The organism is Streptomyces viridifaciens (assembly GCF_001888885.2).
In the GTDB taxonomy this organism is placed as follows: Bacteria; Actinomycetota; Actinomycetes; order Streptomycetales; family Streptomycetaceae; genus Kitasatospora; species Kitasatospora aureofaciens.
In genome coordinates, this window is sequence record NZ_CP090841.1 from 3,786,621 (window position 1) to 3,843,353 (window position 56,733).

The 56,733-nt window shown below is 74.1% G+C and carries 45 protein-coding genes, 5 tRNA genes and 2 pseudogenes (2 of these 52 running past the window's edge); 28 read left to right on the plus strand and 24 right to left on the minus strand.

The window, feature by feature from the left end; genetic code table 11:
* The 3 genes and pseudogenes from manB to BOQ63_RS23925 all read left to right on the plus strand — a co-directional run.
* Positions 1-100 (plus strand): annotated as a pseudogene (manB, locus tag BOQ63_RS23915) (mannose-1-phosphate guanylyltransferase); its annotated part reaches 965 nt to the left of the window's first position; the annotation flags it as partial.
* Positions 101-458: 358 nt separating this feature from the next.
* On the plus strand, positions 459-1,382 hold the full coding sequence (locus tag BOQ63_RS23920; protein WP_051746519.1) for a Yip1 family protein: 924 nt from the start codon (positions 459-461) through the stop codon (positions 1,380-1,382).
* 86 nt (positions 1,383-1,468) lie between these two features.
* Positions 1,469-2,359, plus strand: a complete 891-nt coding sequence (locus BOQ63_RS23925) for an alanyl-tRNA editing protein (RefSeq protein WP_030278385.1) — start codon at positions 1,469-1,471, stop codon at positions 2,357-2,359.
* 109 nt (positions 2,360-2,468) lie between these two features.
* On the opposite strand, the gene dcd is transcribed toward BOQ63_RS23925, so the two are convergent.
* Together dcd and BOQ63_RS23935 are read right to left on the minus strand one after the other, a co-directional pair.
* A complete protein-coding gene (gene dcd, locus BOQ63_RS23930) occupies positions 2,469-3,044 on the minus strand; it encodes a dCTP deaminase (RefSeq protein ID WP_030278387.1) in 576 nt (191 codons plus the stop codon).
* A gap of 72 nt (positions 3,045-3,116) precedes the next feature.
* Positions 3,117-3,353, minus strand: a complete 237-nt coding sequence (locus BOQ63_RS23935) for a hypothetical protein (RefSeq protein ID WP_033346883.1) — start codon at positions 3,351-3,353, stop codon at positions 3,117-3,119.
* A gap of 262 nt (positions 3,354-3,615) precedes the next feature.
* On the opposite strand from BOQ63_RS23935, the gene BOQ63_RS23940 reads away from it, so the two are divergent.
* A tRNA-Gly gene (locus tag BOQ63_RS23940) sits at positions 3,616-3,689 on the plus strand.
* An 85-nt stretch (positions 3,690-3,774) separates the two neighbouring features.
* Here the strand turns inward: BOQ63_RS23940 and BOQ63_RS23945 are convergent.
* A complete protein-coding gene (locus tag BOQ63_RS23945; RefSeq protein ID WP_072654935.1) occupies positions 3,775-4,557 on the minus strand; it encodes an alpha/beta fold hydrolase in 783 nt (260 codons plus the stop codon).
* Positions 4,558-4,779: 222 nt separating this feature from the next.
* On the opposite strand from BOQ63_RS23945, the gene BOQ63_RS23950 reads away from it, so the two are divergent.
* Complete coding sequence (locus tag BOQ63_RS23950; protein ID WP_030278407.1) at positions 4,780-5,361, plus strand: hypothetical protein; 582 nt, start codon at positions 4,780-4,782, stop codon at positions 5,359-5,361.
* Between the two features lie 466 nt (positions 5,362-5,827).
* On the opposite strand, the gene BOQ63_RS23955 is transcribed toward BOQ63_RS23950, so the two are convergent.
* Together BOQ63_RS23955 and BOQ63_RS23960 are read right to left on the minus strand one after the other, a co-directional pair.
* Positions 5,828-6,529, minus strand: coding sequence for a response regulator (locus BOQ63_RS23955; protein ID WP_078938770.1), 702 nt, complete (start codon positions 6,527-6,529; stop codon positions 5,828-5,830).
* Positions 6,526-7,758: a sensor histidine kinase gene (locus BOQ63_RS23960; protein WP_030278411.1), complete on the minus strand. Its 1,233-nt coding sequence runs from the start codon at positions 7,756-7,758 to the stop codon at positions 6,526-6,528. The genes BOQ63_RS23955 and BOQ63_RS23960 overlap by 4 nt, the downstream gene beginning before the upstream one ends.
* A gap of 409 nt (positions 7,759-8,167) precedes the next feature.
* Between BOQ63_RS23960 and BOQ63_RS23965 the strand changes: the two genes are divergently transcribed.
* The 7 genes from BOQ63_RS23965 to BOQ63_RS23995 all read left to right on the plus strand — a co-directional run bounded on the left by BOQ63_RS23965 (position 8,168) and on the right by BOQ63_RS23995 (position 14,955).
* Positions 8,168-8,728 (plus strand): GlcG/HbpS family heme-binding protein, encoded by a 561-nt coding sequence (locus tag BOQ63_RS23965; RefSeq protein WP_030278413.1) that lies wholly within the window; start codon positions 8,168-8,170, stop codon positions 8,726-8,728.
* A gap of 280 nt (positions 8,729-9,008) precedes the next feature.
* A complete protein-coding gene (locus BOQ63_RS23970) occupies positions 9,009-9,431 on the plus strand; it encodes a YunG family protein (RefSeq protein ID WP_050366688.1) in 423 nt (140 codons plus the stop codon).
* 121 nt (positions 9,432-9,552) lie between these two features.
* Positions 9,553-10,437 (plus strand): NAD(P)-dependent oxidoreductase, encoded by an 885-nt coding sequence (locus BOQ63_RS23975; protein WP_030278416.1) that lies wholly within the window; start codon positions 9,553-9,555, stop codon positions 10,435-10,437.
* A gap of 128 nt (positions 10,438-10,565) precedes the next feature.
* Positions 10,566-11,144: a flavodoxin family protein gene (locus BOQ63_RS23980; protein ID WP_030278419.1), complete on the plus strand. Its 579-nt coding sequence runs from the start codon at positions 10,566-10,568 to the stop codon at positions 11,142-11,144.
* A gap of 349 nt (positions 11,145-11,493) precedes the next feature.
* A complete protein-coding gene (locus BOQ63_RS23985; protein ID WP_191093586.1) occupies positions 11,494-12,675 on the plus strand; it encodes an LPXTG cell wall anchor domain-containing protein in 1,182 nt (393 codons plus the stop codon).
* Positions 12,676-12,857: 182 nt separating this feature from the next.
* Complete coding sequence (locus tag BOQ63_RS23990) at positions 12,858-14,084, plus strand: hypothetical protein (protein WP_435820355.1); 1,227 nt, start codon at positions 12,858-12,860, stop codon at positions 14,082-14,084.
* Positions 14,085-14,178: 94 nt separating this feature from the next.
* Entirely contained in the window at positions 14,179-14,955 is a 777-nt protein-coding gene (locus BOQ63_RS23995; RefSeq protein ID WP_030278425.1) for a MerR family transcriptional regulator, read from the plus strand.
* A 25-nt stretch (positions 14,956-14,980) separates the two neighbouring features.
* On the opposite strand, the gene BOQ63_RS24000 is transcribed toward BOQ63_RS23995, so the two are convergent.
* A complete protein-coding gene (locus tag BOQ63_RS24000; RefSeq protein WP_079183723.1) occupies positions 14,981-16,084 on the minus strand; it encodes a helix-turn-helix domain-containing protein in 1,104 nt (367 codons plus the stop codon).
* A gap of 235 nt (positions 16,085-16,319) precedes the next feature.
* Between BOQ63_RS24000 and BOQ63_RS24005 the strand changes: the two genes are divergently transcribed.
* Positions 16,320-17,024 (plus strand): RNA polymerase sigma factor, encoded by a 705-nt coding sequence (locus tag BOQ63_RS24005; protein WP_318299377.1) that lies wholly within the window; start codon positions 16,320-16,322, stop codon positions 17,022-17,024.
* Positions 17,021-18,436 carry a hypothetical protein gene (locus tag BOQ63_RS24010; RefSeq protein WP_050366689.1) on the plus strand — a complete coding sequence of 472 codons (1,416 nt, stop codon included), beginning with the start codon at positions 17,021-17,023 and terminating at the stop codon, positions 18,434-18,436. The genes BOQ63_RS24005 and BOQ63_RS24010 overlap by 4 nt, the downstream gene beginning before the upstream one ends.
* A 53-nt stretch (positions 18,437-18,489) precedes the next feature.
* Here BOQ63_RS24010 and BOQ63_RS24015 read toward each other — a convergent pair whose 3' ends face one another.
* A complete protein-coding gene (locus BOQ63_RS24015) occupies positions 18,490-19,989 on the minus strand; it encodes an aminopeptidase P family protein (RefSeq protein ID WP_030278434.1) in 1,500 nt (499 codons plus the stop codon).
* Positions 19,990-20,113: 124 nt separating this feature from the next.
* Positions 20,114-21,562: a PP2C family protein-serine/threonine phosphatase gene (locus BOQ63_RS24020; RefSeq protein WP_030552022.1), complete on the minus strand. Its 1,449-nt coding sequence runs from the start codon at positions 21,560-21,562 to the stop codon at positions 20,114-20,116.
* A 619-nt stretch (positions 21,563-22,181) separates the two neighbouring features.
* Here BOQ63_RS24020 and BOQ63_RS24025 point away from each other — a divergent pair.
* Complete coding sequence (locus BOQ63_RS24025; protein WP_037828007.1) at positions 22,182-22,853, plus strand: bifunctional DNA primase/polymerase; 672 nt, start codon at positions 22,182-22,184, stop codon at positions 22,851-22,853.
* Positions 22,854-23,071: 218 nt separating this feature from the next.
* Here the strand turns inward: BOQ63_RS24025 and BOQ63_RS24030 are convergent, their stop codons facing one another.
* From BOQ63_RS24030 to BOQ63_RS24045, 4 genes are all read right to left on the minus strand, one after another.
* Positions 23,072-24,055: a DUF5926 family protein gene (locus BOQ63_RS24030; protein ID WP_030278440.1), complete on the minus strand. Its 984-nt coding sequence runs from the start codon at positions 24,053-24,055 to the stop codon at positions 23,072-23,074.
* A gap of 135 nt (positions 24,056-24,190) precedes the next feature.
* Complete coding sequence (locus BOQ63_RS24035; protein WP_336470372.1) at positions 24,191-24,610, minus strand: ATP-binding protein; 420 nt, start codon at positions 24,608-24,610, stop codon at positions 24,191-24,193.
* 432 nt (positions 24,611-25,042) lie between these two features.
* Positions 25,043-25,867, minus strand: coding sequence for a glycerophosphodiester phosphodiesterase (locus BOQ63_RS24040; RefSeq protein WP_078866965.1), 825 nt, complete (start codon positions 25,865-25,867; stop codon positions 25,043-25,045).
* Between the two features lie 130 nt (positions 25,868-25,997).
* Positions 25,998-27,416, minus strand: a complete 1,419-nt coding sequence (locus BOQ63_RS24045; RefSeq protein WP_150476080.1) for a purine-cytosine permease family protein — start codon at positions 27,414-27,416, stop codon at positions 25,998-26,000.
* 348 nt (positions 27,417-27,764) lie between these two features.
* On the opposite strand from BOQ63_RS24045, the gene BOQ63_RS24050 reads away from it, so the two are divergent.
* From BOQ63_RS24050 to BOQ63_RS24080, 7 genes are all read left to right on the plus strand, one after another.
* Positions 27,765-29,789 carry a S1C family serine protease gene (locus BOQ63_RS24050; RefSeq protein ID WP_318299378.1) on the plus strand — a complete coding sequence of 675 codons (2,025 nt, stop codon included), beginning with the start codon at positions 27,765-27,767 and terminating at the stop codon, positions 29,787-29,789.
* A 61-nt stretch (positions 29,790-29,850) separates the two neighbouring features.
* A tRNA-Ser gene (locus tag BOQ63_RS24055) sits at positions 29,851-29,938 on the plus strand.
* Positions 29,939-30,067: 129 nt separating this feature from the next.
* A complete protein-coding gene (locus tag BOQ63_RS24060) occupies positions 30,068-30,895 on the plus strand; it encodes a MerR family transcriptional regulator (RefSeq protein ID WP_030278449.1) in 828 nt (275 codons plus the stop codon).
* A 175-nt stretch (positions 30,896-31,070) separates the two neighbouring features.
* Complete coding sequence (locus BOQ63_RS24065) at positions 31,071-32,309, plus strand: MFS transporter (protein ID WP_223886027.1); 1,239 nt, start codon at positions 31,071-31,073, stop codon at positions 32,307-32,309.
* Positions 32,302-33,666: an FAD-binding oxidoreductase gene (locus BOQ63_RS24070; RefSeq protein ID WP_030278451.1), complete on the plus strand. Its 1,365-nt coding sequence runs from the start codon at positions 32,302-32,304 to the stop codon at positions 33,664-33,666. The genes BOQ63_RS24065 and BOQ63_RS24070 overlap by 8 nt, the downstream gene beginning before the upstream one ends.
* A gap of 479 nt (positions 33,667-34,145) precedes the next feature.
* Positions 34,146-34,475 (plus strand): hypothetical protein, encoded by a 330-nt coding sequence (locus tag BOQ63_RS24075; protein WP_072656343.1) that lies wholly within the window; start codon positions 34,146-34,148, stop codon positions 34,473-34,475.
* A 336-nt stretch (positions 34,476-34,811) separates the two neighbouring features.
* The gene (locus BOQ63_RS24080) at positions 34,812-35,588 is read left to right on the plus strand and encodes a pyridoxine/pyridoxamine 5'-phosphate oxidase (protein ID WP_223886028.1); all 777 of its coding nucleotides are present in this window, start codon (positions 34,812-34,814) and stop codon (positions 35,586-35,588) included.
* A gap of 78 nt (positions 35,589-35,666) precedes the next feature.
* Here the strand turns inward: BOQ63_RS24080 and BOQ63_RS24085 are convergent, their stop codons facing one another.
* Positions 35,667-36,731, minus strand: coding sequence for an EamA family transporter (locus tag BOQ63_RS24085; RefSeq protein ID WP_197697981.1), 1,065 nt, complete (start codon positions 36,729-36,731; stop codon positions 35,667-35,669).
* Between the two features lie 322 nt (positions 36,732-37,053).
* Between BOQ63_RS24085 and BOQ63_RS24090 the strand changes: the two genes are divergently transcribed.
* Complete coding sequence (locus BOQ63_RS24090) at positions 37,054-38,715, plus strand: long-chain fatty acid--CoA ligase (protein WP_072654943.1); 1,662 nt, start codon at positions 37,054-37,056, stop codon at positions 38,713-38,715.
* A 59-nt stretch (positions 38,716-38,774) separates the two neighbouring features.
* Here BOQ63_RS24090 and BOQ63_RS24095 read toward each other — a convergent pair whose 3' ends face one another.
* Entirely contained in the window at positions 38,775-42,209 is a 3,435-nt protein-coding gene (locus tag BOQ63_RS24095; protein ID WP_223886029.1) for a PAS domain-containing protein, read from the minus strand.
* Positions 42,210-42,387: 178 nt separating this feature from the next.
* Here BOQ63_RS24095 and BOQ63_RS24100 point away from each other — a divergent pair.
* The 4 genes from BOQ63_RS24100 (at position 42,388) to BOQ63_RS24115 (ending at position 45,922) form a co-directional block, all read left to right on the plus strand.
* A tRNA-Ser gene (locus BOQ63_RS24100) sits at positions 42,388-42,478 on the plus strand.
* A gap of 162 nt (positions 42,479-42,640) precedes the next feature.
* Positions 42,641-42,716: transfer RNA gene (locus tag BOQ63_RS24105), tRNA-Arg, on the plus strand.
* Between the two features lie 31 nt (positions 42,717-42,747).
* Positions 42,748-42,823: transfer RNA gene (locus tag BOQ63_RS24110), tRNA-Arg, on the plus strand.
* A gap of 426 nt (positions 42,824-43,249) precedes the next feature.
* The gene (locus BOQ63_RS24115) at positions 43,250-45,922 is read left to right on the plus strand and encodes an Ig-like domain-containing protein (protein WP_072654945.1); all 2,673 of its coding nucleotides are present in this window, start codon (positions 43,250-43,252) and stop codon (positions 45,920-45,922) included.
* Positions 45,923-46,103: 181 nt separating this feature from the next.
* Here BOQ63_RS24115 and BOQ63_RS24120 read toward each other — a convergent pair whose 3' ends face one another.
* Complete coding sequence (locus BOQ63_RS24120; RefSeq protein ID WP_030278465.1) at positions 46,104-47,060, minus strand: aldo/keto reductase; 957 nt, start codon at positions 47,058-47,060, stop codon at positions 46,104-46,106.
* A gap of 154 nt (positions 47,061-47,214) precedes the next feature.
* Between BOQ63_RS24120 and BOQ63_RS24125 the strand changes: the two genes are divergently transcribed.
* Positions 47,215-47,418, plus strand: a complete 204-nt coding sequence (locus BOQ63_RS24125) for a hypothetical protein (RefSeq protein WP_030278467.1) — start codon at positions 47,215-47,217, stop codon at positions 47,416-47,418.
* Positions 47,419-47,472: 54 nt separating this feature from the next.
* Here BOQ63_RS24125 and BOQ63_RS24130 read toward each other — a convergent pair whose 3' ends face one another.
* The 9 genes and pseudogenes from BOQ63_RS24130 to BOQ63_RS24170 form a co-directional block, all read right to left on the minus strand.
* Entirely contained in the window at positions 47,473-48,477 is a 1,005-nt protein-coding gene (locus BOQ63_RS24130) for an endo alpha-1,4 polygalactosaminidase (protein ID WP_030278469.1), read from the minus strand.
* 22 nt (positions 48,478-48,499) lie between these two features.
* Positions 48,500-49,195 carry a spherulation-specific family 4 protein gene (locus tag BOQ63_RS24135; protein ID WP_030278471.1) on the minus strand — a complete coding sequence of 232 codons (696 nt, stop codon included), beginning with the start codon at positions 49,193-49,195 and terminating at the stop codon, positions 48,500-48,502.
* Positions 49,192-50,109, minus strand: a complete 918-nt coding sequence (locus BOQ63_RS24140; protein ID WP_046386938.1) for an NAD-dependent epimerase/dehydratase family protein — start codon at positions 50,107-50,109, stop codon at positions 49,192-49,194. Before BOQ63_RS24140 ends, BOQ63_RS24135 begins: the two co-directional genes overlap by 4 nt.
* 125 nt (positions 50,110-50,234) lie before the next feature.
* Positions 50,235-50,936: pseudogene (locus tag BOQ63_RS24145) on the minus strand (nucleotidyltransferase family protein); the annotation flags it as partial.
* Between the two features lie 73 nt (positions 50,937-51,009).
* Positions 51,010-52,002: an SDR family NAD(P)-dependent oxidoreductase gene (locus tag BOQ63_RS24150; protein ID WP_030278478.1), complete on the minus strand. Its 993-nt coding sequence runs from the start codon at positions 52,000-52,002 to the stop codon at positions 51,010-51,012.
* A 98-nt stretch (positions 52,003-52,100) separates the two neighbouring features.
* Positions 52,101-53,645 carry a hypothetical protein gene (locus BOQ63_RS24155; protein WP_030278480.1) on the minus strand — a complete coding sequence of 515 codons (1,545 nt, stop codon included), beginning with the start codon at positions 53,643-53,645 and terminating at the stop codon, positions 52,101-52,103.
* On the minus strand, positions 53,642-53,869 hold the full coding sequence (locus BOQ63_RS24160; RefSeq protein ID WP_150476084.1) for a hypothetical protein: 228 nt from the start codon (positions 53,867-53,869) through the stop codon (positions 53,642-53,644). Before BOQ63_RS24160 ends, BOQ63_RS24155 begins: the two co-directional genes overlap by 4 nt.
* Complete coding sequence (gene pelF, locus BOQ63_RS24165) at positions 53,866-55,380, minus strand: GT4 family glycosyltransferase PelF (RefSeq protein WP_046386937.1); 1,515 nt, start codon at positions 55,378-55,380, stop codon at positions 53,866-53,868. The genes BOQ63_RS24160 and pelF overlap by 4 nt, the downstream gene beginning before the upstream one ends.
* Positions 55,381-55,494: 114 nt before the next feature.
* A protein-coding gene (locus tag BOQ63_RS24170; RefSeq protein WP_063756480.1) for a hypothetical protein crosses the window boundary here: on the minus strand, positions 55,495-56,733 show its 3' portion. Its footprint extends 1,050 nt past the window's final position; 1,239 of the gene's 2,289 nt are visible here — the last part of the coding sequence; the start codon falls outside the window, past its right edge; its stop codon occupies positions 55,495-55,497.

A 56,733-nucleotide genomic window follows, 5' to 3' on the forward strand; every position in this document is an offset into this window, starting at 1 on the left:
CGCGGTGATCGGCGACGGCGCGATCGTGGAGTCCGACAACGAGCTGCCGAGCGGCATCCGGATCGCCTGCGGCACCCTGCTGCCGGTCGGTGCCGTACGCACCACGGCCGGCCCGGGCGGCTGCCCGGCGGGCACCACGGCGGCCGCGGCGGTGCACGGGCCGTCGGTCACCGCCCAGCGGTAGCGGGCTCCTCCGGCCCGGTTCCTCCGGTTCGGCCCCTCCGGTCCGGGTCCTCCGGCCGGGCCTCCTCCGTGGGGCTCCGGGGGCGGCTTTCGGACCCGTTCGTCTCAGGCTCGCTGCAAACCGGCCCCGGCTCCGTCCGGGGCCGACGCGCGTTGGGCCGGACGGGTACCTTCGGAGCGTGGCTGGTAATCGATACGACAGCGGTCAGGGTGCCGGCCGTCCGCACGGCGGACGGCCGGCCCCGCCCGGGGGGTACGGGCGGACGGACGGGCCCGTGGACGGGCCGGAGTACTTCACGTCCGCGCACCCGACGGTCGGCGGGCTCGGCGGCCCCGGCGGTCACGGCAGCGGTCCGGGCGCCACGGTCGGCGACGGGTACGACCCGTACGCGGCCGACCGGCCCGGCAACACCCGGGCCTTCCCGCTCGGCGACCCGTACGAGCCGCAGCGCGACCCGTACCACCGGCAGCAGCCGTACTACGCCCCGCCGCCGGCGCCGGGCCCCTACGACGACGACGGCGGCTACGGACAGCAGCCGCCGTACGGTCAGCAGCCCCCGCCGCCCTACGGCGGCCAGGACCAGCACCCCCCGTACGGTCAGGACAACGTCACCACCTACCGCGCCGGCGGCCAGTCCGCCCCGCACGTCAGCGGGCCCCGGCCGCAGTGGCGCGAGCTGTTCGTCGGCATCTTCCGCACCCCGACCGCGATCTTCGACCGCACCCGCGACCACCAGGTCTGGCTGCCCGCCCTCACCGTCTCGCTGCTGTACGGCGTGCTCGCGGTGCTCGGCATCGGCCTGACCCACGACGACATCGTCAACTCGACCTTCTCGGTCGCGCTGACCGGACTGTTCGCCGCGGCCGTCGGCTTCACCGTGGCCGGGGCGGTGTTCGGCGCGGTCACCTACGCGCTGGCCCGCCAGCTCGGCGGCGACGGCCCGTGGAAGTCGACGGTCGGCCTGGCCGCGCTGATCGGCTGGCTGACCGACGCCCCCCGGCTGCTGCTCGACCTGGTGCTGCCCTCCGGCAGCGCGGTGGTCCAGGCCGTCGGCTGGGCCACCTGGCTGCTCTGCGCGTACCTGCTGACCGGCATGGTCCGGCGGGTGCACGACCTGCCCTGGGGCAAGGCGGCGGGTGCCGCGGCGGTGCAGCTGGTCGCGCTGTTGGTGTTGATCAAGCTGCCGACCCTGGGCTGAGGGGCGAAGGGCACAATGGTGGGCGGGTCCGGCCGGTAGGCGCTGGGCCCGCCCACCCTCGTCCAGTCCCAGCCACGGAGTGCGCCATGACCCTCCCCACCACCCACGTCAGCTTCCCGGCCGGGGCGGTGACCGGCGAGTCCCAGGTGCTGGCTGTGCACCCGCTGGCCGACGGCCGGTACGCGGTGGTGACCGAGTCCACCCCGTTCCACCCGCTCGACCACACCTGGCCCGACCAGCCGGCCGACCACGGCACCCTCACCGTCGACGGCACCGAGCTGGCCGTGGTCGACTGCCTCACCGGCGCGGTCGGCCCGGACGGCGGCGCCCCGCTGGTCGGCGCCGAGATCCCGGTCAAGCGCGGCGACGAGGAGTGGTCCTGGCTGGTCCTGCACGTCCTGGCCGCCGACCCCGGCGACCTCACCGGCCGCACCGCCGTCCTCTCGGTCGACGCCGAGCGCCGGGCCGCCCTGAGCGCCTCGCACAGCGGCTGCCACCTGCTCGCCCTCGCCCTCAACGCCGCGCTCGCCCCACGCTGGCGCAAGGACCCGGGCCGCTCGGACGCCTTCGGCAACCCCGACTTCGACAGCCTCGCCATGGCCGCCTCGGTGATGGACACCCAGGCCAGCACGGACACCTACCGGCTCGGCAAGTCGCTCAAGAAGAAGGGCTTCACCGTCGACGCCACCGAGGACTTCCCGGCCCTCGCCGACGCCCTGCCCGCCCTCACCGAGGCCGTCAACGCGCGGCTCGCCGCCTGGGTCGCGGCCGACGCCCCGGTCCGGATCGACGTCCCGGGCCCCGAGCTGACCGCCCGCCGCCAGTGGCACTGCGAGCTGCCCGAGGGCGGCGCGCAGATCTTCTGCGGCGGCACCCACCTGCACCACCTGGGCGAGCTCGCCGAGCTGCGCACCGAGCTGCGGCTGTCCGAGGACGGCGCCGAGCTGGTCGCGGTCACCAGCCCGAAGCGGGCCTGAGAAACGCCGCGGGCGGCCGTCCCCCTCGTTCGTGGGGACGGCCGCCCGCCGTGCGTGCACTCCGTCGTGGTGCGGCCCGAGTCGCGGTGCGGGCCGAGTCGTGGTGCGGTCAGACCTGGCTGCGGTGGAAGTTCAGGTACGAGCGGGACGGCGTCGGGCCGCGCTGGCCCTGGTAGCGCGAGCCGTAGCGCTCGGAGCCGTACGGGTGCTCCGACGGCGAGGAGAGCCGGAACAGGCACAGCTGCCCGATCTTCATCCCCGGGTAGAGCTTGATCGGCAGGGTCGCGACGTTCGACAGCTCCAGCGTCACGTGGCCGCTGAAGCCGGGGTCGATGAAGCCCGCGGTGGAGTGGGTGAGCAGGCCCAGCCGGCCCAGGCTCGACTTGCCCTCCAGCCGGGAGGCCACGTCCTCGGGCAGCGTGATGACCTCGTACGTCGAGGCCAGCACGAACTCGCCGGGGTGCAGGATGAACGCCTCGTCGCCGTCCGGCTCGACCAGCCGGGTCAGGTCCGGCTGCTCCTCGGAGGGGTCGATGTGCGGGTACTTGTGGTTCTCGAACACGCGGAAGAAGCGGTCGAGGCGCACGTCGATGCTCGACGGCTGGATCATCGCCGGGTCGAACGGGTCGATGACGACCCGGCCCAGGTCGATTTCGGTCCGGATGTCCTTGTCAGAGAGCAGCACGTCTCGAGGTTACGTGCACGACGGGGCCCCGGACGAATCCGTCCGGGGCCCCGGGTGTCCTCCCGCCGGCCGTCAGGCCAGGAACTCGGCGGCCTCCAACCGCATCGCCTGCGCCAGTTGGGCCGTGGACAGCTCCCGCACGTCGGCCAGCACCGAGCTCCGGAGCCGTCCGCACTGCGGACAGCGGATCAACCGTCCGGGCCCGAGCCGGCCCGGACCGAGGTTCTGCATCGGAAACGTGGTGGTGCTGAACAGGTGCCCCTCGGCACAACGAACGACGGTGCGCTGCTCCATCGATCCCCTTCCCATCCCTAACCCAGTACTCACCCGTACTCATCGCGCCCCGGCGGCCGGGCCTCGGGACAGCGTCACATTAGGGGATGTTCCGGACATTCCACACCGTGGCTCGCCGCCCCGACCCCACACCCACCGGAGCACTCACACGCGGCCCAAACAGTACGCCCCCCGCTTTCCCCCGTCCGGCTCCGCCACGGCTCGGACCAGCCGTGCAACCACGGCGGCGGATGGGGTACAGTGACACTGGATCGAGCGGTCTCTGACGGCTCATCAGGCGGGCGTAGTTTAATGGTAGAACATGAGCTTCCCAAGCTTAGAGCGCGAGTTCGATTCTCGTCGCCCGCTCCACTACCGAAAGCCGCAGGTCATCTGACCTGCGGCTTTCTTGTTTTGTGCGGTCGGCGGTCGGCGGTCGGCGGTCGGCCGGGGCGGGTCAGGCGGCGGCGAGGAAGTCGCGGACGGTCTTGACGAAGGCGGCGGGCTCCTCGGCGGGGGCGATGTGGCCGGTGTCGAACTCGGCGTAGGTGCTGGTGGGGAGCGCGGCGTGGAGACGGCGGGTGTTCTCCACCGGGACGGTGGCGTCCTGGGTGCAGCCGATGACCAGGGTGGGGGCCTGGACGCGGGGGAGGAGCGGGGCGAGGTCCAGGGCGAGGTCGAGGGCGATGTGGCGCAGGGTGCCGGGGGTCGGCTGCATGTAGGAGGTGTTGGCCTCGACGGCCTCGCGGCCGATGCGGTTCAGGAAGCCGCGGCTGAAGGCGGTGAGGGTGGCGTAGCGGCCGAAGGCGGTGGGGTCGTCGGCGAGGGAGAGCCAGGTGGCCATGGAGAGCCGGAGGTACTCGTCCTGTTCGGCGCTGATCCAGCCGGCCGTGGCGATCAGGCGGCGGACCTGGTCGGGCCGTAGGGCGGCGGCCGCGGTGGCGACGACCGCGCCGAGTGAGAAGCCGAGGAGGTCGACGGGCCCGCGGCCCGCGTCGTCGATCACGGCGTTGACCTGCTCGGCGAGGGTTTCCAGGGTGAGCGGGGCGCCGTCGTCCTCGGCGGCCTCGCTGCCGGAGAGGTCGGGCAGCAGGACGGTGTAGCGGTCGGTGAAGGCGTCCAGCATGGCGTCCCACATGCCGGAGCCGGGGCCGGTGCCGTGGACCAGGAGGAGGGTGTCGGGGCCGTCGCCGACGATGCGGTAGGGGATGCGGGCGGTGCCGACGGTGATGGTGGGCATGGCGGGGTTCCTCCGGTTGGTTCTGGATCGGCTCTGGGCCGGGGCCTCGGGGGCTTTGGCGGCTCGGGAAGTAAACTACACGGTACAGATCAGTGGTTCAACTGCACCGTGCAGTGCAATTCAGGGAGTCGCGCCGGCGGAACTGTCCGTGCCCGACCGCCGTCCAAGGAGTGACGGAATGCCTGCCCGGGTTGAACGCCGGGAGGAGTACGGAGGGGCCCTGTGCAGTCAGGTGGTGCCGAGCTGAACCTCGGATGTCCGGGCGGCTTCCGCGGCGGCGCGTCGGCCGCGCCGGACTGGTGGCCGGTGCTGGCCCCGGATGTGACGGTCGATCAACTCGACGCGGCGGAGCACTGCGAGGCGCTGCTCCGGGACACGATGGGCGCCGTCAGGCCGGCTCCGGTATGGCGGGAGACGGTGCCGCGGGCGGGGGTGCGGCTGTCCGCGCCGGGGCGGCGGGAGCCGGAGGTGCTCTGGTACGTCACCCGGGGGCGGGATGTGCTCACCGTCGTATCGCCGGGCCGGCGGCGGGAGTTGGCGGCGATGGTGGAGCGTCAGTGGCGGCGGCGCGGGTGGACGATCACCTCGCTGAACGCGGGGCGGGACCGGCCGGGCGTCGCGGCCACCACTCGGTACGGCTCCCAACTGGTGCTGTGTTTCGGTGAGTTCGGCGAGATCCGGTTGACCGCGAGCTTGCTCGGCGTCGCCTGCTCGGAGCGGGTGCCCGCACTGCCGGGTGCCGGTGAGCCGGACCCCGCGGCGCTGCCCCATGTGCACTGCTCGTACTGGAGCGCGCTGGTGTGACCGGGGGAGGCGTGGAGCGAGTCCCCCCGGACCCGCTCCACGCCGCCTCGTCGCGCGGCTTCGGCGCTGCCGCTCCCCCCGACACCCCGGCCAACCCCGCCGTCCCCCCTGGCCTTACCCTCCGGCGAGAGCGTCCGCACAGACCCCGGCGAGCCCCCACCTCCGGGGGCGTCGTTGATCTCACGCTAACAAACCGCGTGGTTGGTTTGTCAATAGTGAGATCCACGAAAAATCCACAATCGTGGCGATCCGGTCGGGCCGGGGTGATGGGCGTCCCACCACGCATTTGGGGGTTCGTCAGGCCGTTCGCGGTAGTGCCGCACGCCTGGGGCACGGAAGATCGTGCGGCCTGGAATCCGACATTCCATGCATCATGTCACCACGGAGTGACACCGCGCGAGTGCCCAGCGCAGTGAGTGGCGGGGTGGACGACAGGTCGGACGGGCCCCGCCGGCGGCCCGCGCGCTCAGCGCAGCAGTCGGCGCTCCTTGGCCACCGCCACCGCTCCCGCCCGGGTGTCCACGCCCAACTTGTCGTAGATCCGCCCCAGATGGGTCTTCACCGTCGCCTCGCTGATGAACAGCGTCCGGGCGATCTCCCGGTTGCCCAGCCCCTGTGCCAGCTGTTCGAGGATGTCCTGCTCGCGCTCGGTGAGCTGCGGCGAGGGCGCCCGCATCTGCGCCATCACCCGGGAGGCGACCGGCGGCGAGAGCACCGTCCGGCCCTGCGCGGCCGCGTGGACGGCGGCGAACAGTTCCTCCGGCCGTTCGGCCTTCAGCAGGTAGCCGGTGGCGCCCGCGGCGATGGCCCGGGTGATGTCGGCGTCGGTGTCGTAGGTGGTGAGCACCAGGACGTGCGGTCCGCCGGGGGCGGCGGTGATCCGACGGGTGGCCTCCACGCCGTCGATGCCGTCGCCGAGTTGGAGGTCCATCAGCACGACCTGCGGCGCCAGTTCGGCGGCCAGCGCGACGGCCTCCTCGCCGGTGCTCGCCTCGCCGACCACCTCGATGTCGCCCGCGCTGGCGAGCAGCGCCAGCAGGCCCGCCCGCACCACCGCGTGGTCGTCGCAGACCAGCAGCCGGACGGCCGACGGGCCCGGCGCCGTACCGGAGGCACCGCTCGGCGCACCGCCCGGTGCGTCGTTCGGAGTGTTGCGCGCTGCGTTCATCGCTGCTCCAGGGGGATCGCGGCGGACACCACGGTGCCCTCGCCGGGGGTGCTCTCCACCGTCAGCGTGCCACCCAGCTGCCGCAGCCGGGCGCGCATGGCCGGCAGCCCGTACCCGCGGGCGCCGCCGGAGGCGCGCCGGTCCCCGGCCGAGGGGTCGAAGCCCTGTCCGTCGTCGGCGATGTCCAGCACGGCCTGGTCGCCGAGGAAGGAGAGCGTGATCGCGGCCGCCGAAGCCCCGGCGTGCTCGCGGACGTTGGCCAGCGCCCCCTGGGCGATCCGCAGCAGCGCGGACTGGACCGCCGTCGGCAGCGGGACGGGCGTGCCGTCCAGGTGGAACCGGACCGGCAGCCCGCTCTCGGCGGACTCCCGCCCGGCCAGCGCCCGCAGCGCCCCGTCGAGGGTGCCGCCGTCGGCGAGTTCGGCCGGGGCGAGGTCGCGGACGAAGCGGCGGGCCTCGGCCAGGTTGCGGGCGGCCACCTCGGCGGCGGTGCGGACGTGGGTACGGGCGGTCGCCGGGTCGGTGTCCCAGGTGCGGTCGGCGGCCTGCAGCAGCATCTGCTGGCTGGACAGGCCCTGCGCCAGGGTGTCGTGGATCTCCATCGCCAGCCGCTCGCGCTCGGCGAGCGTGCCCTCCCGCCGTTCGGTGGCGGCGAGTTCGCGCCGGGTGCGGACCAGGTCGGCGATCAGCGCGCGCTGCCGGGCGGCCTGCCGGGCCATGAACAGGAACACCCCGGTGGCCAGCGCGGCCACCGCGGGCGGCAGCAGGACGAGGGTGGCGTCCGCCGTGCCGGGCAGCCGGATCTCGGCGATCACCACCAGCAGCGTCAGGGCCGCCACCAGCGGGATCGCCGCCTTCGCGGGCAGCGCCCGCAGCCCGGTGTAGATCAGCGGGACGGCGCACCAGGCGAAGCTCGGCGCGAGCAGCACCAGCACCACCCAGAGCGCGACCACCAGCGCGACCGGCCACCGGCGCGGTCGGTCCGGCGCGGCCGGACGGCGGTGTTCCAGCCAGGAGGCGGTCGGCTGGGCGACGGCCAGGGCGGTGCTCAGCCCGATCACCCACGGGATCCAGGGGCTGTCGGCGTGGTGGGTGAGGTAGCGGCTGAGGGCGGCGGCGAGCAGCAGCAGGAAGGCGAAGTCCAGCAGCAGCGCCAGCCGGCCGGCGTCCGGGTTCCCGGCATCGCGACCGCCGAGGGGCGGGCCGCCGGACGGGCGGGTGTGCTGCACGGCTGGCTCCTGGCGCTACGGGCTCCGGACGGCGCTCGGTCGACCGTCGACTGTGGTGGCGGATCGGCGCGCACCGCGCGGCCTGCGCTTGCCGGCACCGGTCTGTGCTCGCCGGCACCGGCCTGTGCTCGCCGGTACGGACCTGCGCCGATCCCTCGATGGTGACCCGTCCGGCCCGGTCCCGCATCAGCCGATCGGTTGACGGAGCCGTCCCCCAACGTGCCCGGACGGTCGCGCCGGACCGTCGATGCCGCGCGCCCGGATCCGGCCGGAGGATCGAGGCAGAGCCGGGCGGTCCCCCGCCGCCCGGCCCCGAACCCCTGCGGCCGCCACGGATTCCCACGGACCCCCACGAATCCCGGTGGACCTCCGCAGGCCCGTAACCGTGATCCCGTTGAGGAGCTGGACCATGAAGAAGACCTCCGTGCGCGCCCGGGTGCTGACCGGCACCGCCGCCGTCGCCGCGCTCGCCGCCGCCGGCGTGGGCGCCGTCTCGGCCAGCGCCGAGACCACCGACACCCCGGCCGCGCCGGCCGCCGTCAAGGTCGACACCCAGAACAAGAACCTCGCCCAGAGCACCGGTCTGAACATCGACGCCGCCACTCGCGCCGCCCAGGCCGCCCTGGACGCGGCGAACAAGGCCGGTCAGCACGTCTCGGTCGCCGTGGTCGACCGGGACGGCGTCACCCGGGTGCTGCTCAAGGGAGACGGCGCTGGCCCGCAGGCGACCGAGTCGGCCGAGCGCAAGGCCTTCACCGCGGTCTCCTGGAACGCCCCGACCTCGGAGCTGGCCAAGCGACTGGCCCAGGCCCCGAACCTGAAGGACATCCCGGGCACGCTGTTCCTGGCCGGCGGTGCACCGGCGCAGTCCAAGGGTGCCCCGGTGGCGGGCATCGGCGTCGCGGGCGCGCCCAGCGGCGACCTGGACGAGCAGTTCGCGCAGGCGGGCGTCGCCGCGCTGGCGAAGTGACCGCGGACCGAGTGACCGCGGACCGAGTGACCGCGACCGAGTGATCCCGACGGACTGACCACGGACCGCGTGACCGTGGCGCGGTGACCCATTCGGCCGGTCGGCCGCCTCCCCGGGGCCGACCGGCCGGGCGCGTGACTCCCCGAACCGCCGCCGTGCTCCCGCCCGCAACCCCACCGTGTCCTCGTTCGGGTGAACGCGGGAGGGGTCGTCGCAGAACAGGCGATGACCCTTTGAAAAGCCGGTGTCGTTGTCAGTGCCGCGTGGCAGGCTTCCCGGTATGACGGCGTGGACCCTCAACGACATCGAACGTGCGATCCGCTCCTCCTGGGGTGTCGACACCTGTGCGCCCGAGGACCTGGCCCACTGGCGTCCCGACAATCCCGCCCGCGGCCAGTGCGGGGTGACGGCCATGGTGGTGCACGACCTGCTCGGCGGCGAGCTGATGATGGGCGAGGTGCACGTCGACGGGGTCCGGACGGACCTCCACTGGTGGAACCGTTTCGCCACCGGTGTCGAGATCGACCTCACCCGCGAGCAGTTCGGCCCGGACGAGCTGGTCGGCCCCGGTCGCCCGGTCGCCCGCCCGGCCCGCCCCGGCCGGCTCCAGGCCCAGTACGAACTGCTGCGCCACCGCGTGGTCACCGAGCTGGAGCGCGGGGCCGCCGCGAACCGGATCCGCCGCCCGGCCCGGGTCGCCTAGGGCCTGTTCTGGCGCCTGGCGCAGGCCGGGCACCAGCCACCCGGCCCCGGGGGCTGCCCTGACGTACAGTCGGCCTCGGACGGACCACCGTACGGGTGGCGGCGACGACGGGAGTGCGCGGATGAGCGGGGCGACGGTCGGTTTCGTGGGGCTGGGCGCGATGGGGCGGGGTATGGCAGGCAGCCTGCTGCGGGCCGGCCACGCCGTACGGGTCTGGAACCGTTCGCCCGAGCCGGTGGCCGCCCTGGTGTCCCAGGGGGCGGAGGCGGCCGGTTCGCTCGCCGAGGTGTTCGCCGCCGACACGGTGGTCTCCATGCTGGCCAACGACCAGGCGGTCGAAGGGTTGTTGCTGGACCCGGAGCTGCTGGCGGGCGCGAAGGCGACCCTGCACGTCAACATGGCCACGGTCTCGCTGGCGCTGGCCGAGCGCGCCGAGGCACTGCACGCCGAGCACGGCATCGGCTACGTCGCCGCGCCCGTCCTCGGCCGGCCCCCGGTCGCGGAGGCGGGGAAGCTCAACATCCTGGCCGCGGGCGCGCCCGAACTGCTGGACCGGGTCGAGCCGCTGTTCGCCGCGATGGGCGACCGTACCTGGCGGTTCGGTGACGCGCCCCGGCAGGCCAACACCGCCAAGATCAGCACCAACTTCCTGCTGGCCTGCGCGATCGAGTCGATGGCCGAGGCGTGCAGCCTGGCCGAGGCCCACGGCGTGCGGCCCACCGACCTGGTGGAGATGCTCACCGGCACGCTCTTCCCGGGGCCGATCTACTCCGGCTACGGCTCGATGGTGGCCGAACGCCGTTACGAGCCCGCCGGGTTCCGGCTGCCGCTGGGGCTCAAGGACGTCGGCCTGGCGCTGGAGGCGGGGGCCGCGCGCCACGTCCCGCTGCCGTTCGGCGGGATCCTGCGGGACGCCTTCCTGGACGCGCTGGCGCACGGCGACGGGGAGAAGGACTGGGCCGCCGTCGCCGAGGTCGCCCGCCGCCGGGCCGGACTGCCGGACTGAGCGCCGCCCCGCGATCCCCACCCCGCCCGCGCCCCGAGCCGACCCGGTTCGGGGCGCGGGCGCGGAATACCCGGCGCGCGGCGGGTGCTCGCACCTCTGTCCGCAGCACCCGACCGGGGGGAGTACCGATGACCGTCCAGCCGTCCGGCGCCGAGGCGCCACGTCGTTTCCTGTTCCTCGACGCCAGCTCGCGCGCAGGCGGCAACTCCGAACAACTCGCCCGACTGGCCGCCGAGTCGAGCCTGCCCGAGGGTGCTGAGCAGCGCTGGCTGCGGCTCGCCGACCACCCGCTGCCGCCCTTCCAGGATCTGCGGCACACCGGTGACGGCAACTACCCGGAGCCGGTCGGCCACGAGCGGACCCTGCTGGAGGCCACCCTGGAGGCCACCGACCTGGTCTTCGTCGCGCCGGTGTACTGGTACACGCTGCCGACCACCGCCAAGCTCTACCTCGACTACTGGTCGGCCTGGTTCCGGGTGCCCGGGGTGAACTTCCGCGCCGGGATGAACGGCGGCACGCTGTGGGACGTCACCGTCCTGGCCGGAACCGAGGACAAGGCCGAGCCCATGATCGGCACGCTCAAGCTGACCGCCGAGTACATGGGGATGCGTTGGGGTGGCGCGCTGATCGGCAACGGCACTCGTCCAGGGGACGTCCTGCGCGACGAGCGGGCGCTGATCGCGGCCAAGTCCTTCTTCTCCGGTTGAGCCGGCGCCACGGCCCCGAACCGACGCCACGGCCCCGGGTGGCATTTCGCCGATCCGGGGCCGACTGACGTATTCAGGCCATCGGGGGCCGTGCGGTACCGTCCCCCTGGGCGTGTACCCGTCACTCTGTGGTCATCTTTCGGCGAAGAGCAAAAGCCCTGTCGAAGGACGGAGTTGGACGATTCGGGCGCCCTGGCCCCGATAGTGCGTCACAGCGGGGCACCTGCCTTCCGGAGTGGCTGGATCGTTCGGTACTCTCCGTCGGACTTTCAGCTTCGCGGGGGGTTCGCGGCGTCTGCGGCCGCCCCCTCGCGCCCGGGCCTCGCCCGGACACTTCCGTGAGGTCTCTTTGTCCATACGTCGCAGTCTTGCCCTGGCCGGCGTCGCCGCGCTCACGTCCTCGCTGGTGCTCACCGGCGCCCAGGGCGCCATGGCCGTCGGTTCCCCCGGCACCCCGTCCGCCGCCGCCCCGTCCGCCGCCGCCCCGTCCGCCGCCGCTCAGGCCGAGCAGGCGAAGCACCAGGGCCTCGACCTCTCGGTGCGCGGTGTCCCGGACACCTTCGTCGCCGGCGGCCCCGCCCGGGTCTTCTCCTACCGGATCCAGAATTCGGCCAAGAACGACTTCGTGGCCTTCCCGCTGCTGAAGTTCAAGAACAAGGCCGGCACGCTCAAGGCCAAGGACCTCAAGGTCGAGTACCAGCTGCCGGCCGGTCTGCCCGGCGGCGGCACCTGGAAGGCCGGCTCGATCGCGCCCGGTGGCGGTGACGGCGACGACAGCGCGGTGCTGATCCTCCTCGGTGGCGTGTCCGACGGCGGCCCCGCCGACGACGCGCTGCTCTTCGTCGCCCCCGGCAAGCGGATCGACATCGACGTCCGGGTTTCCTTCACCAAGGACACCCCGCTGGGCAAGGCCGGCGTCGTACCGGTGGCCTTCGAGGCCAACGCCGACGACGAGTCCGACAACGGCCACTTCAGCTGCGACGGGATCAAGGGCGCCGGCTTCACCATCAAGGCCGGTGGCGGCAGTGGCAAGCCCACCCCGAGCCCCACCCCGACCAAGACCGGCAAGCCGAGCCCGACCGCCACCGCGTCGCCCACGACCACCGCGACGGCGACCGCCACCAGCACGCCGACCACGCCGGCCCCGACCACGCCGGCCCCGACCACGCCGGCCCCGACCACCCCCGCGCCGACCACCCCGGCCACCGGCACCGCCTCGCCGTCCGCCTCCCCGACCGGCTCGGGTTCCGGCTCCGGCGAGACCACCACCCCGGCCCCGTCCGGCGGCAGCACCGACGCCCAGCAGCCGATCGACTTCCCGGTGGACGTCCCGAAGGTCGCCCCGCCGAAGATCACCCCGGCCGTCGTGACCAAGGCCAAGACGGCCGCCTCCGACGCGGACAAGAGCCTGGCCACCACCGGTGGCGGCGATGACACCACCGCGATCGCGGCCGCCGGCGGCGCCGTCCTGGTCGCCGGTGTCGGCACCCTCGTGGTGCTGCGTCGCCGCAAGGCGGGCCAGCAGGGCTGAGCCCCGACCGACGGTCCCGGGCCCGGCAGGGCCGGCCCGGGGCCGTCGAAGCGGGGGCTTTCCCGAGTACCCCCGTGCCGCCCGACCGTCCACGCGGACGACCACCGGGCGGCACCGGCGGTACTCCTCCGTCACATAGGATGTCCGGCCGGAGGGGGGCGGAACGGCGGGGAGAGGGACAGGTGCGGGGAGAACGCACGACACGGGCCACCACCGACTACGAATCCGCGGCCGGCCGGATCGCGGGCCTGCCGCTCCGCAGACACCACGTGCTGCTGACGGCGTGGACGGTGCTCTGGTTCTTCCTGGTCGAGCCCAGCGGCGGCTTCTCCTGGCACTACCTGCGCCAGGGCGAGCAGCTGCTCTTCAGCGGGCAGCCCGACGGCGGCCTCGCGCTCTACGCCCACCACCCCGAGCTGCAGATCGGCCCGGTCAGCCTGGCCGCCGCCCGGCTCACCGCCCCGTTCTCCCCGCACGTCGGCCAGCTGGTCGCCGAGGCGGTGAGTGCCGGGCTCGGCCTGGTGATGCTGGTCCTGGTCGGCCGCACCGCCGCCCTGTACTACCTCGGCACCGGCACCAACCACCGCCGGCTCCAGCAGCGCCTGCTGATCGCCGGGCTGGCGTTCATCCCGATGTGGGTCGAGGTCTCGGTCCGCTTCGCGCACCTGGACGACGTCCTCGCGCTGTTCTTCACCGCCCTCGCCGCGCACGCCCTGGCCCGCGGCAAGCCCGTCCAGGTCGCCGTCTTCCTGGCCCTGGCGGTCGACTCCAAGCCCTGGGCGATCGCCTTCGCCCCGCTGATCCTGGCCCTGCCCCGGCCCGCCTGGCTGCGCACCGCACTCTGGTTCTGCCTCCTGGTCGCGATCGCCTGGCTGCCGTTCTACCTGGGCAACCTGGACACCCTGGCGGCCGCCAAGTTCACCATCCCCAACCAGCCCGCCTCCGCGCTGCGCTGGTTCGGGGTCACCGACCCGTCCACGCCCTGGTGGGACCGCCCGACCCAGTTCGCGCTCGGCATCGGCCTCGGCTGCGTCGCGGTTTGGCGCGGCCGCTGGCCGGCCGTGGTGCTGCTCGGCGCGGACGCCCGGATCCTGCTCGACCCGAGCGTCTACACGTACTACACGGCCTCGATCCTGCTCGGCACCCTGCTCTGGGACGCGGTCGGGCAGAAGCGGCTGGTCCCCTGGTGGAGCTGGATCGCGCTGGTCGCGCTGTACGGCGGCACGCTGTTCCTGCCGTCCGACCCGGCCCGCGGCTTCGTCCGGCTCGCCTTCGTGGTGGTCTCCGCCGCGTACGTGCTGCTCTGGCCCACCCAGCAGACCCGCCGACCGCGGCCACCGGTCCGGGGTGGCGGGGACGGGCGCCGCCGGACGTCCCGGCGGCGCGAGCGGGAGCTGGTCGGCGCGTAGGGCGTGTCTCCGGCCCGCCCGCAGGCCCCACGGCTTGACCCTCACGCGACGTGAGAGCGCAGGGTGGTGGTCAGCACCAGGGAGGAGTTTCCGGATGAGCGAGGACCAGGGCCACTCGGTCGGCGCCGTGGCGAAGATCGCCAAGGTGACCGTCCGCACCCTGCACCACTACGACGAGATCGGCCTGCTGTCCCCCGCGGGCCGCACCCGGGCCGGCTACCGCCGCTACGTGGACGCCGACCTCGACCGGCTGCAGCAGATCCTGTTCTACCGCGAGCTCGGATTCCCCCTGGAGGAGATCGCGGCGATCCTGGACGACGACTCGGTCAGCCCGAGCGAGCACCTCCGGCGGCAGCACCGGCTGCTGACCGACCGGATCCGGCACCTCCAGGACCTCGCCGCCGCCGTCGAACACGCCATGGAGGCACGCAGGATGGGCATTCAGCTGACCCCGGAGGAGAAGTTCGAGATCTTCGGCGAGGGCTACCAGGAGGAGTGGGAGCAGGAGGCCGAACAGCGCTGGGGCGACACCGCGGCCTGGGCCGAGTCCCAGCGCCGCACCGGCGGCTACACCAAGGCCGACTGGCAGCGCATCCAGACCGAGATGACCGAGCTCAACACCCGCCTGGCCGAGGCGGTCACGGCCGGCGAGCCCGCCGACGGCACCGTGGCCATGGACCTCGCCGAGGCGCACCGGCAGCACATCTGCCGGAACTTCTACGACTGCACCTTCGCCATCCACCGCGGCCTGGCCTGCCTGTACGTCTCGGACCCGCGCTGGACCACCACCTACGAGGACCTCGCACCCGGCCTGGCGCAGTGGCTGCACGACGCCATCGTGGCCAACGCCGACCGGCGCGAGCAGGCGTAGCCGCTCGGACGAGTCGCGTTGCGGCTCATGCCACCCCGCGCCCGAAGGAGCGCCGGTAGGCGGTCGGCGAGGTGCGCATCACCCGGCCGAAGTGGTGGCGGAAGGTCGCGGCGCTCTCGAAGCCGACCGCCGCGGCGATCTCCTCCACCGACCCCTCCGGCGCCTCCAGCAGCGCCAGACTGGCCGCGATGCGCTGGGTGACCACCCAGCGCATCGGGCTGGTGCCGTTGCGGGCGGTGAAGTGCCGCAGGTACGAGCGGTCCGACATCCGGGCGGCCCGGGCCAGCACCGAGACGGTCAGCGGGTCGGACAGGTGGTCCAGGGCCCACTGCATGCTGCGGGCGATCCCGTCCTCGTCCTCCTCGACCGGGCGGACCGCCGCCTCGATGAACTGGGCCTGCCCGCCGTCCCGGTGCGGCGCCACCACGAAACGGCGGGCCACGCTGTTGGCCACCTTCGCGCCGTGGTCCCGGCGGACCAGGTGCAGGCACAGGTCGATGCCGGCCGCGCTGCCCGCGCTGGTCAGCACGTCGCCGTTGTCCACGTACAGCACGTCCGGGTTGACGCGGACCCGCGGGTGGCGCTGCTGGAGCAGTTCGGCGTACCGCCAGTGGGTGGTCGCCTCCTTGTCGTCCAGCAGCCCGGCGGCGGCCAGCGCGAAGGCGCCGGAGCAGATCGAGACGATCCGGGCGCCGCGCTCGTGCGCCGTCCGCAGCGCCTCGACCAGACCGGGGGAGACCTCGCCGCTGAAGGCGTTGCGCACCCCGGGGATGACGACGGTGTCGGCCGCCGCGAGGTCGTCCAGGCCGTGCCGGGCCGTCAGCGCGAAGCCGCCGACCGCGTCCAGGGCCGCCCCGGGGCGGTCGGCGCACACCTTCAGGCCGTACCAGGGCGCCGCCAGCAGCCCGCCCAGCTCGGGCCGCGCCAGTCCGAACACCTCGACCACCACGCCGAGTTCGAACGGTGCCATGCCCTCGAAGGCGTACACCGCGACGTCGTGCACGGGCTCCGGGCGCCGGCCGATGGTGACGGCCACCGGGTGCGACCGGGCGGCCCGGTCCTCGGCGCTCGGCCCGGCGGGCGGCTCGGCGCTCTGCCCTGCGATCTGCTCGGCGGTCGGCTCGGCCATGCGGAACCCCCTGCTCACGGGTGGCGGAATCCCGGTGAGTGTAGCCGTTGCGGCCACCCCGGAGGTTTCTGCGAACTCCCCTGCAACCTCCCCCCGTCCCACACGTCCATCAGTACGGGGGCGGAGGGAACCGGGCCGCAGGCGGCTGCGAGGATCTCCGCGATCAGGACCTTGATCAGTGCCTGACGGTCCGGCGTGCACGCCGTCACCGTCCCGGGGGAAAGCGGAACCGTACATGTCCATGGCCATCGGGCCGTTCGCCGCGTCACGGCGGGGGCGCGGCATCTCCGTCGGCGGAGTTCGCGGAGTTCGCGGACTGCGCGGAGTGGTCGTCGCGCTGTTCGGCGCGCAGGAGGCCGGCGAGCCGGACTACGCGCTCTCCATCGACCAGCAGGCGGCCCAGCGCCGCTCCGGCTTCCGGCTGCTGCGCGGCGGCCGCAAGCCCGCGGAGGACCGGCCCACCCTGACCGACCTGTACCACGCCCACCGGCTGGGACTGGTCCGGATGGCCGTCCTGCTGGTCGACCACCAGGACCTGGCCGAGGACGTCGTGCAGGAGGCCTTCACCCAGCTCTACCAGCGCCACGGCGAACACCTGGACGACCTCGACAACGCACTCGGGTACCTGCGCACCTCGGTGGTCAACGGCGCCCGCTCGATGCTGCGCCGCCGCAGGACCGCCCGGGAGTACGTGCCCCCGCACGAGGCCGACGCCCCCTCCGCCGAGGACCACGCGGTGCTCAACGACGAGCACCGCCGGGTGCTCGTCGCCCTGCAGGAGTTGACCCCCCGCCAGCGCGAGGTGCTGGTGCTGCGCTACTGGTCCGACATGTCGGAGGCGCAGATATCCGAGACCCTGGGCCTGTCCCGGGGCGCCGTGAAGTCCACCGCCAGTCGCGCTCTGGACGCGTTGGAAAAGCACCTGGAGAAGGTTCGATGACCGACAAGCTCCCCCGCCCGGGCGGCGGTGACGACGACGGGCTGGCCGGGACCCCGACGGAACGGCTGCTCCGCGAGGCGATGAACGCCCGGACGTCCCTGATCACCGCCCACGACCTGCGTCCGGCCGCGCCCCCGAGGACCCGGGTGCGCCGGCTGCGCCCGGTGTACGCGGTCACCGTGCCGCTGCTCGGCCTCGCCGCCGCCGCGGCGATCGGCGTGGTCACCCTGCACGGCAGTCCGGTCGCCAAGCAGGACGTCCCCCCGCCCCCGGCCGCCAGCCTCACGGCCTCGCCCGGTCCGACCCCCACCCCGACCCCGAGCACCAGCGCGAGTGCCGCCCCGACCGGTGACGCGCAGACCGCGGACCCGCTGGCCGACGTCACCCCGACGTCGAGCCGCTCGGCCACCGGTGCCCCGACCGGTCCGGCCACGCCGTACACCTTCCGGGGCGTCAAGCTGAAGGTGCCGGCCGGCTGGCGGGTCGCGCCCGCCGACCCGGCGGACCTCCACCTGTGCGTGCTGAGCCCGGGAGCCCCGCAGGGCGCCTCCGCGCAGAACTGCCAGCCGTACGGGGTGGACCTGGCGGTGTTCGACACCGGGTCGCCGGGCTGGCCGTCGACCGCCGACCTCGACGCGCAGAGCGGTTGGAGCCACCAGCCCAACTGTCCGGTCTGGGGCGATCCGCATCCGCCCGCCGCGGGGGAGTCCGTCAGCAGTACGGGCCCGACGAAGAGCGCGCCCACCGTCTCCGGCCGTCCCGCGCTCAAGTCGCAGTGGCAGGTGACCTGCGGCCAGTCGCCCTTCACCGCGCAGGTCTGGGCGCTGCCCAAGGACCAGGTGTTCGTCTCGGCGGTCGGCCTCAGGGACGAGTACCAGGCCGGGCTGCAGTCGATCGTCAACAGCCTCGACGTGAGCGGCCACAGCCAGGCTCCGCAGACGACGGCGCCGCCCGGCCCGAGCGAGGTCGCGGTCAGCATCGACGGCCTCCCCACCGGCCAGCAGCTGCGGGTCGGAAGCGCGGTCGTCACCTTCTCGGTGACCTTCCGGAACGACGGCCGGAGCGCCTCCGGCCAGCTGGAGCCGCTGGTCTTCACGGACCGCTACGCAGGCACGCCGGTCGTGCCCGGCCAGCAGCTGCCCAACGACGGCAAGCTGGAGCTGCAGACCGACAGCGGCTGGATCACCAAGCCGATGTCCCCGGCCGGCGACACGTCCTACGCCACGGCGCGGGACGAGGAGCTGTTCTCGCTGGCCCCGGGGCAGAGCAGGACGCTGATCTACCGGCTGACCATGGGGCCTCGGAGCGGGCCAGGCGACATGCCGTTGCGGGCGCAGGCCGTGCTCCCGTACCACGGTGGTGACCTGACCGTGATCGCCCGCCAGGACCTCACGGTCAAGCTCGTCTGGTAGTGCGCAAGGGCCCGGCCCCCGTCACCGGGGAGCCGGGCCCTTCGGCGCTCGGTTCAGGCGAGCGAGGCCATCCACGCCTCGACGTCCTCGGAGCGGCGCGGCAGCCCCGCCGAGAGGTTCTCGTTGCCGTCCGCGGTGACCAGGATGTCGTCCTCGATCCGGACGCCGATGCCGCGGTACTCCTCCGGCACGGTCAGGTCGTCCTGCTGGAAGTACAGGCCGGGCTCGACGGTGAGCACCATGCCGGGCACCAGCAGGGCGTCGACGTGCTCCTCGCGGCGGGAGTGGGCGCAGTCGTGGACGTCCAGGCCGAGCATGTGGCCGGTGCCGTGGAGGGTCCAGCGGCGCTGGAGGCCGAGCTCCAGGACCTTCTCGACGTCGTGGACGGAGGCGTCCAGCAGGCCCCAGGCGAGCAGCCGCTCGGCGAGGACGCGCTGCGAGGCCTCGTGGAAGTCGCGGAAGCGGGCACCCGGCCTGACCGCGGCGATGCCGGCCTCCTGGGCGTCGTACACCGCGTCGTAGATCTTCCGCTGCAGCTCGGTGAAGGTGCCGTTGATCGGCAGGGTGCGGGTGACGTCGGCGGTGTAGAGGGTGTGGGTCTCCACGCCCGCGTCCAGCAGCAGCAGCTCGCCGGGGCGCACGTCGCCGTCGTTGCGGACCCAGTGCAGGGTGGTGGCGTGCGGGCCGGCGGCGGCGATGGTGCCGTATCCGACGTCGTTGCCCTCCACCCGGGCGCGGCGCCAGAAGGTGCCCTCGATCCAGCGCTCGGAGGTGGCGACGGCCTGGCCGAGCTCGCGGACCACGTCGGTGAAGCCCTTGACGGTGGCGTCGCAGGCGGCGCGCAGCTCGCCGATCTCCCACTCGTCCTTGACCAGCCGCAGGCCGCTCAGGAACTCCTTGAGCTCGGCGTCCTTGTCGGCGTCCAGCACCTCGGCGAGCGCGGCCTCCAGGCCGGCGTCGTAGCCGCGGACGATCCGGGTCGGCACGGCGGAACCCTTGGCGCGCTCGGCCAGCTCCTCGGCGGCCTTGCGGACGTCGCGGGCCGGCAGGCCGAGCCGCTGCTCCTGCTCGCTCAGGCTGTACCGGCGGCCGACCCACAGCTCGCCGTAGCCGTCGAGCCAGAACTCGCCGTTCTCGCGGTCGGAGCGGGGCAGCAGGTAGAGCGTGAACTCGTGGCCGGCGTCGCCGGTCGGCTCGCCGACCAGCACCGCGTCCTCGGTCTGGTCACCGGTGAGGTGCACGTACTCGCTGGCGGCGCGGAAGTTGTAGTCGGTGTCGTTGGCGCGCACCCGCAGGTTGCCCGCGGGGACGACCAGGCGCACGCCGGGGTGGGCGGCGGACAGCGCGGCGCGGCGCTCGGCCGCGTACCCGGCCTGGGCGATCGGGGCGAGGCCGTGCAGCTCGGTGTCGGCCCAGCCGGACTTCATCGAGGCGGACAGCTCGTCCGAGATCTCGCCGTAGAGGCCGTTCTTGCGGCCCTTGAACTGCGGCGGCTCCTCGCCGCCCTCGGCCTCGGGGTTCTCGGCCACCGCGGGGGTCCGGTCCTCGCTCACGTGCAACGCCTCCTTGGGGGTGGTACCGCCGCCCTCGGGGGAGGTGTCGGGTCGCGACACGCGCGGACGGCCGTGCGTCCATGGTACGGACGCCCGGCCGACCGCATTTCCGGGGTTCGTGCGCCTACTCGAAGCGCGCGGCCAGCAGCATCAGGTCGTCGGTGGCCGGGGCGGCGTCCGGAACCGGGCAGACGGCCAGCAGGTGGGCGCAGAGCCGGTCCGGGTCGATCCGCACGTCGCGCGGGGCGTCGGCGGCGGCCCGGCGCAGGTTGGCCTGCCCGGCGTGCAGGGTCGGGCCGCAGCGGCGGGCCAGTCCCTCGGTGTAGAGGAGCAGGGTGTCGCCGCGATCGGCGGTGAACTCGATCCCGGGGGCTTCCCAGCAGGCCAGCATGCCGAGCGGCGCGGAGAGCGAGGTCTCCACGAACTCGGCGCCGTGCCGGCCGACCAGGACCGGCGGGCAGTGCCCGGCCCCGGCCAGGGTGACCCGGCGCTCCCCGGGTTCCACCCAGGCGTAGACGGCGGTGGCGGTGCGGGTCGGCTCGGTCGTCTTGAGCAGCAGCTCCAGGTCGCCGAGGACGGAGACCGGGTCCTCGCCCTCCAGCACCGCGTACGCCCGCAGGGCGGCCCGGATCCGGCCCATCGCGGCGGCCGCGCCGGGGGCGGAGCCGGGTCCCGCGCCGGGGCCGTCGCCGAAGACCGAGCCGACGGTGAGGCCGACGGTGCCGTCCGGCAGCGGGATGGCGTCGTACCAGTCGCTGCCGCTGGAGTGGTCCAGGCCGGCCGGGACGACCCGGGCGGCCAGTCGCAGCCCGGCGGCGCGGGGGAGGTGGTCCGGCAGCAGGCCGCGGCGCAGCGCCTCGGTGGTGCGCCGGATGCGCTCGACCTCCAGCTGCTTGGCGAGTAGCGGCGCGGCGAACTCACAGTAGCGGCGGGCCAGTTCGCGCTGGCATCCGGTGGGTTCGGCGGGCCGGTCGTAGAACCAGACGACGGCGGCGAGCGGGCCGTCCTCGACGGTGGCGAGCGGCAGGCCGACGGCGCCGCCGAGGCCGAGCTGGACGGCGAGTTCACGCAGCCGGCCGCCGACGGCGGGGTCCTCGGCGAGGTCCGGGGAGTGCAGCTGCTCGGGCCGGTCGTCTTCGCCCAGCAGCCGGGCCAGCAGGCTCTGCTCGGTCGGGACGGTCTCCAGGGCGCCGAGGCTGGCCCGGTCGAGGCCGAGGCCGACGGGCTGGCCGGGACCGCCGCCCGGCATCAGGGTGACGAGGACGCCGCGGTCGGCGCCGAGCAGGGCGGCGCCGGAGGCGAGGACGGCGTCCAGGGTGGCGGCGAGGCCGCGGGCGTGGGCGAGGCGCTCGGTGTGCTCGTGCAGGCTGGTGATATCGGACAGGCGTCCGGCCAAACGGTCCTGCACGGTGGCGGACGGTGCCGCGGTGCCGTCGGTGCCGTCCTCCGGGGCGTCGGCGGGGCCGAGCAGGCCGGGCGGGTCGAGGACGGTGAGCCCGCCTGCGCAGCCGGGCTCACCGGGTTCGGCGGTCGTCGGCGCCGGGTGGGACGTCGACGGGTGGGAGTTGGTCATGCCGCCACTCCTGACGCGGTGCTACGTGCCATGCGGAACCCCCAGATACGGCCGATGTGGAGCGAGCACGGCCAAAGGGCGTGTTTCGCCTCGATTCGCTACTACTCGTCATTGATCGACAGCAATGCCACCACTTCTACACAGGCCATTCGGGGCATGTCCAGATCCGGGGCGACGCGGTGGCCTGTTCCACGGCTGCTCGACCCGGTCGGAGGGCGTGCACGGCTGGTGCGCGCGCCGGTCGTGCCCGCAGGCATGGAGCGAGCCGCGAGCGGGCAGAACGGAGGGGACGGACCGGGCGGCCGTCCGGATCGTATGTCCGCGCCGCCCGCGTTCTCGGCTGGCCGGAAGTCTCTCACTCGTACGGTGGAACCAAGCGCGCCCGGGCGGCGTCCATCCGGTCGCGTACGGGATTCTCGTTCCAAGGGCTGTTCCAGTGCGCGGCCCTTCTCATGTCGTGCTCCACACCGTGCTCCACGTCGTAGCCGCGCCGTCCGCCGTGCCGCCCGCCCCGCTTCGCGCCTTCCCGGGACCGTGCCGCCGCAGGTCCGCGCGGCGAGTTCCGACGGACGTCGGCGGGGCGGAGCGAACCGAGCGGTCAGGGAAAGGAACGAGCGCCATGCGTGAGAACCCGAAGAGCCCGAAGAGCCGGTCGCAGGAGTCGTCCGCCCGGCTGGCCGCGGCCCTGACGGCCGCCGTCGAACACCGCTGGCCCGTGGTGCCGGGCACCGTGCTGTGCGGAGGCCGCTGCTCCTGTGGTGACCCGGACTGTCCGGCGCCCGGCGCCCACCCGCACGACCCCTCGCTGCTGGCCGCCACCACGGACGCCCGGATGGTGCGCTGGTGGTGGGAGCGGCAGAGCCCGGACGCGCCGGTGCTGGCCGCGACCGGCTCCGCGGTGTCGGCGGTCAGCCTGCCCGCGGCGGCCGGGGCCCGGGCGCTGGTCCACCTGGGGGCGCTGCGGCTGCCGCTCGGGCCGGTGCTCGCGATGCCGGGCCGCTACGCGCTGCTGGTGGCCCCGTACTCGCTCGACGCGCTGGGCGAGATGCTCGCCCAACTCCCTTGGGTACCGGGAACGTTGCGCTACCACGGGCCGGGCGGCTTCCTCCCGCTGCCGCCCGGCGGCGGGGCCATGGGGGTCCCCCCGGCCGGAGGCTGGGGGAGGGTGCGCTGGGTGCTGGCGCCGCGGCCGGCCGGGGGCGGCGGGGTCCGGTTGCCGCAGGTCGGGCCGCTGCTCGGCGAGTTGGTGGATGCGACGGTCCGGCTGGACAGTGGCCGCTCGGCGTACTGACGGACCGCCGGGTGGTGCCGGACTCCGGGCCCGGTGGTGCGGGGCGTTCCGGAAAAACAAAAGATCCGGCCGCTGGCGACGGGGGATGCACCAGCGGCCGGACTCTTTAGACAGTAACAAGGATCCGCGCCCGCGCCAATTTCCAAGACGCCCTCCAGGCCCGGAAATTGCGGCTTCGGGGCGACAATGTGACGCGTATCACCCGAATCCTGCGCGCTTTAGTTCAGGGTGACCTGACGGTTCACCAGGTTCGCGCGGGCGCGCCGCTCCTCGGCGGTCAGCGGGGTGGCGTCGGCGAGGACGGCGGCGAGCCGCTCGCCGAACTCGGCGGCCGGCTTCTCGCAGTCGGCGGCGGTCATGGCGAGCGGGAGGTCCCAGACCGGCACGGTCAGGCCGTGCGCGCGGAAGGAGCCGACCAGGCGGGTGTCCGGGCCGAGCGAGGCCTCGCCGGCCGCGTTCAGCCGGGCCAGCGCGTCCAGCAGCTGCTCCTCGGGCACGGTCATCACCCAGCGCAGGTGGTTCTTGTCCGGGGTGCCGCACCAGTAGGCGGCGTCGACGCTGTCGAGCTTCTCGGTCGGGATGGCCGAGGCGTTGGCGCGCTCCAGCGAGGCGGCGACCTCGCCGGTGGCGGCCTCGGCGTCCTCCAGCCAGAACTCGAAGCCGGAGTGCACGGTGGGCGTGAAGGCGGCGGTGGTGTCCAGCAGGTCCTGCAGGCGGCGGCCGCCGGGGACGGTCCGGCGGGCCGGTACGGGGCTGCCCGGCTCGGTGGCCAGGGCCAGCTCCAGGGCGTCCGCGAGGTCGCGGCTGAGGTCACCGGAGGAGGACTGGGTCTGCAGGCCCAGCAGGATCGAGCCGTCCGGGCGGCGCAGGGCCGGCCAGGCCAGCGGCAGCACGGTCGCCAGGGTGACCGACGGGACGTCACCCCCGGCGCTCGCGGCCACCCCGGCGGCCAGCGTCAGCGGCGCCGTGGCGGCGGGCACCAGCTCGCGCAGCGCCACCCAGTCGGCCTCGCCCGGCAGGCCCTCGAACGGGCGGTGCACCAGCTCCTGCACCGCGTGCGAGGCCTCCCGGCCGTGGCAGGCCTTGTAGCGGCGGCCCGAGCCGCAGGGGCAGTCCTCGCGGGCCCCGACCACGGGGATCTCGCCCGTGACGGCGGTGGTGGACTGGCGCTGCGGCGCCTTCTTGGCGGCCTTCTTGCCCATGCTGCGGCTCTCCCGGGGACGGTGGTCCTGTTCACCGGGAAGCCTACTGAGGTTCCCCCGGCGCGCGGGAACGCGCCGGGGCGGGCGTCGCGCCGTCCGTGGCCATGCGCCGGGCGGGCGTCGCGCGGCCCGTGGCTACGCGCTGCGCGCGTCGCCCCCGGTGCGTCGGGCGTGCCGGGCGCGGGCGGGCAGCGCCGCCCAGACCGTCACCTCGCCGGGCGCGTCGCGCACGCCCCAGTCGCTGGCCAGCTGGTCGACGATGCCCAGGCCCCGGCCGCCGCGCGAGGTCAGCGAGGGACTGGCGGGCGCCGGCCGGGTGGCCGCGCCGCCGTCGGTGACCTCCAGGGTCAGCACGCCGTCGGCGTGCATCTGCCAGCGGACCAGCACTCCGCCGTCCGGCTCGGCCGGCCCGTCCTCGCGCTCCGGGCCGCCGGGCGCCGGGTGCGTCCCGGAGGGGACGCCGACCAGCACCTGGTCCACCACCTCGGCCCGGGCCCCGCGGCCCAGGGCCCGCAGCGGGCCGAGCGGACGGGCGTAGCGACAGGCGTTGCTCAACAGTTCGGAAAGGATCAGTACAGCATCCTCGATGACCGGTTCCGGTATTTGCCGGTCACCCAGATCTCGACGCAGTCGGCGCCGTGCGACCCCGACACTCGATGGGCCGTGCGGCACTGCCATGGTCGATGAAGTAGGCACTTCACGCGCCACCATCAACGCCACCCCCGGACCTCCTTCAGCGTATGCCGAGGGATGGATGCCCCTTGGTAATGCGTCGGAAACGACCGGCGGGGGATCCCGCGAGTCCCATTTCGAGCAGCGCGACCCAGGGTCGACGAGAGGTCATTCCGTGCTCACCCTCCGTCGCCCGCGCGCAGGAATTTCCGGCAATACCGTACGCGGAAGGTTTGACTGCCGACCAGAGTGATCGGGTCCCACCGGTACGGCGGCGGTTCCCGCCCCCGGATCACCGCCCGAGCTGCGCCCGGATCACCGCCCGAGCTGCGCCAGCACCTCGGCGGGCCGGTTGGTGATGATCGCGGAGACACCGAGCTCCAGGCAGAGCTCGACGTCGGCCGGCTCGTCCACCGTCCACACGTGCACCTCGTGGCCCAGCTCGCGCAGCCGGGGCACCAACTGCGGCCTGGCCTTGATCAGCTCGATGCCCGGACCGGCGATCCCCGCCCCGCCCGGCAGCGGACGGCCCGGCCGCAGCTGACCGAGCAGCGGCAGCATCCGTTCGATCAGGAACACCCGCCCGTACTCGGGCGCGGCGGCGGCCACCCGGTCCAGCGCGATCGAGGAGAAGCTCATGATCCGGGCGGACGGACGGTCGCCCTCCCGGGTCGCGCCGATCTTGAACCGCTCCAGCATCCGCAGCAGCTCGGCCTCGACCCGGCCGCGGAACCGCACCGGGTGCTTGGTCTCGATCGCCAGGTCCACCGGGCGGCCGCAGTCCGCCACCAGCTCCAGCAGCCGCTCCAGCCGCAGCACGCCGCGCAGCTCGGGGTCGGTGCTGGGCCTTCCGGTCTTCCAGGCGCCGAAGTCGTACGCCTCCAGCTCGGCGAGGGTCATCGCCGAGACGGTGCCCCGGCCGTTGGAGACCCGGCCGATCCGGCGGTCGTGGACGCAGACCAGGTGACCGTCGGCCGTCACCCGGACGTCGCACTCGACGGCGTCCGCGCCCTCGTCGAGCGCGCGCCGGTAGGCCGCGAGGGTGTGCTCGGGCAGCGCGTGGGAGGAACCGCGGTGGGCGATCACCTGGACGGAGGGCGCGGTGCGCGCCGCCGCCAGGGGCAGGTCTGGGCTGGTCACGGGCCCAACGATAGGCGGCGCAGGTGTCGCGGAGGCGAAGACGGTCCCAACCTGTGGGGCCGGCTCCGCCTCCGCGGACCGCCGGGGTCGGCGCCGGAGGGCGCGGCCGCCCCGGGCCTGCGCCGCCGCCTCAGACCTGCGCGGTGCGGCGGGTCAGCGGGGTGAGCGCCCAGGTGGCCAGAGCCGGGACCAGGAAGGCGAACAGCGAGGCGGAGGTCCACTCCTGCGGCGTGAAGTGCAGCGCCTCCTGGGCGGAGGTCCAGAAGTCCACCCACCAGCCGGCCACCGCGGTCGGCGCGATGAACTGGTAGACGGCGAAGCCCAGCACCCACGGCAGCAGCATCAGCCAGCGGGACGGCGCCCGCTCCGAGAGGTCCCAGCCGTGCCGGCCGGCGCCGAAGAAGTAGTCCACCGCCAGCACCGCCAGCAGCGGCACGAACACCGAACCGATCAGGCCGAGGAAGTTGCTGTAGGTGTCGGTGAACCGGTCGATCCGCAGCGCCAGCACGGTGGTCAGCACGCCGATCCCGCCGCTCAGCACCCGGCGGTCGACCCGCGGCAGCAGGTTCTGCAGCGACATCGCGGTCGAGTACACGTTGGCGAACGACTGGTCGGTCTCGCGCAGCACCAGCACCAGCAGGAACAGCCAGCCGGCCCAGACGCCGAGGAAGGAGTCGAAGATCCGGCTCGGGTCGCCGTCGGACTGCAGCAGCGCCATCAGGCCGAGCACGTAGCACCAGACCTGGGCGACGGTGTAGCCGGAGAAGCTGCCCCAGAAGGAGGAGCGCGGGGTGCGCGAGTGCCGGGTGTAGTCGGCGGCCATCGGGACGAAGGAGATCGAGACCGCGATCATCGCGTCGGTGGCGCCCAGGAAGCCGTGCCAGTTGCCCGCGCCCGGGTCCGGCACGCCCTGCCGGCCCAGCTGGACGGTGAAGTACACCATCGCGACGGCCACCGCCCCGGCCACGAAGCGGCGCAGCACCGCGATCGAGCCCAGCGGCCAGATCGTCAGCGCGGTGGTCAGCACGCCCGCGAGCAGCACGAACAGCCAGCGGTAGCCGGTGGTGTGGGCGACGGTCTGCGCTCCGGCCGCGATGGTCAGCAGCTCGAAGACGCCCCAGCCGATGCACTGGACGATGTTCAGCACGGTCGGCAGGTAGGACAGCCGGGTGCCGAACAGTCCGCGCAGGTTGGCCATCGCCGGGGCGCCGGTCCGGGCGCCGATCAGCGCGGCCACGCCGAGCATCGCGGTGCCGACGGCCGTACCGGCCACGATCGCGGTCACCGCGGCGGCCAGCGACAGCTCGCTGCCCTTCTCGCCGAGCACGGTCGCCGCGGTCGAGAAGCCGATCAGGCTGACGCCGAGGTTCATCCAGAGTGCGAAGTGGTCCCGGAAACGCAGCGTGCGCGGCGGCTCGGTGTCCAGCACCAGCGGCGCCTCGACCCGGTGGTCGAGCAGCGCGGTGGCCGCTGCCGAGACGGTCGGAAGGCCGGAGAAATCCTTGGGCCCGGGCGCGCCCGGAGAAGAGGATGACGAAGCAGGCGGCATGGCCGATACTCCCTACGCCGGCATTACCCGGACAGGTTCCGGCGGTCAGCGCCCCCTCGACGGTCAGCCTGTCGCTCGCCTGGCGTACCGTCGACATGCGCACTCTCAGCCTGGTGGGTCCAAGCTCCCGCGTGTCAGTTTGGAGCGACAGGCTAACCGGCACGGGTGCGAACGCCAAAGGCCGCGGGTGCGCGGTCCGCATCGCGGGATGCCGGCGGGGGGTGGGGAACCCCGGCCGTCGGTGGCGGCTAAGGATTCTTATGAGTTCTTCAGAGGGGTCCTTACGGCAATCGAATCGACGGTGCGAAAAACTATGGTCCTTGGTTCTGTCAGCTATGGAGGTCGTCCGTGAGCACCGAGCGCGAGGTTGGGCCCACCGGGCCGCAGGGGGAGCAGCCCGCCGGGGCCCAGGAGGCGGCAGGCGCCGCCTCCGACAGCACCGCTCAGGGCGGTCACAAGCCGACCATGGCCTTCAGCCGGGTCCCGCAGCCGGCGGCCGAGCCGGCGGCCGAGCCGGCGGCCGAGCCGGCGGCCGGAGCGTCCGCGGCGGACGAGGCTCCGGCCGACGGTGCGCCTGCGGCCGAGGGCGGGCACAAGCCGACCATGGCCTTCAGCCGGGTTCCGCAGCCGGCGGCCGAGCCGGTCGCCGAACCGGGCGCGCCGGAGGCCGCTCCGGCCGAGGGAGGGCACAAGCCCACCGTCGCCTTCACCAAGGTCCCCGCGTCGGAGGCCCCGGCCGCGCCGGCCGTCGAGGAGCCGGCCGTCGACCCGGTCACCGGCTACGTCGATGCCCCGCCGCCGGTCCTGCCGCCCGCACCGCCCGTCGCGCCCGCACCGCCCGTCGCGCCCGCCCCGGCCGTGGCCGTGCAGGCCGCGCCCGCCCCGGCCGCGCCCGCCGTGCCGCCGGGCACCAACCCGTACGCGACCCCGACCCACGGCGTGCCCGCCGCCGGTGCGCCGGACCCGTACGGCGTTCCGGCCGCCAACGCCCAGGACCCGTACGGCGTGCCGGCTGCCAACGCCCAGGACCCGTACGGCGTGCCGGCTGCCAACGCCCAGGAGCCGTACGGCGCTCCGGGCGCCGGCGGGCCCGCCCCGCACGGCCACCACCCCTTCGGCGCCGGCCAGCCGCTCGGCGGCTGGGGCGCCCACGACGCCACCTCCGGCGGCGCGGGCCACCCCGGCGGCCCGAACGGTCCGCTCGGCTACCCGGCCGACTACCCCGGCGGCCCGGGCGGCCCCGGCGGTCCCCGCAAGAAGCGCGGCGGCCTGGTGGCCCTGCTCGCCGCCGTCGCGCTGGTCGCCGGTGTCGCGGGCGGCGCGATCGGCGTGGTCGCCACCGGCCACAACAACAGCAGCAGCTCGGCCGACGACCACCGGAGCACCACCGTCCAGGCCAGCAACACCCAGAAGAACGAGCCCGCCCCCGGCTCGATCGCCAGCATCGCGCAGAAGGCGCTGCCCAGCGTCGTCACCATCAAGGCGCAGGGATCCCAGGAGTCGGGCACCGGCACCGGCTTCGTCTTCGACACCGAGGGCCACATCCTCACCAACAACCACGTGGTCGCGCCGACCCTCAACGGCGGCAAACTGACCGTCAAGTTCGCCGACGGCACGTCCTACAGCGCCTCGGTGCTGGGCCACGCCGAGGGCTACGACGTCGCCGTGGTGAAGATCGACAACCCGCCGAAGGCCAAGCTGGCCCCGCTGGCGCTCGCCGACTCCGACAAGGTCAACGTCGGCGACGCCACCATCGCGATCGGCGCGCCGTACGGCCTGGAGTCCACCGTCACCAGCGGCATCGTCAGCGCCAAGGACCGCCCGGTCGCCTCCGGCGACGAGACCGGCTCGCAGGCCTCGTACATGAACGCCCTGCAGACCGACGCCTCGATCAACCCCGGCAACTCCGGCGGCCCGCTGCTCGACTCCAGCGGCGCGGTGATCGGGATCAACTCGGCGATCCAGTCCAACGCCTCCGCCAACGGCCGGGCCGGCAGCATCGGCCTGGGCTTCGCCATCCCGATCAACCAGGCCAAGTGGGTCGCGGACACCCTGATCAAGACCGGCAAGCCGGTCTACGCCAAGCTCGACGTGCTGCGCAACGACGACTACAAGGGCGACGGCGCCCAGATCCAGACCCGCGACGTTCAGGGCCAGCCGGCCGTCACCCCCGGCGGCGCGGCCGACAAGGCCGGCCTCAAGCCGGGCGACGTCATCACCAAGCTCGGCGGCGCCCCGATCGAGAACGGCCCCGCCCTGGTCAGCCGGATCTGGACGCACAAGCCCGGCGAGACCGTGGACGTCGAGTACACCCGCAACGGCCAGACCATGACCACCAAGGTCACGCTCGGCCAGCGGGACGGTGACCAGTGACCCCCGCACGCCGAATCGTGTGCACCGAACCCCGCCGGACCCGTTAGGCTGACCTCCGCCTGGAGAGCTGCCCGAGCGGCCTAAGGGAACAGTCTTGAAAACTGTCGTGGCGTGACCCGTCACCGTGGGTTCGAATCCCACGCTCTCCGCCGGTAGGAGAACCACCTGCTCAGGGCGGGTGCCGACATCGTTCGGCACCCGCCCTAGGTGTTTTCCGGGGCGGATCCGGCGGGCGGGGTTGACCCTGACACCGTGGCAGGCGGTGGAGTGGAAGCACCATGTTGAACATCGGAGACTTCGCCAGCCACGGCCGGGTGTCGGTGCGGATGCTGCGCCACTACGACGCGATCGGACTGCTCAGGCCCGCCCGGGTCGACCCGGTCACCGGGTACCGCTCCTACGAGGCGGGCCAACTCGCCCGGCTGAACCGGGTGATCGCGCTCAAGGAGCTCGGCTTCACGCTGCAGCAGGTGCGGGCCGTTCTGGACGAGAGGCCGGACGCCGCCGAACTGCGCGGGATGCTGCGGCTGCGGCGGGCCCAACTCGCCGCGGCGATCGCCGCGGACGAGCAGCGGTTGGCCCGGGTGGAGGCGAGGCTCCGGACGATCGAGAGCGAGGGGAACATGTCCGAGCACGATGTCGTGGTGAAGCCCGTGCCGTCCGTCCGGGTGGCCCAACTGACCGGTGTGGCGGCGAGTTACCAGCCCGAGGACATCACGCCGGTGATCGGCCCGCTGTTCGCGGAGCTGTGCAGCCGGGTCGCCGGGGCGGGCATCGAGGAGGTCGGCCCGTCCGTCGCCCACTACGAGGACTCGCCGGAGGGCGACGGCTCGGTGCTCGTCCGGGCCGCCGTGCAGGTCCCGCACTCGGTGCCGGGCGGCCGGGACGACTTCGAGGTGCTCGACCTGCCGCCGATCGCGGAGGCGGCGACCATCGTCCACCGCGGCTCGATGGACGCGGCGATGGGCAGTTTCCAGGCGCTCGCCCGCTTCATCGGCGAGAACGGCTACCGCTCGGCCGGCTACGCCCGCGAGCGCTACCTGGAGACCCCGGACGACCTGTCCGGCTGGGTCGTCGAGCTGCAGGAGCCGGTGCTCCGTCGTTAGGGCCTGTCGGGCGGCTTGCCCTCGACCTGGTCGAGGGTCCTAGCGTCGCCCGGCATGACCACCACCGCGCCGCCCCGCCCGGGCCCTTCCCGTCCGGGCCCGCCCCGCCCGTACCTTCCCCGGCCGTACCTGTTCTGGCTGCCCGGTGCCCAGACCGGGCTGCTGGGGGGACGCCGTGTTGGGCTTCGCTCTCGGCTGGGCCGCTTCGGGGTACGGGGGCGGCGCGGCCGGGCTGGTCCTCACCGCGATCACCGTGCCGCGCACCACGCTGGTGCTGCTGGGCGGCGCGGTCGCGGACCGGCTCGGCGCCCGCCGGGTGATGCTCGCCGGGGACGCGGTGATGCTGGCCGCGAACGTCGCACTGACGCTCGCCGTGGCCGGGAGCCGGGGCACGCCGCTGTGGCTGCTGGTCGCGGCGGCGGCCGTGACCGGGACGGTCGACGCGTTCCACCTCCCGGCGAGCGGCTCGATGCCGCGCAGGCTGGTGCCCGCCGACCGGCTGCCCCGGGCGCTCGCACTGCGCCAGGCCGGAGGGCAGGCCGTGGTGCTGCTCGGGGCTCCGCTGGGCGGCCTGCTGGTCGCGGCGGGCGGGCTCGCCGGAGCGGCGGCGGCGGACGCGGTGAGCTTCGGGGTCGTCCTGCTGGTGCTGCTGAAGGTCCGGCCGGAGGGGGAGCGGCCGGGTGCCCTCCGCCGAGCGGGTCTGCTGGGGGAGGCGGCGGCCGGTGTCCGGCTCGCCGTCGGTGATCCGCTGCTGCGGGCCGCGCTGCTGCTCACCGGCGCGGCCGCCGGGGCGCTGCTGCCGGTGGTGTCGCTGCTCGGGCCGTTGCTGGCCCGGGCGCACGGCTGGGCGGCGGGAACGGCCGGGCTGGTTGCCGGCGGCCAGGCGGTCGGGGTGCTCGCGGTGGCGGCGCTGGTCGCCTGGCGGGGCGGGCTGCCCCGGGCGGGCACCGGGGCGGCCGCGGGGCTGTGTACGGCTTCGGCGGGCATCGGGCTGTTGGCCCTGTCCGTGGGACCGGTGGGGGCGGTCGCCGGCAGCACGGTGACGGGCATCGGCTCGGGGCTGTTCGCCTCCCACCTCGGCCCGCTGGTGCTCGGCGGCGCTCCGGCGTCCCATCTGTCGCGGATCCAGGCGCTGCTGACGTTGGTGCAGAGCCTGCCGTTGGTGCTGTCCACCGGCCTGCTCGGACTGCTGGCGGACGCGGCGGGAGCCGCCCTGCCCACCCTCCTCTGCGCCCTCGCGACCGCCGCGGCCGGCCTGACGGCCCTCGCCACCCCGGCCCTCCGCCGCGCCCGACCGGGTCCGGCGGCCACGGTGTGCCCGCCCGGCCCCGAGGCCCACTTGCCCGCTTTCGGCCCTCCGGGCAGAGTGCGGAGGTGGAGGCGGGCGGCGGCGAGCGGAGGCGGCGATGAGTGACCTGACGGACCGACTGGCGCAGGGCCTCCCGGCCGGGGCGGTGGTGGTGGATCCGGACGTGACCGCCGCCTACAGCCATGACATGGCGGGCTTCTGCGCCGCCGGTGCGCCCGCCGTGGTGGTGTTCCCGGAGACGGTCGAGCAGGTGCAGCACGTGCTGCGCACCGCCACCGAGCTGCGGGTGCCGGTGGTGCCGCAGGGGGCTCGGACGGGGCTGTCCGGGGCGGCGAACGCCGTCGAGGGGTGCGTCGTGCTGTCGCTGGTGAAGCTGAACCGGATCCTGGAGATCGATCCGGTGAACCGGGTCGCGGTCGTCGAGCCGGGTGTGGTGAACGCCGAACTGTCGCGCGCGGTCGAGGAGTTCGGGCTGTGCTACCCGCCGGACCCGTCCAGCTGGGAGTCCTGCACGATCGGCGGCAACATCGGCACCGGCGCCGGCGGCCTGTGCTGCGTGAAGTACGGCGTCACCAGCGAGTACGTGCTCGGGTTGGACGTGGTGCTGGCGGACGGGCGGCTGCTGTCGACCGGGCGCCGGACGGCCAAGGGGGTCGCCGGTTACGACCTGACCCGGCTGCTGGTCGGTTCGGAGGGGACGCTCGGGGTGGTGGTGCGGGCGGTGCTGTCGCTGCGGCCGGCGCCGGCTCCGCAGCTCGCGCTGGCGGCGGAGTTCCCGAGCGCGGACACGGCCGGTGCGGCGGTCTGCGCGGTGATGGAGGCCGGGCTGACCCCGTCGCTGATGGAGCTGATGGACGCGGTTTCCGTCCGGGCGGTCAACGAGCTGGGGCAGATGGGGCTGCCGGAGTCGACCCAGGCGCTGCTGCTGGTGGCCTTCGACGGGCCGGACCGGGAGGCCGGGTTGGCGCGGGTCGCGGAGCTGTGCCGGGAGGCGGGGGCGACCGAGGTGGTGCCGGCCGAGGACCAGGCGGAGTCGGACCTGCTGCTGGCGGCCCGGCGGCTGGCGCTGCCCGCGTTGGACCGGCTGGGGACCACGATGATCGACGACGTGGCGGTGCCGCGCTCCCGGCTGGCCGAGATGCTCAACGGCGTCGCGGTGATCGCGGAGCGGCACGCGCTGACCATCGGCGTGGTCAGCCACGCCGGGGACGGCAACACCCATCCGATCGTGATCTTCGACGGCTCGGACCGGGACCAGACGGACCGCGCTCAGCGCGCCTTCGACGAGATCATGGCGCTCGGGCTGGAGTTGGGCGGCACGATCACCGGGGAGCACGGGGTCGGGCTGCTCAAGCGGGACTGGTTGGCCCGTGAGCTGGGACCGGTCGCGCTGGACCTGCAGCGGCAGCTGAAGGCGGTCTTCGACCCGCTGGGAATCCTCAATCCGGGCAAGATGGTCTGATTTTCGGAGCGGGCGGATTCCTCCCGCCCCGGCCCTTTGTCGCCCACAGTTTCGGTACGACTTCCTGATGGTCCGCGAATGGCCGGAAAAGTCGACACGGGAGGGTGATCGAACTTTTCGGGGGCGTGTTCCACGTCGTCCCGCGCCGGGGTGGTGCGCCCGGCGGTTCGTGTGATGTCGAAGTGCCGCTTCCCGGAGGCCGCCGAGCGGCCGCAGAACGGCCGTCGTCCGGGCGAATTACCAGTTCATTGGCGGTGTGTCGACGCGCTGTCCGGTTCGGTGCCCGTTATGCGCGGCTGCGGTGAAGATCACGCTAACGGGCGAAAACCGCCCTGTCGGCTACCGCTTTGTCGATTTGTTGCGGAAGGCTGTCTTCCGGCGTCGCAGCCCGCAGGTGTTCGTCCGGCCGGCGAACCCCCGCACCCCATGCACGACCAATGCACGACCAATGCGTGATCAACAGCTTCTTGGAGGCGCACATGGCTCGCATCAACCCCCGGAGGGCGTCCGGGTTCCTGCTCGCCGTCCCGCTGGCGGCGGGTCTGCTGCTGGCAGGTGCCGGGGTCGCCGCCGCCGACAACGGCGCGGGTGCCGCGGCCGGTTCCAACGCCGGCGTGGTGTCCAACAACGGGACGGGCAACGTGTTCGGCGGGGTCAACGGCAACTACGTCTCCAACCAGCAGACGGCCACCGGCTCCGGCGCCTCGAACCAGAACAACACCCTCGCGGCGAAGGACAACGCGGGCGACATCCTGGCCGGCCAGGACAACAAGAACGTCAACGTCATCTCCACCCCGATCTTCGGCTGATCCCCCGGGCACCACCGCCGGCGGGGGCGCCGGGGGTGGACGGCCGCGGGTGAGCTGAGCACCCGTGGAGGGAGACCGGACGAAAGCTTCGACCGGCCAGCGGAAAGGGTCACCGCGAAACCGGCCTCGTGGGCGGTGCCGCCATCGGCACCGCCCACGAGTGTGTCCGGCGCCGGTCCCCGTGCGAGCGGCCCGGATCCGCCCACCGAGGGCCCGCGCCCGGAGTCGTCGGCCCACGGCGGTACGGTTGCGCTCCGACAGCGCTCCACGCGCCCGGCCCCGGAACGGACGGCCCGGCCGGGGCGGCGACCGCGGCAACCGGAAGGAAGGTGCGCGATGGCGGCGGAGGACGAGGGACTGACCGGCCCGGACGGGGCCAGGCCCGCACCGGAGCCGCAGGCCGACGCGTGCCCGGCACCGCTGGACGAGCGCCGGCCCGAGCCCAGGTCGGTCCCCGAACTGCTGCTCGGCCGCCCGCCGATGGCCCGCCCGCTGCCCTCCTTCGACCCCCAGGCCGCCCCCGCCGAGCCCGGTCCGCTGTTCGTGGACTGGCTCGCCACCGCGCTGGACGCCGGGGTGCTGGACCCACAGGCCTTCACCCTCTCCACGGTCGACGCCGACGGCATGCCGGACGCCCGGGTGCTGGTGCTGCGCGACGTGGACGCGGCCGGTACCGGCTGGAACTTCTCCGCCGCCGCCGACAGCCCCAAGGGCCGCCAGCTCGCCCACCACCCGGCCGCCGCGCTGACCGTCTACTGGCCGCAGCTGGGCCGCCAGGTGCGGGTCCGCGGCAGTGTCGAGCGCGCCGCCGACCTGGTCGCCGCCGCCGAGTTCGCCACCCGCTCGCCCGCCGCCCGGGTCGGCGCGCTGGTCGGCCGGCAGAGCGAGCCGCTGGGCGCGCTGGAGGAGTACGACGAGGCGGTGGCGGTCGCCCGCCGCCGGCTGGAGGCCACCCCGGGTGCCGTCGCGCCCGGCCACGCGGTCTACACCCTGTGGGCGCACGAGGTGGAGTTCTGGCAGGGCGACGCCCAGCGCCGGCACGTCCGGCTCCGCTACACCCGCACCGGCCCGGTGCGCACCCCGGAGTGGTCCCGCACCCTGCTCTGGCCGTAGGCGCCGCGCACGCCGTAGCCCGCCGTGCCCCCGGTCAGCACCCCCTGGCCAGTGCCGCCCGGGCCAGTGCCGCCCGGGTCAGCGCCGCCCGGTCAGCGTGGCCCCCACGCTGGCCGCGACCACGCAGCCGATCCCGGCCAGCTGCGCCGCGCCCAGCAGCTGGCCGAGCACCACCAGCCCGACCAGTGCGCTGACCGCCGGCTCCAGGCTGACCAGCACGCTGAACACCCGCTGCGGCATCCGGCGCAGCGCCGTCATCTCCAGCGCGTACGGGAGCACCGGCAGCAGCACCGCCACGCCGGCCACCGAGGCGAGCAGTACCAGCGGCGAGGCGCCGGGGGCGGTCAGCCCGTCCCGGGCCTCGCCGAACCCGAACGGCGCGAGGGCCAGCGCCCCGACCGTCATCGACACCGCGAGGCCCTGGAAGCCCTGGAAGGTGGCGCCGACCTTGTCGGTGAACAGGATGTACACCGCGTAGCAGGCGGCCGCACCGAAGGCGTAGAGCAGGCCGACCGGGTCGAGCGAGCCGCCCCCGTCGCCCTCGCCGAGCAGGGTCAGCAGGACGACGCCGGCCGCGGCGAGCAGCGCCCAGAGCAGGTGGCTGGCGCGCCGGGCGAAGACCAGGGCGACCGCGAGCGGACCGAGGAACTCGATGGTCGCGGCGGTGCCCATCGGCAGCCGGTCGATCGCCCCGGCGAACAGGTAGGTCATCCCGGCCGAGGCGACGCCGAGCAGGGCGGCCGCGGCGAGGTCGCGCGGGCGCTTGTCGCGCAGCCGGGGCCGGGTGACGGCGAGCAGGATGGCGGCGGCGAAGCCCAGCCGCAGGAAGGTGGTGCCGCTGACCCCGAGCGGGCCGAACAGCGGCTTGGACAGGGCGATGCCGGTCTGCACCAGGAACATCGCGACCAGACACAGAAGCGGCGCCGGGATCCGCTCCGGGCGCCGCAGTACCTTGCCGAACCGACCGGTGGACCGGCCGGGGCGCACCCCCGGGGGCGCCGCGGAGCCGGGCTCCCCACCTCGTCGCCAGCTGCCCCGCTCGCCGGCGGGCTCGCCCTTGGGGGCGGGCGGCATGGCAAGGGCCTCGGCGACGGCGGAGGCCGAGGTGGGTGCAGCGGTTTCGCTGGTATGGGAGGTGGGCATACTAGCGAGTTTGCCGTAAGGAGCGATGAACGGGCAAGCTCGTTACAAATATCGGGACGGAAGCGGACGGGTGCGCCCGAAAGGGCGGGCCCGCGCGGCCCGTCGACCGGGTGGCCGCTCACCGTGCACGAGGGGGCGGCGCGAGGAGCGGCCCGGACCCTCCGGGCGGGTCGGCCACGGGACGAATCCGTGATCCGTGCAACGGTGCCGGGATGCTGACAGGGGATGGACGGAAACGGCACAATCGGGCACGTCCGGGCCGTATTACCGCCCGGTAGGTGTGCCGTAGGAGCCACCGGTGCCGCCAGGTCGAGGAGGACCCGTGTTCAGCACGATGCAGGACGTACCGCTCACCGTCGCCCGGATCCTGGAGCACGGGTCCACCGTCCACGCCCGGTCGACCGTCACCACCTGGGACGTCACCGGGCCGGTCGTGCGGACCTACGCCGAGGTGGGCGCCCGCGCCGCGCAGCTCGCCCACGCGCTGCGCGACGAGCTCGGGGTGACGGGGGACGACCGCGTCGCGACCCTGATGTGGAACAACGACTTCCACCTGGAGGCGTACCTCGCCGTCCCCTCGATGGGGGCCGTGCTGCACACCCTGAACCTGCGGCTGCCCTCCCAGCAGCTGTCCTTCATCGTCAACCACGCCGCCGACCGCGTGGTGATCGTCAACGGCAGCGTCCTGCCGCTGCTCGCCGCCGTGCTGCCGGACCTAGCGCCCACGCTGAAGCACGTCGTGGTGGCCGGCCCCGGCGACCGTTCGCTGCTGGCCGGCTTCGCGGGCGGCGTGCACGACTACGACGAGCTGATCGCCGACCGGCCCACCGACTACCCGTGGCAGCGCGACATCGACGAGCGCCAGGCCGCCGTGCTCTGCTACACCTCCGGCACCACCGGCGACCCGAAGGGCGTGCTCTACAGCCACCGTTCGATCTACCTGCACTGCATGCAGGTCAACACCGGTGACAACTTCGCCTTCACCCCGCGCGACACCGCCCTGCCGGTGGTCCCGATGTTCCACGTGAATGCCTGGGGCATCCCGCACGCCGCCTTCATGTCCGGCGCCAACCTGCTCATGCCGGATCGTTTCCTCCAGCCCAAGCCGATGGCCGAGATGATCACCGCCGTCCGCCCCACCGTCAGCGCCGCCGTCCCGACCATCTGGAGCGGCCTGCTGGACGAACTGGACGCGGGCGACTACGACACCTCCAGCCTGCGCATGGTGGTCATCGGCGGCAGCGCCTGCCCGCCCTCGCTGATGAAGGCCTACGACGAGCGCCACGGCATCCGGGTGCTGCACGCCTGGGGCATGACCGAGACCTCCCCGCTCGGCTGCTTCGCCCAGCCGCCGGGCGGCCTCACCCCCGAGGAGGAGTGGCCGTACCGGATCACCCAGGGCCTCTTCCCGGCCTCTGTCGAGGCCCGGCTGATCGGCCCGGGCGGCGAGCGGATGCCGCACGACGGCGTCGCGGCCGGCGAGCTGGAGGTGCGCGGCCCGTGGATCGCCGGGGCCTACTACGGAGGCGCCGGGCAGGACCCGGTCCGCCCGGACGACAAGTTCTCCGAGGACGGCTGGCTGCGCACCGGCGACGTGGGCACCATCACCGCCGACGGCTACCTGACCCTCACCGACCGGGCCAAGGACGTCATCAAGTCGGGCGGGGAGTGGATCTCCTCGGTCGAGCTGGAGAACGCCCTGATGGGCCACCCCCAGGTGGCCGAGGCCGCCGTGGTCGCGGTGCCGGACGAGAAGTGGGGCGAGCGCCCGCTGGCCACCGTCGTGCTGCGCCCGGGCGCGACCGCCGGGCTGCGGGAGCTGCGGGCCTTCCTGGCCGAGCGGATCGCCTCCTGGCAGCTGCCGGAGCGCTGGGCGATCGTGGAGTCCGTCCCGAAGACCTCCGTCGGCAAGTTCGACAAGAAGGTGATCCGGGCCAGCTACGCGGCCGACGAGCTGGACGTCGCCACGCTCGGCAAGGAGTAGGACGACAGGAGGGCCGGCCCCCGTTCGGTACGGGGGCCGGCCCTCTGGCACGTCCGGGTTCAGCCCGCGGCGGCGACGCCCGCCTCGCCCATCGCGCCGATCCGCCCGAGCAGGTCGACGATCCGGGACTGGACGTCCTCGCTGGTCGAGCGCTCGGCCAGGAACAGCACCGTCTCGCCGGTGCGCAGCCGGGGCAGTTCGCGCGGGTCGAGGTCCACCGAGGTGTAGACCACGAGCGGGGTGCGGTGCAGCCGGTCGTTGGCGCGCAGCCAGTCCAGCAGCCCGACCCGGCGGCGGCGGATCTGGAACAGGTCCATCACCACCAGGTTGGGCTGGACGCTGCTGGCGCGGGCGACCGCGTCGTTCTCGTCCACCGCGTGCTCGACGTGCATGCCGCGCCGCTCCAGGCTGCTGATCATCGCGGCGGCGATGTCCGGGTCGCCCTCGACCAGCAGCACCCGCGGGGCGTGGTGCTCGCCGTCGCGCGGGGCGAGGGCGCGCAGCAGTACGGCCGGGTCGGCGCCGTACGCGGCGTCCCGGGTGGCCTGGCCGAGGCCTGCGGTGACCAGCACCGGGATCCGGCTGTTGAGGGCCGCGGTGCGCAGGGACTGCAGCGCGGTGCGGGTGATCGGGCTGGTCAGCGGGTCGACGAAGAGCGCCGCCGGGAAGCCGGCCACCTGGGCGTCCACCTCCTCGCGGGAGCGGACGATCACCGGGAGGTAGCCGCGCGACTGGAGCGCCTGGCCGGTGGCGGGGTCGGGCTCGGGCCAGACCAGCAGCCGGCGGGTGTTGGCCAGCTCGCCGGACGCGGGCTGCGACTGCTCGGCGTCCGGGCGCTCGCCCCCGGCGGCCGGCAGTTCGGCCATCGGGCGCGGCGCGACCGGTACCGGCGGCTGCGCCGGGACGGCGGGCACCGGCGGGGTGCCGACCGGGGTGACCGCCGGGCGCGGCGGGGTGAGTTCGGCCAGCCCGCTGCCGACCGGGCGCGGGCCGCTCTGCTCCTCGGCGGAGGGCAGCGCGGGCCGGGCGGGTTCCAGCGCACCGCCGGGCTGCGGGGCGGGGGCTCCAGCCGGGGCGTCGGCGGCGGGACCGGGCGGTACGGAGAGCCGGCGGCGGCGGCCGGTCGGCGCGGCGGCGGGCTCGGCCGGGGCGGGCGCCGGCCCGGTGGGCAGGGCGTGCTCCAGGCCGGGGTACACCGGGGCGTCGCCCACACCGGGCAGCGCGAATCCGCCCGACGAGTCCTCGGCGGAGGGCAGGGCGCGGCGGCGGCGCGGCTTGGTCCCGGCGCCGTCCTCGGTGGGGGCGTCGCCCGGCTGGGCGGCGTCGGCGGGTGCGGGGCCGAGGGCGAGCGGCTCCCGGCCGGCGGGCCGGGCCTGCTGCGGGCGCTCGCCCTCGACGGGCACGGCGTAGGCGGGGCCGGAACGGCCGTCGTCCTTGCCCCACGGGTCGCTCTGCGGCGGCTGCGGGGCGGCCAGGCCGCGGCGGCCGTACGCGGGGTCGTTGCCGGTGCCGTTCCACTGCTCGGGGACGTCCCGCTCCACCCGGGCGGGGGCGTTCGGCCACTGGTCGGCGGGGCCGGCCGGGGGGGTGGCGGCCTCCGGGGCCGGGGTCCCGGCGGCGGGGCGGCCGCGGCGGCCGCGGCGCTCGGCCGGGGGCTCCTCGGTGGGCGCCTGCTCGGCTTCGGGGGCGCGGGCGGGCCGTTCGTCGCCCGGGCCGTCCGGTCCGCTCGGTCCGGCCGGGGCGCCGGCGGCGGTCGGGGTGCTCCCGGTGTCCTCGGCGACGTCGCCGCTGCTGGGCAGCGGGGGGATGCCCGGCAGCTCGGGCAGGACGGCGCTGTCGGTCTCCTTGGGCCGGTCGGAGCGGCCCTCGGCGGACGCGCGCTCGGCGGCGGCCTTCGCGGCGACCGGGTCCAACGGCAGCTCGACCACGTACGTGGTCCCGGCCTTGCCGGGCAGCTCGTGCGGCTGGAGCACGCCACCGTGGCGCTCGACCACCGCGCGGGCTATCGGCAGGTGGACGGCGCTGCCGCCGATGCCGGGACCGCGGATCTCGACCCGGGCGACCTCGCCGCGCTGGGCGGCGGCCAGGACGACGGTCGGTGGTTCGGCGGGCGTGGCCGGGGTGGGCGGGCCGCCCAGTCCGGGCGTGGTCAGGCCGGGGACGGCCAGACCGGGGGAGGGGGCGACGGGCGGGTCCAGCGAGAGGCCGGTGCCGCTGACGTCGGCGACCAGGTGGGCCAGCGCCTGGGCGAGCCGCCGCTTGTCGGCGATCACCTCGACCGCGGCGGCGTGCACCGAGAAGCGCACCCGGCCGGGGCCGACCAGCTCGCCGGCCTCCTCGACGGCCCGGCGGACCACCTTGTCCAGGCCGACCGGCACCCGCTGCTCGGCCTGGCGCCCGGTCTTGCCGTCCTTCGCGTCCCTGCCCTCGGCCGGCCCGTTCTCGCCGGCCTCGGAGCGCTGGTGTTCGAGCACCCCGTCGATCAGCTTCCCGAACCGGCGGCACTCGTCGGCGAGCCGGCGCAGGGTCCAGTTGGCCTCCGGCCAGAGCTGTCCGGCGGGGTCGGCGGCGAGCCGGTCCAGCCGCTGGTTCAGCGCGCTCAGCGCGCCGCCGAGCTCGCTCTCCAGGACGGCGGTGAGGTGCTCGTTGCGGGCGATCAGGGCGAGTTCGCGGCTGCGGTCGGTGAAGGTCATCACCGCGCCGACCAGCTGGTCGCCGTCCCGGACCGGGGCGGTGGTGAGGTCGACGGTGACCGGGCGGCCGTCCTTGCGCCACAGCACGGTGCCGCGCACCCGGTGCTTGCGCCCGGAGGTCAGGGTGTCCAGCAGTGCGGACTCCTCCAGCGCCAGCGGGGTGCCGTCGGCCCGGGAGTGCTGGATCAGCGGGTGCAGTTCGCGCCCGCCCAGCTCGCTCGCCCGGTACTCCAGGATGTGCGCGGCGGCCGGGTTGACCAGGACGCAGCGGCCTTCGAGGTCCACGCCGAGCACGCCCTCGGCGGCGGCCCGCAGGATCATCTCGGTCTGCTTGTGCTGGCGGCGCAGCTCGGCCTCGACGCCCAGCCGTCCGGAGAGGTCGCGGACCAGCAGCAGGAGCAGGTCGGAGGACGAGGAGGCGCGGGGGCCGTCGCGGTAGGGGTCGTACGGGGAGCGCCCGTAGCCCTCGCCGCCGTCGGTGGCGAAGTCGTTGCCGGAGACCTCGACCGGGAAGGTCGTGCCGTCGGTGCGGTGGGCGGTCATCCGGACCGGGCGGTCGAGGGCGTCGCCGTCGCGGGTGGCCGGGCGCATCGAGCCGGGGATGCGGCTGGGGTCGAACTCGGGCAGCAGGCCGAGCACGCCCATGCCGACCAGCGAGGTGCCCGGCGCCTGCAGCGCCTGGACCGCCGCGCTGTTGGCGTCCACGACGGTGCCGTTGCTGTTCACCAGCAACAACGCGTCGGGCAGGGCGTCGAGTATGGCGTCGAGGCGAGCAGCGCCTCGGATCGGCCTGCTGCTCACGTCGACAGGTCTCCTCGGCTCAGGGCAGCTCCTCCGGAGTCGGCAGTATCTCATTCTTCTTTGCGGCGGGGGCGACCCGCCTAGTAACGTTGGCGGTGGTTGGTGCCGAGCCCCACGGTTGTGGCATCATCACTGACACACGGAACGGGTCCGCTTCGCGCGGGTGCGGTCCATGTGGGGAGGCTTCGCCTAGTCCGGTCTATGGCGCCGCACTGCTAATGCGGTTTCGGGGTTATTCCTGATCGAGGGTTCAAATCCCTCAGCCTCCGCAGCCGGGAGCCCCGTCGAGATCTTGTCGGCGGGGCTCTTCTGCATGTCCGGGGCGTGATCGCCAGCCGGCCCGGAGGGGCCGGATCAATCGATTTCGTCCTACGTCGCAGGTCATGTAATGTTGTCCCCGCAACGCCCCGAGGACAACGTCCACAGGGCGAGCGCTCATAGCTCAACGGATAGAGCACTTGACTACGGATCAAGAGGTTGCAGGTTCGAATCCTGCTGAGCGCACCAAACTCCGCAAGATCGGGTTCGCCCGTTCCTTGCGCTCATAGCTCAACGGATAGAGCACTTGACTACGGATCAAGAGGTTGCAGGTTCGAATCCTGCTGAGCGCACCAGCGAGAAGCCCCCGGCCACCGGCCGGGGGCTTTTCCGTTTTCCCGGCCCCGGCCCCTCCGTGACGCGGGTCACCCCGGGTCGGTGCGGTTGATCATCCGGGACGTCGCCGGCGGCCTCGGTCATGATCCGGGCGATCACGAGGTACGCCTGGTCGGACGCCGGTGTCCGGCGAATCGGCCGGAGTCCCCGGTTCTCGGCCGTTCCGGCGGTCCGGTCGTTCGGGCGGGATCCATCGCCGGCCAATGGGTGGAACACAGCCGTTCGGGTGCATCCCGTTCTGCTGTCGGGAGGGCTGCCGAACGGGTGGGACGCGGCCGGAACGACAGGTGTCGCGGTATGACCGGTCCGGGGTCGTGGTTCCGTTTTGTCGGATCTTGTGCCCGGACTGCCCGCCTCCCCGGCAGCCGACCGTGAAGGAGGGCCGGATGGGCCGACGGTTTCCCCGCACGGCAGCCGCCCTGGCCGTTCTCACGGTCGGAGCGCTGACCGGCTGGAACGCACCGTTCTCGGCCGCGCAGCAGTCCCCTGACGCCTGGTCGGGGGAGCGCCGGGCGGTGCTGCCGTCCGGGCTCGCCGTCCGGTTCGACTTCGCGGCCGCACCCGGTACGGGCGTCAACGCCGGGCCGGGCCAACTGGCGGACCGTTCCGGAGGGGGGCATTCCGCAATGGTGTACGCGGACGGAATGTACCCCGGCGACCCGGCCCAGACCTTCGGAATCACCCCCGACCATCCGCAGGCGGACGGTTCCTGGCGCACCGTCGGTACTCTTCGGCTGGGTTTCTCCCGGCCGGTCCGCAATCCCCGGCTGCACCTGAGCGGACTGGCCGCCGTGGCCGCCGGGAAATCCGGCACCACCAGCACCGCGGTCCGGCTCTCCCTCACCGGCGGCGCACCGGCGGCCCCCACCCTGGTCCGCCGCACCGACTGGCCCGGCTGGACGGTCGACGGCGACTCGCTCGCCCCCGACGGGGCCGACGGCTCCTCCGACGGCACGGCCGGCTCCGCCGCCGAAGGCACCCTGGAACTCGCCGGGACGGTCCGCACCGCGGTGTTCCGGATCGAGCAGCGCTGCACCGCCCGGGCGGGTAGCGCCACCGCCCCGCCCGCGCTGCGCCAGGCCTTCACCGTCACGGTGGACGAGGACCTCGGCACCGCGCCGCAGTCCTACGGCAACGCCTCGCACGTGGTCTCCGACCTCTTCCTGGGCGCCGACGCCACCACCCCCTCCCATCGGGACCGGTCCCGGCCCGGCGGCCCCGCGGACGGCGAGCCGATGGTCGAGCTCGACCACGGCGCCGTGCGGCGCGGCAACCCCTTCACCCGCCCCGCCGGCAGTCAGCCGCCGCCCAGGCTCCGGCCCGGCCGCGGTGAGTACCAGGGCGCCGACCCCTCGATCGGCTTCCCCGACGAGGCCGCGGTCGGCCACTACTACCGGCTCAGCGTCCCGGTCGCGGTGGGCGACCAGCCCGCGACCCTGGCCGGCTGGATCGACTTCGACCACAACGGCCGGTTCGAGCCCGCCGAGCGGGTGCAGACCGAGATCCCGGCCGGCGCCGACACCGCGACCCTGGAGTGGACCGTGCCGCCCGGCGCCGCCTCCGGCGAGACCTGGGCCCGGCTGCGGATCGGCCGCGACACCAGCCAGCTCGTCCCCTCCGGCGGCTTCGCCGACTCGGGGCAGGTCTCCGACCAGCGGATCAGGCTCACCGTCGGTGCGGCGCGGCCCGAGATCGCCGAACCGGTCGACGGCACCGTACTGGCCGACGCCCGCCCGCAGGTCCGCGGCGAGGGCGCGGTTCCGGGTGCGTCGGTGGAGGTCCGGGAGGGCGACAGGACGCTGTGCAGGGCCGGGGTCGAGCGCGGCGGCGACTGGTCCTGCCGGCCCGCCGGGGCGCTCGCGGCCGGGGCGCACGGCCTGACCCCGGCGGAGATCACCGGCGGGGGCGTGGTGCTGCGCGGCGAGACCGTCAAGGTCACCGTGAAGACCGCCCCGCCGGCCGCGCCCCTGCTCACCCTCCCCACCCACACCAACGATCCGGCGCTGCGGCTCACCGGCACCGGCGAGGCGGGCAGCACCGTCTCGGTCGGCGACCGGACCACCTCCTCCGACCTGTGCAGCGTTGCTGTCCGGCCGGACGGCGCGTGGTCCTGTCTGCCGGTCGAGAACCTGGCGGACGGCACCCACCGGCTCACCCCGACCGCGGTCGACGCGGCGGGGAACCGGACGGTGGGGCAGCCGGTCGCGCTGGTGGTGGACACCGTGCCGCCGGACAAGCCGGTGCTCGGCTCGCCCGCCCCGGGGGAGGTGCTGCGGGTCAGCCGGCCGAAACTCGCCGGGCGGGCCGAACCGGGGGCGGACGTGCTGGTCACGGCGGCTGCGAGGGCGGGTGCCGGGCCGGGGGACCGTACGGTGCTGTGCGGGGTGACGGCGGCGCTGGACGGGAGCTGGAGCTGCACCGCCAACCGGGACCTGGCGGACGGGGAGCAGTGGCTGACCGTCACGGTGACCGACCCGGCGGGGAACGGAGCCGCGGCGGACCCGGTACGGGTGCGGGTGGCGGCCGCGGTGCCGACCCCGGCGGGGCCCAGCCCGAGTGCCCCGGTTGCGGCGACCGGCGGTTCGGCCCTGCCGTCCCGGCCGGCTCCCGCTTCCACTCCCGCTGCTACGGCGGTGGTTGGGGCGGGCGCGGGTGTGGGTGCGGGCGCGGGTGCGAGTGCGACGGCGTCGGTGGCGTCCTCGCCGAAGCCCTCCGGCCCGACCGAACTCCCGGAGGTCCGGCCCGTTCCGCCGGGGCTGCTGCCGGTCGTCGTCCCGCCGGTGGTGCCGTCCGTGCCCGTTGTACCCGCGGGCTCTGCCCCGTCGCCGCGTAGCGCCGTTTCGCTTCCGGACGCCGCCTCCACCGCCGGGCCCGCCGCGGCCCCCGCTCCGCAGGGCGGGCGTCCGGGCCGGGTGGCCGAGCCCCCGGCGGCCGTGGTGGTGGCGGCCGGTCGGCCCCGCAGGCACGGCCTGCTCGCCGGGGGGCTGCTGGTGCTCGCCGGAATCGGGCCGATCGCCCGCCGGGTGTCCGCCCGTGGATCCGGCGTCCGGCGGCGCTGAGCTGCGCCGACCGCCCCGACCATCCGTTGATGTGCCTGCGCGGGCGCCGCGGCCGGGCAGGGCCGTCCGGGTGTCGACGCCCAGCCCGGGCTACTACCCGACCCACTTCGGGCGGCCGTAGCCGCGGAGCACGACCGGGCCCCCGGACAGCGGCGTGCTGTCCGGGGGCCCGGTCGTGTGCTCAGGCGGAGGCCTCGTCCAGCAGCGCGGTCTGCGCAGGGGTGAGCTCCAGCGTCGCGCCGGCCAGCAGCGGGGGCAGCTGGTCGACGGTGCGGGCGCTGGCGATCGGGGCGGCGACGGTCGGGCGGGCGGCGAGCCAGGCCAGGGCGACGCTCGCGGGCTCGACGCCGTGGTCGGCGGCGACCGAGTCCAGGGCGTCCAGGACCTTGGGGCCGCGCGGCTCGGCCAGGTAGCGGGCGGCGCCCTCGGCGCGGGCGCTGTCGACGCCCGTGCCACCCGGGCGGTACTTGCCGGTCAGGAAGCCGGAGGCGAGCGCGTAGTACGGCACGGTGGCGAGGCCGTGCTCGGCGACCACCTCGGCCAGCGGGCCCTCGAAGGTGGCGCGGGACACCAGGTTGTAGTGCGGCTGGACCGCGACGTACTTGGTCAGGCCCTCGCGCTCGGCGAAGGCCAGTGCCTCGGCGAGCCGCTCGGCGGAGATGTTGGAGGCGGCGACCGCCCGGACCTTGCCGGCGCGGACCAGCTCGTCCAGGGCGGTCACGAACTCCTCGACCGGGGTGTCGTCGTCCCGGTGGGTGTAGTACAGGTCGATGTGGTCCACGCCCAGGCGGCGCAGCGAGGCCTCGGCGGCGGCCTTGATGGTGGCCGCGCCCAGGCCGCTCGCCTCGGGGTGCAGGCCGACCTTGGTGGCGATCACGATGTCGTCGCGGTTGCCGCGGGTGCGCAGCCAGTTGCCGATCACCGTCTCGGACTCGCCGCCGGTGTTGCCGGGGGCCCAGGCGGAGTAGAAGTCGGCGGTGTCGACGAAGTTGCCGCCGGCCGCCGCGTAGGCGTCCAGCACGGCGAAGGACTGCTGTTCGTCGGCCGTCCAGCCGAAGACGTTGCCGCCGAGGGAGAGCGGGTGGACGGACAGGTCGGAGGTGCCGAGGCGGACCCGGCTGTGGTTTCCGGTGGTCATGCCCGCAGTCAACCCGCTTGCGCGGCAGTGCATTCCGTCGGTCACGCGGATTTCACGATCCCGTCGTGCCGCTGTCGCACGCCCGGGTGGTCCGTCGGGCGGGAGAGGGGTCCGGGGTGTGCCTGAGGTGGGCGGATTCGTTAGAGTCCGTGCCATGGCTGACAACGACTACGACCCCGCCGGTAGCACCCAGATGTTCCGGGCGTTCGTCGACGAGAGCCCGGCGCGTCAGGCACCGGGTTCCGTCTCCACCTACGGCAGCAGCAGCAAGAGCGGCGGTCGCACCGGCGTGATCGCGCTGGTCGCCGTCGTCGCCCTGGTCGTCCTGGGCGCCGTCGTCTGGCTGGCGGTCAAGTGACCCTCGCGCGGGTGGCTCCGCTCCGAGCCACCCGCGCGACGGGAGAGTCCGTCCTCAGCAGGGCTTGCGCCAGGCGTTGAGGTCGAGCTTCTTCTGCATCGAACTGAAGCCCAGCGCCTTGGTCTTGGCGCAGAACTGGTCCGTGTCGAGCTTGTACTCGACGTGGAAGACCGCCTTGCCCGCCTTGACGAACGGTGCGACGCGGTCGCACTCGTCGAACTGCGAGCACTCCTCGTTCACCGCGAAGTCGAAGTCCGGCAGCAGCGCGGGGATCTGGTCCAGGTCGTTCTTCAGGCCGATGGCCAGGCCGCGGTCGTGCGCGAGCTTCGCCAGCATGCGGTTGTACGCGAGCTGGTCGTCAGGGGTGAGCGGGAAGCCGCTGTTCTGGTTGTAGGCCTCGATGGTGTCCGGCTCGATGGCGTCGAAGCCCTTGCTCCTGCACATGTCGAAGCGGGCTGCCATCAGCGGCTTCAGCTGGTCGAGCTTGCGGATGTCGAACCACTTCTCGCCCTTCCAGCCGGTGTCCGAGCCCTGCAGGGCCTTGGCGAAGGCGGTGGAGTCGGGGCGGAAGTCCTCCCAGGAGCCCGCGTTGATGTAGCAGATCACCTTGCGGCCCTTGGCGTGCAGCGCGGCGACCACCGAGGCGTCGTTCTCGAAGCCGTCGATGTCGTAGACCGGTACGTCCACCGACTGGTCGACGGTGCCGCCGAGCTGCCACTGCCAGGCCAGGCCCGGGGTGGGCTGCCAGCGGGCGCCGGCCGGGGGCTGGGCGGTGCTGCCGGGCGGGGTGGTGGTGCCCGGGGTGCCCGGGGTGCCCGGGGCGGTGGTGGTGCCCGGGGTGCCCGGGGCCGAGGTGGTGCCGGGGGCGCTGGGTGTGCCGGGGGTGGCGGAGCCGTCGCCGGGGGTGCTCGGCGCGGTGGCCGCGGGCGAGTTGCTCGGGGTGCCGTCGGCCGGGTCCTGGTCGTCCTCCGATCCCGAGCTGCTGCACGAGCTGACCAGCAGGGCGGTGACGGTGGCGAAGGCTATGGTGGCCGGCAGCAGCCGGTTACGGCGGTTCACGGTAGTCGAACTCCGGATCGGGTCAGGTCAGTTCAGCGGCGGTGAGGCCGTAGGGCAGGGTGCGCCAGGGGTTCTCCCCGGCGCCCGGTACGGCACAGCCGACGCCGGCTCGCCGGGCGGTGATCAGTGCGGCGGCGTCCTGGGCGGACTCGGCCGGGACGTCGTAGACCAGGTGGCAGAAGCGGGAGGCCGCGTGGCGGCCGGTCCACAGCGGCAGGGTCATGGCGCGGTACGCGTCCCAGTCGCCCTCGAAGGTGACCAGCAGGTCGGCGAGGCCGACCTCGGCGTACCCGGGATCGGGGTGCTCGCCGTGGCCGAACACCACGGTGCCGCAGCCGGCCGCCCGGGCGGCCGTCGCGAGCCGCCGGTAGTGCGCCAGCGCGCCGGGGTGGGTGGCGACCTGGTCGAGGTACACGCCGGTGATGCCGTGCCGCTGGCGGTACGTCAGGATGTCGGCGACCACCGCCGCGTGCGGCCTGCGGCCGTAGTCGGTGTCGGCGTAGCCGACCAACGGCAGTCCGGCCGCGCGGAGTTCCTCGGCCGCGTCGGCGAAGACGTGGTCCGGCACCTCGCCGGGACCGTCCGCGAGGTTGAGCACCACGGCGGCGATCCGGGCGGGGTCGGCGGCGGCGACCGCCTGCCAGGCCGCCGGGTCCACCGCGGGGTGGACGTACAGCGGCACCAGCAGGCGGCCGTCGGGGGTGGTCCCGGCGGTCATGCGACCACCGGGGTCGACGCGGGCCCGTCGGTGTCGAGCCACAGGTCGCGCAGGGTGTCGGCGAGGACGGTCTCCGGGTGCCAACCGAGTTCCCGGGCGGCGGCCGACACGTCGGCCTGCTGCCAGGAGACCCCGGCCGAGCGCTCGGAGCCCGCTCCGCTCTCGTCGATCCGGCCGGTGAAGCCGGACGCCGCGACCAGGCCGTCGGCGATCGCCCGGACCGGCTGGGCCCGCCCGGAGGCGAGGTTGAGCACCCGGGGGAGCGGACGGTCGGCGGAGACGGCCAGACCGACCGCCCTGGCGATGTCCCGGGCGTCCACGAAGTCCCGGTAGGCGGAGAGGTCCCCGACCGTGACCACGCCGTCGGCGCCCTCGGGCGCCACCCGGCGCAGCTCGGCCGCCAGCCGGCCGGGCAGCGAGCCCGCCGGGGCGCCCGGGCCGACCGGGTTGAACACCCGCAGCACCACCGCGTCCAGCGGGGAGCCCGCGACCGCGAGGGAGCCGGCCAGCTTGGTCGCGCCGTACACGCCGACCGGGCGGGCGTCGGCCTGCTCGGTCAGGGACTCGCCCTCCGCGCAGACGCCGTACTCGCCGGCCGAACCGATGTGCACCAGCCGGGCCTTCGGGGTGCCCAGGGCGAGCGCCTCGCAGAGCACCGCGGGACCGCGGGCGTTCACCTCGGCGAGCTTGACCGCGCTGCCGGCCACCGCGCCGGCGAAGTTGACCACCACGTCGGGGGCCAGCGCGGCCAGTTCCTCGCCGAGCGGGCCGGCCTGGGCGGTGCCCAGGTCCAGCCGGAGGTCGTGAGCGGGCCGCCGGCCCGCGGTCAGCACGGTGGCCCCGGGCAGCGACCGCAGGACGGCGGAGGCGTGACGGCCCAGGAAGCCGTCGCCGCCGAGCAGCAGGATTCTCACGCGGCCCGTCCGTCGCTCTCGGCGCCCACGGCGGCGGGCTCCTCGGCCGCGTCGTCCGGGGCGGTGCGGGAGGCCGGGACCGGCAGTTCCGCGACGCCCGGCACGGTGGCGGCCGACTCGAAGGGCATCAGGACCGGGCGGATCGACGAGAACTCGGCGTTCGCCCGGTCGTAGTCGTCCGGGCGGCCGATGTCCAGCCAGTAGCCGCCGAAGTCGTAGGCGGCGGGCGGGGTGTCGGCGGCGAGCAGGTCGAGCACCAGCTCGTCGAAGCCCAGCGGGAGGCCCGGGGTGTACTTGGCGAGCGCCGCGCGGGAGACTCCGTACACGCCCATCGAGACCCGGTAGTCGATGCTGGGCTTCTCCTGGAAGCCGGTGATGGTGCCGGAGTCGGTGGTCAGCACGCCGAAGTCGATCTTCACCTGGCGGGCGTAGGTGGCGATGGTCAGCGGGGCGCCGGACGCCTCGTGGTGCTTGAGCACCCCGGCGAAGTCCAGGTCGGTGAGGATGTCGCCGTTCATCACCAGGAAGTGCTCCGGCAGCCGGTCCTGCATGGTGAGCAGCGGACCCATGGTGCCGAGCGGGCTGTCCTCGACGGCGTAGCCGACCCGCAGGCCCCACTGCGAGCCGTTGCCGACGTAGGCGCGGATGATGTGGCCGAGGTGGCCGATGGCCAGGGTGACGGTCTTGAAGCCCGCGGCGGCGAGCTGGCGCATCACGATCTCCAGGATCGCGTGCTGGTCGCCGATCGGGACGAGCGGCTTGGGAAGCGCGGTGGTGTACGGGCGGAGGCGGACGCCCTTACCGCCGGCCAGGATCACTGCGTGCATGGTGTTTCCCCCACGGAAAGGATGTGTAGGACACGAATCCCGGAGACCAGGACGAGCATGATCGTTACGGCGGTCAGACGTTGTAGATGTCGGTCTTGTAGCGCGCCAGGTTGGCCGGGTCGCGGAAGAACTCGATGGTCTGCTCCAGGCCCTGCTCCAGGCTGAACAGCGGGGCCCAGCCGGTGGCCTCGCGCAGCCGGGTGGCGTCCGCGACCAGGCGCATGACCTCGGAGTTGGTCGGACGGATGCGCTGCTCGTCCTCCTTCACCAGCAGGTCGACGCCCATCAGCTTGCCGACCAGGGTGACCAGGTCGCCGACCGAGATCTCGCCGCCGGTGCCGGCGTTGAAGGTCCGGCCGACCACCGTCTCGGCGGGCGCGGTGCCCACCGTGCGGAAGGCGTTGGCGGTGTCCTTGACGAACATGAAGTCGCGGGTCGGGCGCAGGTCGCCGAGGGTGATCTCGGTCTGGCCGGCCGCCACCTGGGCGATCACGGTCGGGATGACGGCGCGCATCGACTGGCGCGGACCGAAGGTGTTGAACGGGCGCAGGGTGACGACCGGGGTCTCGAAGCTGGCGTGGTAGCTGTCGGCCAGTCGGTCCCCGCCGGCCTTGGAGGCGGCGTACGGGGACTGGGTGTTGATCGGGTGGTCCTCGGTGATCGGCACGGTCTGCGCGGTGCCGTAGGTCTCGCTGGTGGAGGTGTGCACCAGACGCGGGATCTCCAGGTGGCGCACCGCCTCCAGCACGTTCAGGGTGCCGGTGACGTTGGTGTCCACGTACGAGTGGGGGGCGCGGTAGGAGTACGGGATCGCGATCAGAGCGGCCAGGTGGTAGACCGCCTCGGTGCCCTTGACCAGGCCGTTGACCGAGCCCGGGTCCCGGACGTCGCCGAGCACGATCTCGACCGAGTCCAGCACCTCCGGGGACAGGGTCTCCAGCCAGCCGAAGGAGGAGAAGGAGTTGTACTGGACCATCGCGCGGACGTGGTGCCCGTCGGCGACCAGGGTCTCGACGAGGTGGGAGCCGATGAAGCCCTCGGCTCCGGTAACCGCGACGCTGCTCATGCGGATTCGCTTTCTCGATTTCGGGAGCGGCCGGACGTCCCGTGACAGTCGGCCGATGGTGTTCTCGGTGGAGGCTGGCACTCAGCGGGGCTGAGGTGTCAGCGGTGTTGGGTGGTGCGGCCGAGCGCGGGCCCGGCGGTGGCGGTGAGGACGAGTGCGGCCGTCCCGCAGCCGATCAGCTGCAGGACGATCGGGTCCGCACCGGTCAGCAGCCCGACGCTCTCGGCGACCGCGGCGGCCAGACAGATGAGGGCGGTGCTCCAGCTGAACCCGAAGGCGTTCAGCAGCAGCGCCAGCCAGAGCGAGCCGCCCAGGAGCAGCATCGCGCCGAGCTGCGGCACGCCGAGCGACGGGGCGCCCGGCCACAGCACGGTCGCGGCGGCGTCCAGCGCGGCCACGGTGGTGAGGTAGATGAACAGGCAGCCGAGCAGGATTCCGCCGGTGCGGCGGGTGAACTGCCCGGTGGTGTGGCTGGTGCGCAGTGCGGCCACGGCCATCGCCCGGTAGCGGAACAGCAGCCACTCGGCGAGGCCGAGACTGAGTGTCAGCGCGATCATGGCGGGGCCGGTCGGGGTGGTCTTCACCTCCGCCACCGCGTGGGCGTGCCCGGGGTGGGCGTGCGCCACGTGGGAGGCGGCGTGCACGGCCTGGTGGATGGTCTCGCCGAGGCCGGCGATCAGCGTGAGCGCGCCGCAGGCCAGTCCGAACAGCAGGTGCGGGACCTCCTGGCGGATCGGCAGCCTGAGCTCCACGCCGTCCCGTTCGCCGCCGCGGGCCGCGACCAGGAGCTCCCGGACGGCCAGGCCGACCGCCAGCGCCACCGAGGCGAGCAGCACCACCGTACGGACCAGCTCCGGGACGTCGACCGCCAGCACCACGCCCGCGCCGACCGAGGCCGGGGCGAGCGCCAGCAGCAGGAACTTCTCCCGCCCGAGCACCAGCAGGGCGGTGGCCGCGGCCAGGTAGCAGGACTGCCCCGCGGCGAACCACAGGGCGCCGAGCGGTCCGCCGACCACGTACGCGGCGGCGGAGGCCAGCAGCGCGCCGATCGGCGCGCCGATCGCCAGGCAGACCGCGGCCTCCCGGCGGCGCAGCCGGCCCAGCCAGCGGTACGCCCGGTGCGCCAGGGCCTGGTTGAAGCCCCAGCTGACCAGCGTGGCGATGGACAGCGCGAGCATGCCCGAGGGAAGCCCGAAGCGCATCCGGGTGGTCGCGAACAGGTTGGCGCCCAGCAGGTAGCCGAGTCCGGGCAGGGCGAACACCAGGCCGCGCACCACGCAGCGCCAGGGGTCGGCCCGCCAGGGGTTGGCGAACTCGGAGCTCGGGCCGGGGTAGCGGCGCTCGACCTTCTCGAACAGCTCCTCGGCGACGGTGAAGGCGTCGGGGCGGCCGTACAGCAGGGCGGCCTGCTCGTCGGAGAGGCCGTCGGACTCCAGGAAGGCCGCGATCTCGTACGGGTGGACGGCGTCGGCGCAGATGTCGCGCAGCCGCTCGGCGAGCTCGTCCAGCGGGTCGTCGGACAGGCCGAGCTGCTCGGCGGGGTCGGGCTCGGCGGGGCGGCGGCGCTTCAGCGGCAGGGTGCGCAGCTGCATCGTCCGCTCGGAACCGCCCTCGTCAGGGACGAGGCGTATCGGACCGCTCATGCGCCCACCTCGCTGCGCTCGGCGGCCGCTTCGCGGGACACGCACCTCTCGATGGCTCGCTCGCTTCGCTCGCTCACGCCGCCCACCTCGCTGCGCTCGGCGGCCGCTTCGCGGGACACGCACCTCTCGATGGCTCGCTCGCTTCGCTCGCTCACGCCGCCCACCTCGCCGCGCTCGGCGGCCGCTTCGCGGGACACGCACCTCTCGATGGCTCGCTCGCTCACGCGCCCACCTCGCTGTGCTGGGGCGGCACGGCGGTCAGCCGCGGTTCCCAGTCCGGGCTGGGGACCTCGTCGGTGACGGCGACCACGCCGCCGGGCATCCAGCGGGCAGTGCCCAGGAGCTCGGTGTAGATGCCCCGGAAGCCGTCGATGTTCTGGCGGAGCGTGAACTGCTCGATGACGCGCAGCCGGGCCCCCTCGCCGAGCCGGGCGCGGCGCGCGGGGTCGCGCAGCAGCTCGATGGCGGCGGCCGCCATCGGCTCGGGCTCGCGCGGCGGGACGACCAGCCCGGTGTCGCCGACCGCCTCGCGCACGCCGCCGACGTCGGTCGAGACGGTCGCGCGGCCGCAGGACATGGCTTCGATCAGGGTGAACGGGAAGCCCTCGCTGATGCTGGAGAGCATGACCACGTTGCCCGCCGCGTACGCGTCGGTGATGTCGGCGACGCGGCCCTCGAAGGCCACCGAGTCGGCTACGCCGAGCTCGGCGGCCAGGGCTATGCAGCCGTCCCGGTACGCCTCGCCGCCCTTGGGGGTGCCCCCGAAGAGCCGCAGCCGCGCCTCGGGGATCTCACGGTGGACGATGGCGAAGGCCCGGATCAGCGTCTCCAGGTCCTTGATCGGGTCGACCCGGCCGGCCCAGCTGAGGGTCGGCGTCTCGGGCTCCGGCCCGGCGGGCGGGAAGGCGGCCGGGTCCACGCCGTTGTAGACGGTGCGGATGTGGGCGGAGGGGGTGCCGCCGCGCTCCTCCCAGCGCCGGTTGTACCGGTTGCCGGGGGTGACCAGCGCGGCCTGGCGGTAGCTCTCCTCGGCGAGCATCCGGTAGAAGCCGAGCAGCAGCGCCTTGACCGGCCAGCGGTACGGGCCGGTGCGGTAGCCGAGGTAGCGCTCGCGCAGGTAGATGCCGTGCTCGGTGAGCAGGAACGGTACGCCGTACTGCTGGGCGGCGATCAGCCCGGGCAGGGTGGCGAGGCCGCCGCTGGCCGCGTGGGCGACGCCGTCGGTGGGCGGGTTGACCGAGAGCGGCCGCAGCGCGTGCTCCAGCAGGTCGGTGGCGTTCAGCGCGTCGTGCAGGGTGGGCCGGGACACCGCGGTGGGCAGGTAGTCGCGGGTCCACACGTGCTGGAGGGTGCGCAGGGCGCGTTCGCTGCGCAGCGCGGGGCTGAGCAGGCCGCGCCGGGCGAGGTCGGCGAAGCCGTACAGCTCGGTGCCGAAGTGGGTGGTGTAGACCGGGTCGAGGATGGAGTGCAGGAAGCGCTCGTACGCGTTGAGGAAGCGCCGCATCTCCTTGCCGCGCGGCGGTCGGGCCTCCGAGGCGGGTCCCCACAGCGGTGCGGTGGTGACCGACCGTACGTTGGCGGGCAGTTCCCAGGCCAGTGGTTCCTGGCCGGTCCCGGTGACGGCGACGATGTCGAAGTCGACGTCCGGCATGCCCTGAACGAGCTGGTCGCACCAGACGCTCACACCGCCGTGCTGGTGCGGGTACGTCCCCTCGGTGAGCAGGGTGACGCGCATCTCCTGTCCCCCCTCCTGTTCTTGCGTCGTTTGTCCGTCCTGGGTGGCCGGAGCGGGAGCCGTGGCGGGGCCGGGCCGGGCGACCGGCCCGACCCCGCCAAGGGGTGTTGCGGGTTACTGCTTGCCGGAGTGCTGGGCGCCCTTGCCCTGGACGGCGGCCTTGCCGGGCACCGGGATTCCGCTGCCGGGCACGAGGGACTTGGCAGCGGGCTTGCGGGTGGTGTCGCCCGGCCCCGCCGGGACGGGGGTGGCGACGCCCTGCGGCACGACCTTCTTGTCCGCCGGCGCCGGTGCCGGGACGGACTTGGCCGCGACGCTCGGCGCGACGGCGGCCGGGGCGGCCGGCGCGGCGGCGGACGGGAGCTGCAGGGTGACGCTGCTCTGCAGGGAGCCCGGGGACGCCCAGCCCGAGAGCGTACCGGCGTAGGCCGAACCGAAGGCGGCCGTACCGATGGCCATCTTCTGAGCAGTTCCGGTCGGCATGGTGGCCTGGATCTGAACACCGGCCGGCGCGCTGACGGTGACGGTGTTGCCGATCTTGTACGCGGTGACCTGGCCGGAGGCGAGGGCGTTGTTCCACGCCGCGCGCTTCTGGAACTCCTGGCCGATCTCGCGCTCACCGAGGTTCACGATCGGGGTGCTGTCGGCGTAGAGCGAGCGGTAGGTGCCGAGGACCTTCTCCAGCACCGGGTACAGGATGCGGCCCTCGGAGAGGTTCGACTGGTGCACGAAGTGCGGGCGCGGGTCGTTGTTCAGCACGTGGCCGAGGTCGATCCGGGCCTCGAGCGGCACGATGTACGACTGGTAACCGGTGGTGGTGTCCAGCGGCGCGGACAGGCAGGTGGAGTTGGCGTTGTTCTCGCAGACGCCGCTGCCGCCGTTGGCCTTGCTGGTGTAGATCCAGTTGTACTCGTCCGTCTCCTCCTGCGCCGAACCGGCGTTGTAGAAGACGTTCATCGGGTACCGCGGCACGGTCAGCGTGGACGAGCCGACGGCCCGCTGGGCGGGCTCGCGGGAGGCGTCGCTGCCGGTGAACCTGATGCCGTTGGCGGCCAGCGCCGGCGCCAGGTTCGGGTTGTCGCTGGTCTCCTGCGGGGCGGTGAGCAGACCGGAGTGCTCGCCGGTGACGAGCACCTGCGGGTCGACCTTGAGGCCATTGGCGGTGGCCCAGTCGAAGTTCTGCTTGATCTGGGTGGAGATGGTGTTCTGGTCGGTCCAGACGGTGTTGCCCGAGGCGTCCTTGGTGCACTTCCACGGCACCACGCTGACGTCCTGCACGCAGCCCAGGTAGGGGTGGGTGTAGGTGTGGTTGACCCAGCGGTAGCTGTTCTGGTCGGAGATCATCTGGCTGGC

What these genes read in the sequence shown, in the direction of transcription:
- BOQ63_RS23935 (WP_033346883.1), bottom strand. Translation starts at nt 3,353, where the DNA reads ATGGGAAGGGGATCGATGGAGCAGCGCACCGTCGTTCGTTGTGCCGAG.
- BOQ63_RS24080 (WP_223886028.1), top strand. Translation starts at nt 34,812, where the DNA reads ATGGCGGCGGAGGACGAGGGACTGACCGGCCCGGACGGGGCCAGGCCC.
- BOQ63_RS24005 (WP_318299377.1), top strand. Translation starts at nt 16,320, where the DNA reads ATGTCCATGGCCATCGGGCCGTTCGCCGCGTCACGGCGGGGGCGCGGC.
- BOQ63_RS23975 (WP_030278416.1), top strand. Translation starts at nt 9,553, where the DNA reads ATGAGCGGGGCGACGGTCGGTTTCGTGGGGCTGGGCGCGATGGGGCGG.
- pelF (WP_046386937.1), bottom strand. Translation starts at nt 55,380, where the DNA reads ATGCGCGTCACCCTGCTCACCGAGGGGACGTACCCGCACCAGCACGGC.
- BOQ63_RS23925 (WP_030278385.1), top strand. Translation starts at nt 1,469, where the DNA reads ATGACCCTCCCCACCACCCACGTCAGCTTCCCGGCCGGGGCGGTGACC.
- BOQ63_RS23970 (WP_050366688.1), top strand. Translation starts at nt 9,009, where the DNA reads ATGACGGCGTGGACCCTCAACGACATCGAACGTGCGATCCGCTCCTCC.
- BOQ63_RS24010 (WP_050366689.1), top strand. Translation starts at nt 17,021, where the DNA reads ATGACCGACAAGCTCCCCCGCCCGGGCGGCGGTGACGACGACGGGCTG.
- BOQ63_RS24120 (WP_030278465.1), bottom strand. Translation starts at nt 47,060, where the DNA reads ATGACCACCGGAAACCACAGCCGGGTCCGCCTCGGCACCTCCGACCTG.
- BOQ63_RS24070 (WP_030278451.1), top strand. Translation starts at nt 32,302, where the DNA reads ATGAGTGACCTGACGGACCGACTGGCGCAGGGCCTCCCGGCCGGGGCG.
- BOQ63_RS24020 (WP_030552022.1), bottom strand. Translation starts at nt 21,562, where the DNA reads ATGACCAACTCCCACCCGTCGACGTCCCACCCGGCGCCGACGACCGCC.
- BOQ63_RS23945 (WP_072654935.1), bottom strand. Translation starts at nt 4,557, where the DNA reads ATGCCCACCATCACCGTCGGCACCGCCCGCATCCCCTACCGCATCGTC.
- BOQ63_RS24135 (WP_030278471.1), bottom strand. Translation starts at nt 49,195, where the DNA reads ATGACCGCCGGGACCACCCCCGACGGCCGCCTGCTGGTGCCGCTGTAC.
- BOQ63_RS24085 (WP_197697981.1), bottom strand. Translation starts at nt 36,731, where the DNA reads ATGCCCACCTCCCATACCAGCGAAACCGCTGCACCCACCTCGGCCTCC.
- BOQ63_RS23965 (WP_030278413.1), top strand. Translation starts at nt 8,168, where the DNA reads ATGAAGAAGACCTCCGTGCGCGCCCGGGTGCTGACCGGCACCGCCGCC.
- BOQ63_RS24045 (WP_150476080.1), bottom strand. Translation starts at nt 27,416, where the DNA reads ATGCCGCCTGCTTCGTCATCCTCTTCTCCGGGCGCGCCCGGGCCCAAG.
- BOQ63_RS24000 (WP_079183723.1), bottom strand. Translation starts at nt 16,084, where the DNA reads ATGGCCGAGCCGACCGCCGAGCAGATCGCAGGGCAGAGCGCCGAGCCG.
- BOQ63_RS24150 (WP_030278478.1), bottom strand. Translation starts at nt 52,002, where the DNA reads ATGAGCAGCGTCGCGGTTACCGGAGCCGAGGGCTTCATCGGCTCCCAC.
- BOQ63_RS24075 (WP_072656343.1), top strand. Translation starts at nt 34,146, where the DNA reads ATGGCTCGCATCAACCCCCGGAGGGCGTCCGGGTTCCTGCTCGCCGTC.
- BOQ63_RS24115 (WP_072654945.1), top strand. Translation starts at nt 43,250, where the DNA reads ATGGGCCGACGGTTTCCCCGCACGGCAGCCGCCCTGGCCGTTCTCACG.
- BOQ63_RS24155 (WP_030278480.1), bottom strand. Translation starts at nt 53,645, where the DNA reads ATGAGCGGTCCGATACGCCTCGTCCCTGACGAGGGCGGTTCCGAGCGG.
- BOQ63_RS24060 (WP_030278449.1), top strand. Translation starts at nt 30,068, where the DNA reads ATGTTGAACATCGGAGACTTCGCCAGCCACGGCCGGGTGTCGGTGCGG.
- BOQ63_RS24025 (WP_037828007.1), top strand. Translation starts at nt 22,182, where the DNA reads ATGCGTGAGAACCCGAAGAGCCCGAAGAGCCGGTCGCAGGAGTCGTCC.
- BOQ63_RS24030 (WP_030278440.1), bottom strand. Translation starts at nt 24,055, where the DNA reads ATGGGCAAGAAGGCCGCCAAGAAGGCGCCGCAGCGCCAGTCCACCACC.
- BOQ63_RS23955 (WP_078938770.1), bottom strand. Translation starts at nt 6,529, where the DNA reads ATGAACGCAGCGCGCAACACTCCGAACGACGCACCGGGCGGTGCGCCG.
- BOQ63_RS24125 (WP_030278467.1), top strand. Translation starts at nt 47,215, where the DNA reads ATGGCTGACAACGACTACGACCCCGCCGGTAGCACCCAGATGTTCCGG.
- BOQ63_RS23995 (WP_030278425.1), top strand. Translation starts at nt 14,179, where the DNA reads ATGAGCGAGGACCAGGGCCACTCGGTCGGCGCCGTGGCGAAGATCGCC.
- BOQ63_RS23980 (WP_030278419.1), top strand. Translation starts at nt 10,566, where the DNA reads ATGACCGTCCAGCCGTCCGGCGCCGAGGCGCCACGTCGTTTCCTGTTC.